We start from the raw sequence: 56,445 nt of genomic DNA on the forward strand, positions 1-56,445 counted from the left end.
GTTGAATTTCTGGATACGCTCAATTTTCAGATCGGGGTTACCCGGAGAAGTTGGAGCCTGACCGGTAATAGTAGAACCAGCATAGTTGGTTACACCAAACTGTGGTAACTGAGGGCCCTGATAGTTGGTGATACCAGAAAGTGCAACACCATATCCACCAGTAGGAATTGAACCAATATTAGGTACGATACCATAGCTCACACGTACTTTCAACTCGTTGAAAATTTTCTGGTTGGCCATGAATTTCTCCTGTAAGCTGTTCCAGATAGCACCTGCAGACCAGCTCGTGATCTCGCGGTTGGCTGAGTTAACGATACGTGAAGTACCATCACGACGGATATTACCATTAATAGTGTAACGGTTGTCGTATGTATATCTTGCTGTTGCAAAATAAGAACGGATACCAAAACCACTCTTCGCACTTGATGCGTTCTGAGGGTAGGTAGTTTGTCCGGCACCTACAGGTAATGCACCCGCGCCCTGACCAGTTTCAGTCAAACGTGGATCCAGGTTAAACAGGGTGAACCCCAATGCTTTCTGATAACCACGAACGGCTTCAAAATAAGCACCAGCTTCTACTTCATGAATACCGAAACGCTTAGAGTAAATTAAGCTTGAAGTATTGATGAACTGGGAAACCATTCTGTTTGATTCCTGAGCCAGACCAGACTGGAAAGACTGTAAAGAACCGATATAAGAGTTCGGATTCACGTAACGGGAGAACTGGTCGTTAGAAACGTCCATACCAAAAATATTACGTAAAGTCAGTGAAGGCAGAATCTTGTACGCCAGGTTCAGACCAGCATTGATCTTGATCTGGTTTTGCTGTAACTGAGAATTCTGGATACCTTCTAAGAGGTTTGCTACCTGACGCAGGGCCAGTGAAGTATTGGTACCAAAACGGAGTGTTCCATCAGCATTGTATGGGTTCTCATAAGTTTTTGCACGGTAAGTCATCTGGAAAGGGTTACGTGGGCTGTTACCCAATTGCTCACCTTCAGAGAATCTTGTTTTAGAGAAACCAACTGTTGCACTCAAACCTACTGTTAATTTATTAGCAGTATGGTCAATGTTGAAACGGGTTGTATAACGTTTCAGGCTAGAACCAAGGTCAATACCTTCCTGATCGAAATAAGAACCGGAAATATAGAACCTTGTTTTTTCGTTACCACCAGACATATTCAGTTCATGCGACTGTGTAATACCCTGACGGTAGAAAATATTTGCATAATCGATATCGATTTGGCCGATACTATCTAATATTTGCTGTTTACGAGCAGCTGTCATACCTGTAGGAATGGCAGGATTCAATGGAGAATAAACCCATCCTGGTGTACCACCTAATTTTTGACGCTCTTCATAAGCAAGCATTTCTTTGGTATTCATCAGGTTCAAACGATCAAAGCTTGGACGCTGAGTAAAACCTACCTGAGTACGATACTGAAAGTTTGTTGCCCCAGCTTTACCTCTTTTGGTAGTAATAACAATTACACCTGTACCACCACGCGCACCATAGAGTGCAGCAGCGTTCGCATCTTTCAATACGGTCAGTGATTCGAAATCGTTAGGGTTGATGGTTTGGAAATCAGCAGCAGGTGTAGGTACCCCATCAATAATGTACAAAGGCTGCGCACCCGCACCCTGAATAGATTGTACACCACGGATAGTGATGGTAGGGCTAGAACCCGGCTGACCAGAACTTGAGTTAACAAGCATACCTGGTGCACGACCCTGTAAAGCCTGATCGAAAGAACCTACTGGTACAGTTTCAACTGCTTTTGCACTGATAACAGTGGCAGCACCGGCAAACTGTGTTTTTCTTTCACGGGAATAACCTGTTACAACCACTTCTTCCAGTGATTTTGTTTCAGGGTTCAGTGAAGCATTAACCACAGCGCCTCTGATAGGAAGCTCGATGCGGTCATAACCCACGAACATAAAAGTGATTGTTTTGGCACCTGCGGCAACAGAGATACGGTAAGTACCGGCTCCATCTGTTAATGCATTCGTGCTGCCAGAAGATACAGTAACACCAACAAGCGGCTGGCCTGTTTTTTGGTCTGTTACTTTACCCGTAACAGTTTGATTTTGCGCCAGAACCTGTATTGCGGAAAGCAAAAGGATGACGAAAAGGGATGTTTTTCTTTTCATAAGCAGTTTTTAAATAAAATTTAAAAACTGAAGACAAGTGATTTTTTCTGTTTTACTAATATATACTACCGAACTCTTTTAAATTAATACTGGAATAAGAAAAATTAGTATTAAGTAATAAAATGACATGCAGCGTTCAAAGAAAGAGTATAGCAGAATTTGTTGAATTATTTTTTTTAGCTACAGATATTATAACATAAAACTATATAAAAGAAAGAGAAAATTATTAACACAACAAAGTGAGTTACCCGTTTTGCATCACTAATTTTTTTACACCATTTTCGGAAGATATGTATGGCATTATATTTTTTTTTCAAGTCTTTCATATCTGATATAAATTCATATTTTCTTATTTTGAAAAGTTGTTTTTAACAATTCGTTAGTATTCATCATTTATTGTATCTTAGACCTGCAGAAATTGAATAAGCCTTTGTTGTTTATTGGTTTTTCGCTATCTAAAACACTGACCCTTAGCAGTTAAATTTTAATATTTAACATGGCTATACCTATTGTGATGATTAGCTCAGACGAGTCTAAAATTGAATTCATCAATCATCATTTGAAACGCTTTACTGAGTATTATATAGAAGGTAGTTTTTCAAATTTTTTTGATGCATTCGGTCAAAATCAAATCAGTTTATTACATACACTTGTGATTTGTGATAATGAGGCAATCAGTCTTGTTAGGCACAATTCTCTGTTTGAGACCATAACAAATTTGCCGGTTATTATAATTTCAAACACGCTCGATCAAAAAGAATTAAAACGCTTAAATAATTATATCGATGTTCTGTCTGTGCCATTAAAAGAAACAGAGTTAGAAAGGGCATTAGAGAAATTTAAAAAGATTAAGTCTTTTGTGGAGAGAACAATATTGCCAGAAAGAAATGGAACAGAATTGCAAGATGGTCATGCAATAAAAAAAAGAATATTGCTGAAGAGAACCAAGGAATATCTGCCTGTTTTATTAACCGATATAGTGTTTTTCTATGTACAGAATAAAATCACTTTTGCAGTAGATAAATATGCTAAAAAAATTTTTGTTCCAAAAAATATAGGGGAGCTGGAAGAAAATCTATGTAAAAAATATTTTTTCAGGGCTAACAGACAGCAAATTATCAATATTGAGTTTATCTCTTCCTTCAAACAGATTGATAAAGTAAGAATTATGATTACTATGAAAATAGATACAGATCCAATCATTATTGCCCAGACTAAAGTGCATGAATTCAGAAACTGGATTGAATCTGTATAATTAATGCAATTCGGTTGCTGATAGCAAGCTTGTGGTATTTGAAAATATTTTCTATCTGTAAAACATTAGTTAGCCAATTAATTAGTTTGAATTTTGTACTTCAGTGATTATAATTCTTAAATGAGTAATAAATAACTATTGTTCGGCTACAAAAAAAAATATTCAATTGCTGTGTAGTGTAGATTTACTACTTAAATCTCATATGCACAGTTTTTAAAAAAAAATGCATTGCGAGCGCCTAATCTTAGGCGCTTTATATTTTACGGAATTTAATTTGCCTGACTAAACCAGTTTTTCATTCAGCAGTAATCCTACTCCTTCTTTTTCGTTTTCTTCTGGTGTTATTGATTTTACCAGTTCAATACCTACCGGGGTAATATAACAATGAGGCGTATCGAGCTGCTGTAATATTACCAGGCCCTCTTCTGCCAGTGAAAGCAGGTGTTTATGAATGAGTTCCCACCCGAATGTTGAATGCAGGATCATTTCTCTTGGTGTGCAGAGGTATTGCTCAGGATGGGTTTCTTCTCTTACGATCCTGTATAAGGTTAGTAAGGTTTGATACGTGTTATCCATACCTGTAAGATACTTCAGGAGGCATTTTCTGTTGCTTTCAGAAACCGGAATTTGTCAACATTGAATTCACCAAAAACCCACAGAAATAATAACACATCAGGAATTTATATTGAAAATCAATCACTTAAAAAATCATTATAGTAGAACAAGAATCGTCTCACCACATTTTTAACAAGCTTTTACCCGCCATCAGCATCCCTGTAAGCAGTATAAAAAACAGTACAATTTTTCGGAACCTGTCTTGCGAAACACGATTCAATAATTTTTTTCCGATATAAGAACCAATAAAGGCAATGATGATAAGCCCTGGCAGGTACCACCAATAACTACCCTGTACATAACCCTGACGCAGGTATACAACCGACCTGCTTAGGTCGACCCCGAAATCGATTGCCGCTGAAGTAGCAATAAAGATGTTTTTTTCCAGTCCGAAAGAAGTAAGTGTAACAGCCCTGATGGCACCTCCTGTTCCAATAAAACCTGCCAGAAAACCGGCAACCCCTCCGCCAGATATGGCATTGGCATTGGTAGGCCGTAAACGCAGATCGGGTTTCCACCAGAATAAGAGGGCGAAAAAAATGCAGAACACCCCTAGTAAAATTTCGGCATATTGAAACTGAACCTGGTTACTTAACCAGGCACCGGCAATCACCAGCAACACACTTGGTATACCTATTTTCCAGATCAGCGGCCATTCTATATGCTGCCGGAAAAGTACCAGTTTGGCGATATTACTGAATACATGAAGCAGGCCTGTTAACCCCAAAACCGTCTTAAAATCAAAGAAAAAGCCGGCCAGGGGTACAAAAAATACCGATGACCCAAAGCCTCCCACCGTTCCTACGATTTCGCTTAACAGTGCCAGTAATAAAAAGAGAAAAGCATTGGCCATGGCGGCTTATTTGTGTTTTAACAACTGATTTTATGCACTAAACTCCTACCTTTGCTGCCCATTTACAAAAAATTCCTTGAGCGGGTAAAAGATAAGGCTTGAGGATGAATAGATAAAATATCAATAAAAAATACACCATGGCCACCGTTACCAGAGAGAACATTGGGTTACTGACCGACAAATTGACCGTTACCCTGAATAAAGAAGATTATTTTTCGGGTTTTGAGCAGAGCCTGAAGAAATATGCCAAGACCGCTAATATTCCCGGTTTCAGAAAAGGCATGGTTCCTGCCGGTCTGGTAAAGAAAATGTATGGTCAGAGTGTTTTTACAGATGAAGTATTACGCACCGTTGAAAAAGAACTGAACACATATCTCACCAAAGAAGAGCTCGACATTTTTGCACAGCCCCTTCCATTGGATAATGATGCACGTGCACTGGATATGAACAACCCAGCAGATATAAGTTTTGCATTTGAAATAGGACTCAAACCCAGCTTCGATATCGATACGAAAAAAATCAAAGTAACCCGTTATGTAATTGATGTAACTGATGAAATGGTAAACCAGGAAATTGAGAGATTACAGGTACGCAATGGTAAAATGACCGAACCCGAAGCCGTTACAGGTGACGATAATGTACTCAATGTAAAATTCATTGAAAGCGATAAAGACGGTAACGAAGTAGAAGGCGGTATCAGCAAAGACAACTCCTTACTGGTAAAATATTTTGAAGAGAAATTCCGCAAAAAACTGATCGGTAAGAAAAACGATGACACCGTTGTATTGCAGCTGGATAAAGCATTTGAAGACAAAGAAAAAGAAGCCATCCTGGCCGATTTGGGCCTGACTGCAGAAGACGGTAACCGTTATTTTAAATTACTGATTACCAAAGTTGGACTCGTAGAAAAAGCTGAATTGAATGCTGAACTTTTCGCATCAGTATATCCTTCTTCAGCCATCACTACTGAAGAAGATTTCCGTGCAGAAGTGAAAAAAGAAATTGAAAACTATTACGCACAGCAGTCGCGTAACCAGATACACGACCAGATTTATCATCACCTGGTAGACCATACCAGTATGGAATTCCCGGAGAGTTTCCTGAAGCGTTGGTTACAAACCGGTGGCGAGAAACCAAAAACCGAAGAAGAAGCAGAAAAAGAATACCCAAGTTTCAGCAGTCAGTTAAAATGGACTTTGGTGAGCAGTAAACTGGCAGCTGATAATAAGATTGAAGTAGCACCTGATGATATCCGCGAGTTTGCGAAACAACAACTGTTCAGCTATATGGGCGGTCAGTTAGGGGCTCTGGGCGACAACCAGCAGTGGGTTGACGATTATACCAACCGTATGATGCAGGACAGGAAATTTGTAGAAGACAGCTACCACCGTATCAGCACCGAAAAACTTTTCGGATTGCTGGAGAATCAGGTAACGGCTAAAGAAGAAAGCATCAGCGCAGAAGCATTTGCCGAAAAACTGCATCACCATCACCACTAGGAGAATTTGAGGATGTCTGATGGCAGATGTCAGATTTAAGATATGGCCGGATGCTTTGCATCCGGCTTTTTTATGCCAAATCCGACATCAGACATCTGCCATCCTCCATTTCCTCCTGTCTTGTTGTCGTAAAAAGACCTTTGCACAGTATTTGAACATAGATTCACCTGTGAAATTGCAAATCACTTATCTTCAAAGCGAAAATCGAAACATATGAATTTTGGAAAAGAGTTTGAGCAGTATGCTATAAAGCACAGGGGTATCAGCAGTGCTACCCTTCATAATTATCAGCATCACCAGAATGTAACTAACCTCACTCCCTATATCATCGAAGAAAGACCCCTGAATGTGGCCAGTATGGATGTATTCAGCCGTCTGATGATGGACCGTATTATTTTCATGGGTGAAGGTGTTAATGACTATGTGGCCAATATTGTTACCGCCCAGTTATTGTTCCTCGAAAGCACCGACAGATCACGCGATATCCAGATGTATATCAACAGTCCGGGTGGTAGCGTATATGCCGGTTTGGGTATTTATGATACGATGCAGTTTATTGGTCCCGATGTAGCTACTATCTGTACAGGTATGGCAGCAAGTATGGGTCAGATTTTATTGTGTGCCGGTGTAAAAGGTAAAAGAACAGCATTAAAACACAGTCGTATAATGATGCACCAGCCCAGTGGCGCTATTGGTGGACAGGCTACCGACATCGAAATCACCGCAAGAGAAATTAAAAAACTAAAACAGGAACTGTATGCTATCACGGCCTATCATACAGGAAAAGAAGTGGAAACCATTGCCAAAGACAGTGACCGCGATTTCTGGATGACCGCCCAGGAAGCCAAAGAATATGGCCTGGTAGATGAAGTGCTGTTAACCAATCCGAGAAAGGAAAAGAAATAAGAGGAAAAAGATTCAAGGTACAAGAAACAGGATACAAGAATGGATGGCCGCAGGCCAAAACATTTTCAAATTTCCAAATCTCCAAATTTTCAAATTAAATAAATATGCCACACTCAAAATATATCAATCCTTTTCTCATGGAAGATGAGGAAGAGAATGAACCAAAAGACGACAAACAGGAACAAACCGGTTTTATGATGAAGAAGATGGAAAAACTGTTCTTCGAAAAAAGAGCCGTTTATCTCTGGGGACCCGTTGAAGACAAATCGGCCCGCGATGTAGTAAGCAAGCTCCTTTTGCTGGATGCAGATAAGCCCGGGGAAGAAATCAAATTCTACATCAACAGTCCCGGAGGTGTGGTAACCAGTGGTATGGTCATTTACGATACCATTAAAATGATCCAGAGTCCGGTAAGTACCATCTGTATGGGTTTGGCGGCCAGTATGGGATCTATTTTACTGAGTGTTGGAGCCAAAGGAAAACGTTTTATTTATCCGCATGGCGAAGTGATGATTCATCAGCCAAGTATTGGCGGGTATTTTCAGGCAACCAGTGCCGATATTGAAATTCATGCTGAACATATCCGTAAATCCAAAGAGTTGGGTGCCAAAATACTGGCCGAAAACTGTGGTAAAACAGTGGAGCAGATCATGAATGACTTCGACCGCGATTACTGGATGAATGCCACAGAAGCCGTAGAATACGGTATCGTAGACGGTATTTTATCCAAAATATAGCTTTTTCACCCTTTTTTTACCGATTTAAGCCCCGTTTGGTAGCCTGAACGGGGTTAACTTTGCAACATAAGCATCAAAATTCGTGTCTTACTCTTAACAGGGCTAAGTACACATTCATTCTATGGCAAAAGCGAATCATTTACATTGTTCTTTCTGCGGCAGAAACCGTGATGAGGTGAAGATCCTGATCGCCGGACAGGAAGGGCATATCTGTGAGAATTGTGTAGAGCACGCACAGGAAATTATTGTACAGGAACTCAACAGCAAATCAGATACAGCCAATGGCAGCTCAGGTTTTAAACTCAATGTGCGCAAACCCGCCGAGATTAAAAAATTCCTGGATGAATACGTTATTGGGCAGGATGATGCAAAGAAAGTATTATCGGTAGCCGTTTACAACCACTTTAAACGTGTAACCCAGAAGCAACAGCCTGATGATATTGAAATTGAAAAAAGCAATATCATCATGGTGGGCGAAACCGGAACCGGTAAAACCCTGCTGGCAAAAACCATTGCCCGCTTACTCAATGTACCTTTTGCCATTGTAGATGCTACTGTATTTACCGAAGCAGGTTATGTAGGTGAAGATGTTGAAAGTATGCTCACCCGTTTATTACAAAACTGTAATTACGATGTGGCCGCAGCAGAACGTGGTATTGTATACGTGGATGAAATAGATAAAATTGCCCGCAAAGGCGATAACCCTTCTATCACACGCGACGTGAGTGGCGAAGGTGTTCAGCAGGGATTATTGAAAATGCTGGAAGGAACAGAAGTGTTGGTACCACCACAAGGCGGCAGAAAACACCCTGAACAGAAAATGATCAAGGTAGACACCAAAAATATCCTCTTCATTTGTGGCGGGGCTTTTGATGGTATCGATAAAGTAATTGCCAGAAGGGTAAATACCAATGCCATTGGTTTCAGTGTAAATAAGGATGAACAGGAAATGCAACGCAAAAACCTGCTCCAGTTCATCAACGCACAGGACCTGAAAAGTTTTGGACTCATTCCTGAGCTGCTTGGTCGCCTACCGGTGGTAACGCACCTGAATCCACTCGATCAGGAAACATTGAGAAGCATATTGACTGAGCCTAAAAATTCACTCATGAAACAATACACCCGTTTATTTGAAATGGAAGGTATTGAACTGGTGATGGATAAAGAAGTACTCGACTTTATGGTTTCTAAAGCGCTTGAATACAAACTGGGCGCCCGTGGCCTCCGCAGCATCTGCGAAAGCATTCTCACCGATGCCATGTTTGAATTACCAGGTACCGATACCAAACAACTGCATGTAACAAAGAACTATGCAGAGCAAATGTTTAACAAGAGCAAACTGAGTGCACTCAAAGTAGCATAGGAGAACAGAGAAATAAGAAATAAGGAATAAGGAATAAGAAATATTGAAGTAAAGAATATAATCAGGCGATGGGAATAACTTCTCATCGCTTTTTTGTTTGGAGCGTTTAATTTGCGGGAGAGAAGTCAGGAGTTGAAAGTCCGAAAGTCCGAAAGTCCGAAAGTCCGGAGAACCGAGGCAGACTTATAAATTTATTCAAAATCTTTCGGACTTTCGGTCTCCCCGACTTCCGGACTCCCTCTACTTCGCCCAGCAATTAATCATCCAGTTAATACCATATTTGTCTGTAAAACTGCCGAAATAGGCGCCGAAGAACATATCCTGTAAGGGCATATCTATTTTTCCACCGGCTGATAACCCATTGAACAATCTTTCAGCTTCTACCCTGGTTTCAGGTTCTATGCTGATATGCATATTGTTTCCCTGGTTGAGTGTGAAACCCATTTCTTTGGGAGCATCTGTACCCATTAAAATATGACCGCCCGTTATGGGTAATTCAACATGCAGGACCATTTTTTTAATTTCATCTGCAACCGGAGGATGGTTGCTATCGGCAGGTAAATCACCAAAACGCTGGATACCGCCGGCTACAAATGCAGTTTTAAATACCGACTGATAAAAACGGAAGGCTTCTTCTGTTTTGCCGTCGAAATTAAGATAGGTACAAACCCTTGCTATTGTGCCTGTTTTCATTTCGGAACGCAACTGAAACTTCGCCTGAATATACTGATCGAGGTTTTCCATGGCCATGGAAAAACCTTCTCTGAAACCCATTTCAACAATCTTTTCGAGGTCGCTCAGCGATTGATAAGCAATAACAATGTTTACGGTTGTTACTTCATCGTTTTCGGTAAAACGATTGGTCCAGTGTGCGCGGGGGAAATCAGTGTTGATCTTTCCGTCTTCATCACAAAATGCATCAAGACCAGAAAAAGTAACATGTGGATCGATATGCTCATAGTCGGCACGACACCAGTGACAGTCGGCATTTGGACCTTTCATACTATAGTGCCAGTAACCACCTTCGCGAAAATCCATCGATTTGGTGATGGTCTGGTAGGGTTTGGGTGCCCACCACTGGTCGAGCAGTTCGGGTTTGGTCCAGGCATCCCATACAAAAGGCAGGTTGGCATTAAACTCACGTTGCACATGAATGGTATTGTTTTCTTTGTTCACCGTGAAGTCGAAAAAAAGTGTACGGCTCATTTCTTTTGTGTTTTAAGAGTGTTTAATACTTTATCTAATTGGTTAAATCTGTTTTCCCAGAGCTGTCTGAACTGGTCGAGCCATTTATCAATCTCTTTCATTTTCTTGGCGTTGAGTGTATAATGAATCTCTCTTCCTGTTTGTTTCTGCTCTACCAGCTGGCATTCGGTAAGAATGCGCAGGTGTTTGGAAACAGCCTGTCTGCTCGAATCAAAATGTTCGGCAATGGCATTGGGTGTCATGGCCTGAAAAGCAATCAAAGCAATAATGGCCCTGCGGGTAGGATCGGCAATAGCCTGGAAAACATCACGTCTCATGATAGTAGATATTATTGTGAAACTATTCGGTTGCAAATATAAATGCAACTGTTTGGTTTCGCAAAATTTATTTTTAATGAATGGGGAATAACTATTCAGCTTAAGGGGAAAACCCGTGGTGAATGCTTAGGCTGAGATGCTGATTAATATATTTAGCAGGGATTTATTGGCTAATTTACTCCACCCAAATACCATAAACCTTTTCCCTGCTCTGCATATTCCACTATCCGTTTTACGTCGCTGCCATTGGGTTTACAGCTATAAATACTTTGTTTGAAATTAAAACCATTATCCTCTCTGCCTACAAAAAACAGGGTTTTCCCATCGGGCGATAACCTGATACCATTTTCGCCTGCCATCACTACATTGGGCGGAAGTGTAATATTTATTTTGATGGCACCTGATCCGTCATAATTGGCGATCCATACTTCATGCTTGCCAACAGAGGGTGGAACAGATTTGAAGAACACAATCTTATTGAGTTGCGAATAGCCCGGCATGGGTGATTCTGCAATAACAAATTTGCCACAGCTGATCTGCAGCATTAAAATAGCACCCGCAAAAAGAAAGAGAATAATACTTCCAAGCAGTAATTTTTTCATGATATAATAATTGATGAGGTTAACAGAAATACAATAATCAGTTGCAACTGCAAACTATCTGTTACAGGTGTACATGAACCGGGGGGAGGGGCGTGTATGCGTACAGATATTATTGTAAAATAACAACTGTATTTCAGAAACACAAATTTCGGTAATTATTTTTGTTGAGTGTGCACACTGTTATACCAATCTCATCTCTCCCTCATCATAAGGTATTCAAAATAAACGACAGCAAGAATTACAAAAGTTTCCGACAGAAAATAAATAAGAGCAGGTATGTTCAACTCTTCAAAATAGAGAATGGCTAAATATAATGAATAGAATATATAAAGCAGGTTGCCAGTCATAACGACTGATAAAAATAATTTCCATTTAACCGGTCTTACCCATGCGCAGCCAAGAGAATAACAGGCAAATAAAACCGGAAAAAAGATAAGCAGCAGAAACATTGATTCGGGTATAGTAAAAATACTTTTGCAACTATAGATGACCCATAGTAAAACAGCCGACAGCATAGCACCAATTCCATCGATCAGAAAAATCTGTTGTGTTGTTAGTGACCGGATATTAAATCGCATCATCATTTATTTACCTGTAAGTATATTGTATTCGGCCGGAATTAACACTCCTTTGAAATGATTTGTAAGACCGTAAAAAATAATCATCGTAATAATAAAACCTGAGGCCAGGATAATATTTACCTGTTGTTTAGGCAAAAGACCCAATAAGGGTGTTTTCATTTTTTTACTGTGAACAGCCGCTATATGACCAAAGAAAGAAAGAATGGCCAATCCATAATAAGGGATAAAAAAGAGGTTGATAGGAAAGCTGTTCAAACCGGCAACTCCAAAATAAAAATTTGTGTCGAGTTTTAATATGTAACGACCAGCTAATACAGCACTCACATGAATAACAAGAAAGAATGCCATATACAGACCTGTTCGGTAATGCAGCTTATCATAAAAACCTAACGCCGCTTTTCTACCGGCTTTGAACAACCTGATCCCGGAAATAATCTGTACCAGTACAGCCGCTAACAAAATCGTTTCTGCAAATACATTGCGGTATATTCCACGGAATGATTGCATGGTGGCGATATGTTTTTCAGCCCCCTGTAGGGCAACTATATGATTGAAGAGATGAAAGCCAATGAAAAGACTGATACATAATCCAGACAGGTAATGGATTTTTTTAAGCGTCATGATCGAAAGGGTAAAATTTCACCACCAAAATTAGTAAAGATTTACATCAGCCTTTCTAAAATACCTTGTTCGTAGATGTACAACCTGTTTTTGTATATGAATGTATTTGTTGACCAATTTGCGAATAGAATATAATCGGGTATTTCTTAACCCACATCAATAAACAGTGTTTACTGGCAGACTATGTTTACAAAAATATAAGTCAGTATGGTTAAGGTTTCTGGTAAATGGTTGGGTATATGTATGATATTCTCGTTTCTCTCTTATGGTATAGGAATGGGTTTAATGGAAGTGATCAACAAACCTGCATTGCAACCCTTACAGGTACTGGAACAGAGAAATAAAATAATCACCGGCGGCATACTTGTTACAGTTTTTCATAGCCTGTTTAATATGGTATGGTTGGTTGTCATGTATGGCCGGTTAGCCATATTCCACCATATGCTTTCGAGGTTTTATCTGGGTGCAGGATTAATAGCCACAGTTATGCTGGCCATTGGTGGTGTTTCTATGTTGCTACCTGTTTCGTTAAGTAATTCCGCTGGAAATGATCAGTTATGGTTTTCTGCCTTTGTAATATGGTCTTCTGCCATCAATTTTTATGCTTATCAAACAGGTATGTTTATTTGGGGGATAGGCGGGTTGGCTTTTTGTTATTTACTCAACAGGTCACACTTTGCTCCACCGGTATTTCCTGTTTGGGGTAGTATTGGGTATTTAATATTCATTACAGGAACCATCCTTGAATTATTTGGCATAGCTGCAGGGGTGGCGCTTTCTATACCCGCCGGATTATTTGAAATCGCACTGAGTGTTTGGATCATCAAAAATGGTTTTGCAAAAACTGATACTGTATGATGCTGAGGGGCGTTTACCGGATTAAGCCAAACAACAAAGAATTATTTCTTTTCAGCAATACGTTTGCGTATTCTGCTCAGCGATTCAGGTTTTACACCGATATAACTTGCAATATGGTACTGGGGCATTTTTTGAAAAATATCGGGGTGTGTTTCGATGAGTTTGAGGTACCTCATTTCAGGGCTTTCTGTTAAATAAGATGATATCCATTGTTGCTGTGCTGAAAAAACGGTTTCCATAACAGCCCTTGAAATTGTTTCGAATCGCGGGAATTGCTTGAATAATTCTTGTCCCTTTTGTTCATTGCCCACTACAATGGATGTGTCTTCTATACATACCAGACTTTCCGGTGCAGTGGCGTTATTGGTGAAACTGGTCAGGGAAATAATCCATTGTTCTTTTTTATGAAAATGAGTAGTTATTTCTTCTCCATCTACTATTTTGAACTGTCTTACTGAACCTTCGAGAATAAAAAAACTGTCTTTATTGTATTGTCCTTCTTTTACAATCATCTCTCCTTTGGTAAAATTTTTCGTTACTATACTCGCAAGAATGGCTTCTTTTTCATCGGGAGAAAGTATGGCGAATGTTGAAAAATATTGTATCAGTGGATGGTCCATGGTACGGAATATCATTTATGACTTCTTTGCTGTTTTATTATGCAAGTCAATTGTCTGATAAAGATACTGCTGTTCATCTGTCGGGACAGATTTTGAGATATTTCAGATTTCAAAAATTAAAATAACACAGCGTACCCCTAAAAAAATTGGAGGCGCAAAGATCCATCTGCTGTCCTATTTCAGACATCCTGCATCTTACATCAGCCATCTCCCATTTGGCATTTGGCCAAAAAATCAGGTTATTTGCAGACAAATCAATCACATGCTTCCCAAGTTCAAACGCATCCTCCTCAAATTATCCGGTGAAGCCCTGTTGGGTGACCAGAAAAACGGCGATCCCTTTAACCCCAAAATCATTGAACAATATGCCCACGATATTAAACTGGTCACCAATTTGGGTGTACAGGTGGCTATTGTAATTGGCGGAGGTAATATTTACAGGGGTATGAATGAGGCTGACAGTGGTATTGAACGTGCACATGGCGATTATATGGGTATGCTGGCAACAGTTATTAATGCTATGGCCATGCAGGCCATGCTGGAAAAAATAGGTGTCTATACCCGTTTGCAAAGTGCCATTAATATGGAACAGGTAGCTGAACCATATATACGCAGGAAAGCCCTGCGCCACCTCGAAAAAGGGAGGGTGGTTATTTTTGGTGCAGGTACCGGTAACCCTTATTTCACCACCGATACAGCGGGTTCATTAAGGGCCATTGAAATGAAAGCTGACGTTATTCTGAAAGGAACAAGGGTAGATGGCGTTTATACCGCCGATCCTGAAAAAGATCCTACAGCTACCAAATACGATAAAATAAGCTTCCAGGAATGTATTACCAATAACCTGAAAGTAATGGATATGACGGCTTTTACCCTTTGTATGGAAAATAAACTCCCCATTATTGTTTTCGATATGAATAAACCCGGAAACCTCCTGAAAGTGGTGGAAGGAATGAATGTAGGGACTTTTGTGAGCTGATGGCCCATTGGTGTAAATTATCATTAACCATACCGAGCCATTGTTAACTTCATTGCAATGAAAAAAATGCTGTTTCTCTTCTGCTGTATAAATGCCAGTATGGGTTTTGCACAGGGACGTCTTAGTTTAACAGATGCCATCCAGGTTGCATTAAAAAACAGCCTCGATATTCAACTGGCCAAAAACAATCTGGAGATCAGTACCATCAATAATCACCAGGGTATTGCGGGAGCGTTGCCCACTGTTACCGCTACGGCTAATGATAATGAACAGATTATTTCTATCAACCAGAAATTTTCTGATGCTTCCAGAAATACGACCCGTAATAATGTGGGTTCCAATAACCTTTCTGTTGGCGTAACCGGTACCATATTGCTTTCAAACGGATACCGTGTGGTGACCACTAAAAAACGACTGGGTGAATTGGTACAACAAAATGAACATTTACTCAATGTTCAGGTACAAAATACCATGGCAGCCGTGGCTACCCGTTATTATGATATTGTAAGAAACCAGGGCTTCATAAAAACCATTGACCAGTCGATAGGGGTGTTTCAGAAAAGACTCGATATACTGTTGGCAAGAAAAGAAGCGGGTCTCTCAAACAATGCAGATATTTTTCAGGCAAGGCTCGATTTGAATGCGCAGGTGCAGCAAAAGTTGCAGCAGGAACTGGTGATTCAACAGGGTAAGACAGATTTATTAAATCTCCTCTTTTTAAACCCCGATTCATCCATTACGATTGTTGATACGATTCTGGTTGAAAAAAATATGTTGCTGGCAACTGTACAGTCTGCTCTAAAGAATAACCCACAAATGCTGAGTGCAGAACAACAGGTGAAGATTAATGAACTGATTGAGAAAGAAACAGCTGCTTTGGGTAAACCTACCCTTCGTGCCAATACCGGATATAATTTCAATAACACAAAAAGTGGCGCTGGTTTTGCTTTATTAAACCAGAGTTATGGTCCTTTTCTGAGTGTGAACCTGAGTATACCAATCTATAATGGCTCTGTTTTTAAACGTCAGCAGCAGGTGGCTGAAATAAATTCGAGAAATGCGCAGTTGCAAAAAGAAGGTTTATTGCAAACACTTGAAGCGGGAGCGGTAAGAACTTATCAGGCTTATAAAAATGCTTTACAGCAACTGGAAACAGAAGTAGAGAATTATAAACTGTCAATGCAATTGGTTGACCTGGTACTGAAACGTTTTGAGCTGAACCAGGCTACAATCATTGATGTAAGACAGGCCCAGCAAAGTTTTGAAGCTACCAGTTTCAGGATGGTAAACCTGAATTATACAGCCAAACTGGCTGAAATAGAACTAAAGCGCCTGGCCAATAGCATCACACCCTGATTTTTCTTTCTACAGTTGATCACAGCCATTCAGGATGTATTATTTTGCTTCCAAATAGTTTGTGCTGATGCATTTTCCATCAATCAACTCCAAGCTTCCACATGTTGGAACCACCATTTTTACAGTGATGAGTCAGCTTGCTGCGCAACATGGAGCAGTAAATCTTGGTCAGGGGTTCCCCGATTTTCCTATGCATGAAACTTTAACCGGACTGGTTGATAAAGCCATGCGTGACGGCTATAACCAGTATACACATATGAATGGTTACTCCTTGCTGCGTGAAAAGCTGGCGGCTAAAGTAGCGGCGCTGTATTCAACAAAGATTAATCCCGATACAGATATTACCATTACACCCGGCGGCACTTATGCCATCTATACATCACTCACCACTGTTTTGCAGTCTGGCGATGAAGTCATTGTGTTTGAACCGGCTTATGATAGTTATATACCGAATATTGAAATCAATGGTGCGAAAGCAGTTCGCATACCGTTAACCTATCCTGTGTATTCGATACCATGGGATGAAGTGAGGGCGAAGATCAATCCACGTACAAGAATGATCATGATTAATTCGCCACATAACCCTACCGGTGCAGTGCTTTCAGCAAGAGATATGCAGGAGTTGTCGGCCATTGTTGAGGGTACAAATATTTTAATCCTGAGCGATGAAGTGTATGAGCACCTTATTTTCGACGGCCTGCAGCATGAAAGTATGCTTCGTTATCCTGAATTGCTGAAACGCAGTTTTGTCTGTTTCTCTTTTGGTAAAACCTATCATTGTACAGGCTGGAAACTCGGCTATTGTATCAGTTCGCCTCAGTTGATGCATGAATTCAGGAAAGTGCACCAGTTTAACTGTTTTAGTTGCGATACACCCAAGCAGGTAGCTTTAGCTGAATATTTGAATGATACCGAAGCTTATAAAACATTAGGTACTGAGATACAGGCCAAAAGAGATTATTTCAGGAATAAAATGGAAAGCACTCCTTTTACATGTATTCCATCACATGGTAGCTATTTTGAATGTTATAGTTATGCAGGCATCAGTGAGGAGCCCGATACCGAGTTTGCCAAAAGACTTACCATTGATTATGGTGTGGCCACCATTCCTGTATCTGCTTTTTATCAGGACAGAAAAGATGATAAAGTTGTTCGCTTCTGTTTTGCCAAAAAAGAATCTACACTTGATATGGCTATTGAAAAATTAAAACTACTGTAGTATTATAAGCTGCGAAATCTCCTTTTTCTCTCGTTCTCTGCGGTGACTATCCGGGTAAAGTCACCGCAGAGAAAGGAGGGCGCAGCGTTTTCGAAGAGAAAGGAGTTATCCGATTGCTGCGTTAATGTCGGCAATGAGGTCATCAATATCTTCAATACCTACGCTTAACCTGATAAGACTATCGCTTAAACCATTCTTGATGCGTTCTTCACGGGGTATAGATGCATGAGTCATGGAAGCGGGATGGTTAATGAGTGATTCTACGCCACCCAGACTTTCTGCCAGCGCAAATACTTTAGTGGATGATAATACCCTTCTGGCATTTTCTACGCTATCATCTTTCAAAGTGAAGCTCATCATACCTCCAAAACCACGCATTTGTTTGCTGGCAACAGCATAACCCGGGTGATCGGTAAAGCCACACCAGTATACCTGACTCACTTTCGGATGATTACGTAAAAAGGCAGCCATCTTTTCTCCGTTTTCACAATGCCGCTGCATACGTACATGCAGTGTTTTGATACCTCTTAAAACCAGGAAGCAATCCATCGGCCCCGGTACGGCGCCACAGCTTTTCTGGATAAAGTATAATTTCTCTCTTAGTGTTGCATCATTCATTACCAGACAACCCTGTATTACATCGCTATGGCCACCTAAGTATTTGGTGGCAGAGTGCATTACAATATCTGCACCCAGATCGAGTGGGTTTTGCAGGTAAGGAGAGGCAAAAGTATTGTCTACACAAAGCAGGGCGCCGGCATTGTTTGCAATAGCAGCAACCGCTTTGATATCGGTAATATTCATCAGTGGATTGGTAGGTGTTTCAATCCAGATGAGTTTTGTTTGTGAAGAGATAACGGCTGAAATATTTTCTGGGTTAGTAGTGTCTACATACCTGAACCGGATACCAAATTTCTCAAACACTTTTGTGAAAAGCCGGTAAGTGCCACCATACATATCATTTGCGGCAATTACTTCATCACCGGGTTCAAGGAGTTTGATCACCGCATCGGTAGCAGCTACACCGCTACTGAAGGCAAGACCAAATTTTCCATTTTCAATCTGTGCATAAGCATCTTCCAGTGCTTTGCGGGTAGGGTTCTGGCTGCGGGCATATTCATACCCCTTGTTTACACCAGGTGCTTCCTGTACATAGGTGGAAGTCTGGTAAATAGGGGTCATAATTGCACCTGTAGACGGATCAGGCTCTGTGCCTGCATGAATGTATTTTGTGGCAAGTTTCATCGTACTATGTTTAAATCTCTCTGCAAAACCTCATTTATCTTATGTGCTCTGCGGTAGTCACCCTGCAAAGTAAGTAACCACTAAAGAACATGCGTTAGCAGCGTTTATGCAGGGAGTAATTAATTTCTTTTAGGCTTTGTTACAACATCTTCAATTACAGATATTGGTAATCCCGCTTTGAGGTCATCCCAGAGAATAACCAGTTGGGCGCCATTTTTTGTTTCTTCGAAAAAGATGGTAAAAGCTTCTGTGTTCTCCGCATTCCTGTTGATGTCAACATCTGTTCTCAACAAATCTTTTTTTGCATCATAACTGAAATTGCCCCAGCAGAAATTATCCTTGTTCAGTATGAGGGTCCATTTTTTTTCTGTAGGAATACAATACAGGGTATACCTGCCTTTGGGGATGCTTCTGCCATCGATCTTTACATTTTTAAAGAACTCTATTTCAGATGCTTCATTGGCACCCAGTCGCCATAATTCATTGTATTTAATGATTCCGCCAAAAATATCACGGCCACTTTTCAGGGGGCGACCATATATAACGCGGGCAACAGGTACATCCCTGACTTTACCGCTCATTTTGAGGATCGGATAATTGGCGGGCCAGTAGCTCATGTCCATAGGCGATTTATCCAGATCGGTAGGTTTTTGTTGTGCAGACAGGCAAACAGCTATGAATAAAGAAATACCCAACAGTAAACACTTCATGCAATAATTTTTTACAAAGATAACAGCACTTGCTTTTCATCGTTCATTCAGCAAATCAAGGGCCAGTTTTTTAACATCGGAGAAAAACTCACCATAATGCTGTTTAAACTGATCATAATGTACTTCAAATAAACGAAAAGCATCATTATCGGTGGAAAGATACGAGGCTCTTCTGGCAACGCCTTCAAAACTTCGCTCAATTCCCCAGGTAAAACGGTAATTATAGAGCCAGTTCTGTGTTTTCATATAGGGGAACAAACGAGCGAATTTTTCCGGGAAAAGATGGGTATATGGGTCGAGTAAACGATAGGTTCTGGTAGAAAATTCCATCCATGTATCGGCGCTGTGTATGGATGTATCTGTGGCCAGAAAATGATCATAGACCACATCAACGAAAGCACCGGAATAAGTTCCTACAGCAGGCTGCAGTAAAAGTTTTGCTTTTTTTGTGGCCGCATGCTGGTCGGTAAACACATCAATCATGCGATGTAAACGGATGCCTTTCTGTATACCCGCGGGGTAATCGTATTGCTTTTTGCCTTTTACAAAATCGCTGATCATATTACCCACCAGTATCTCGGGCTCATCAAACGACAGGTAAGCATGTGCCAGGTAATTCATGCTTTTTTATTCTTAAAGAACCGGTAAGAATAAATTGCCGGTATAATGACGATAATAAGTGTAATGGCCATAGTAATAAAAAAGGCGGTCATAAAGGGGAAAGCTATGGCAGATACAGCCATTAGTAAACCTGCAGGTATCCACAGCTTTGCTGCCAGTTGATGAGTTGCCGCCCAGTTTTCTTCGTCTTCCAGTGTCCAGGGTAAACGTAGACCGATAAAATAATTGGGTTTTATACTGCGCATGAAATAGCCCATTACAGCAATGAGTAAACCAACAGCGGGTAATACAATTTTCTGTATACCAAAATTGCCGAAAGTTTTGCTCATCGATAATACGATACCCGTACTGATTAATGAGATAAACAGTACTACTATTATGGCAATTGCTTTGTGTGTTTCTACAGAAACACCGGCTGATTTTTTAGGATCTATTTTATGAAGGTTACTCAATAATAAATAAACACCCAGGCCAACTACGAACAAAATACTTACATGTACCCATATGGAAGATTTAGCCCCAAACTTATCTGCTATTCCTTCCGCATTAAAGTGAACAGGAATGGTTTCGGGTAATCCACTATAAAGGATGGCCGTAATAATGGCCGGGATGAAGAGGAGTGCAATAGCCAGCAGCGGCGATGTAAAAAAACGTCTCATGTGTACGATTTTCTTAAAGATACAACAGCCTTTTCAACTAAGCTACAGTTCTTACCACTGCTAAAAATTAACCACACCATAACTGCTTTTATGTTTTTCTTATGAATTCTTTTGTAATGCAGTGCTGTATTGTGTTTGAGCCAATTATTAACGATCCTTAACATAGGAATTAACGCCACTCATACAACTCTAACCATACCCGCTTTCACTTAGTCACAATTACCCTGTGACCGATATACATCTGCTTAGCTTTGGTTTGTCATTGGGAAATAAAAAACTCAACATATCATCATTTAAAAAAAACAATCATGAAAAAGTTTATCCTTGCCACACTCATCACTGTTACTATCGGTAGCAGTGTGTTAGCAGCCGATGTAAGTAAAGTAAGTTTCCGCGTACTCAATGCATTTGAGACACAATTTGCCGGAGCAACAGATGTTAACTGGACGGTTACCGCCGATTACACCAAGGTGAAATTTACAATGGAGGGCGAAAAAGTAGAAGCGTTCTTCAGCAGTAACGGAGATGTAATTGGTACTTCCAGAAAAACAGAATTCAAGCGCCTTCCTTTATCTGCCATCCAGAAGATTAAAAAAGTGTATGCTAAGTACCAGGTAACAGAAACCATTGAGTTTGAACTGAACGGCGAAAGAAAATATTATGTATCTGTAGAAAGTGAAACAGACAGAAAAATCCTGGAAGTTTCTTTTTACGGACAGGTAAGCGTATTCGATAAGAATAACTAAGTTGGTGTTTGGTTAATCTGAAAAGCCCCAGGTAATGATTACCGGGGCTTTTTGTTGATATAATTATGTATGGAGATAAACTCGCCTTCTTTTTGTAAATACTGTATAGTTCTGTTGAGGCGCTCCAGTAATTGATCAATACACCATCTGCGCGTAAACATGGGTAATTGATAATGATTGATGTCTGTAAATTCCCACGGATGAAAATAGAGACAGAGATAGCCGTCTTTTTTAAGTGTTTGCAGGGCCAGGTATTTAAAAACCTGCCATGGCATATTTTTAAAACTGAGCCAGAAAAGTGGTATCCTTAAATTGGGAGAAACGGATGCAGGTATTCTGTATATGCCCGATTCGGAGTAGACGGTTCTGGGCAGATGAAGATTATTATACCTGCCGGGTAACCAGGTTGGGTTAACAGATGAATCGTATTGGTAACCCGCTTTTTTTACCTCATCCATGTCTACTGTCCTCATTCTTGGCATTCTTAACCCGTAAACTGGGTGGCCTGTAATTTCTTCCAGTCTCTGTTTGGATAGTTGAAGGTCTTCATTTGCAAAACTCGAATGGTAATAGGTATGTGATGCAACTTCGTGTTGTATAGAAAGTTCCTTAACAGCTTGCGGAAAATGGTCAGCAAAATTTGCCGTGGTAAATAAGGTGGATTGAATATTGCGATCTGCTAAAATGGGAGAAATACTGTCTAAACCTTTTTTGCCAATGCTCAATTGCTCTTCTTTTGAAATCTGATAACCATATTCCAGTGGCATATCAAATTCTTCCACATCAAAACTCAATAATATAAATCGCTCTGTGCTCATAAATTCGATTCACGGATGATATAGTGAGGCCGGTTTTTACTTTGCATAAATAATTTTCCCAGATAAAGACCAATAATACCTAAAATCATGAGCTGAAGCCCACCAAAAAATGCGATGGTAGCTATGAGGGAAGTCCAGCCCGATATGGTTTTCTCAAAAAAATAGCTATAAATGATATAAGGAATATAGAGCAGCGATAACATAGAGAATGCAAAACCGAGGTAGGCGGCTATGTACAGAGGTTTGGTACTGAAGGATGTAATACCCTGTAGTGCAAAACGGATCATTCTTTTGATGGTGTATTTCGATTCACCATTGCTTCTGCTACCTGCTGTATATTCAATAGCTACCTGACTGAATCCGACCCATTTCGATAAACCCCTTAAAAAAAGATCGCCTTCATTAAAATTCTTGAATACGGGAACTACTTTTTTATCGAGTAACCTGAAATCTGCTGCACCTGTATCGAGTTCAATGTCTGATACTTTGTTGAGTAACTTATAAAAAAGACTGGAGGTTTTCTTTTTCAGGAGCGATATTCCTTTATCATCTTTCCGGATCGTATATACCACATCGTAGCCCTTTTCCCAGTTTTGCAACATCAGGGGTATGAGTTCGGGAGGGTGTTGCAAATCGCCATCCATCATAATTACTGCATCGGTATTTTCATCAACAGTATCAATTCCGGCTTTTAGTGCATTCTGGTGACCAAAATTTCTGGAAAGGCCAATATAAAAAACCTGTTCATCCGATGCCGCTGTTGTTTTTAAAACCGCAAGTGTATTATCTGTACTGCCATCATCAATAAATGTAATGGAGTATGTATAAGGTACGGTTTGCATGATGTTTTTAACAGCATGGGTCACTGCAGGAATATTCTTCTCCTCATTACAAACCGGAATGACGATACAAATTTTCTTTTTCATATTCATTGGTTGTTTGGGGTAAAGCATATTTTCCTCTTATCAGCTCTTTGATCATAATAAGCCAGATGATAAAACAGGGCAGTGCTTTCATGGAATACTTTATAAAAAAGCCATCTCTTATTGTTCTTGGAAATAGATCGGTTGGAGATAATATGGTGAACAAAAACAGAAAGAGTAGTAATAATACCTGCCTACTGTTTAATGGTAAATGAATGGCGAACCAGACAGCAATACCAGCTACAGCTATTATATATGTGGGCGATTCTGCGGATGAGCTGAATATTACTACAGCTACAAGGAGCATACAATAATAGGTAAGGGTGAATTTTTTTTCAGCGAACTGTTTATACCTGAGTAAAGGGAATAATAATAAGAGCGCTGCAGGAATAGTTATGAAATAATTGGGAAGGTTCTTCATATCAAATACTCTCCTGATCATTCCTCCTGCCGAAATATCCTGCATACCCGAAGCAACAGAAATATCTATATTGGTTTCATTCTTTTCTATTAAAGAATGAAACCAGTCTGTATACGACTGTATAATAAAATCGGGTGAGGAGATGAGCATGGGTAATGCAACCAGTAAAATCAGCCAGCCGATGAATGAAAACACAAATAGTTTTTTCTTGTCTGTAAACAGGAAAAGAACCAATCCCGCCACACTGTACAGTTTAATAAGAAAACCCGCTGCAATTAAAAAAGTTGCCGGTACAATCTTATTATCTCTTACATATGTATAGGCCAGTAACATTGATCCTGCCAGCATGGGGTTAAACTGAACACTATGTGTTGCTGTCATTTGTTCGATACAACAAATCAGCAGAACAGTATAAAACTGGGTAGTTGAAAGGTTCAGTTGTTTAAGTGCATAAAACAATACCCATGCATTTGCCAGACACCATAACAAACATCCTGCAGCAACCGGGAGCCAGGTAAAAGGGGCAATCAGTATACTGAATAAGGGGCCATAGTGGTTACTGTCTGCATAGTCAGAAGGGTAGCTGAGGTATAAGTTTACCTGTTGAAGGGTGTGTTCGTATACACCGCGGTAGATGAGGAAATTGTTGATTTCACCATATCCCCTGCTTATTTCAAGCAGGGCGGCAAGCAGGGTTGCAGTAAACCATACTACAACGGGCAGGCCAATGGTAAACCTGCCGATGGTTTTTTCGGAGTAGAGAATCTTCATGCGGGGACTACAAGGATATTAAGATTTTGCTATAATTCGGGATTAGAATGAGATTAGAAATTGATCGTAAACATTTGAAAATCTTGCATATATGTTCAGAAAAGCTTGTTTTTAAAAGAATATATGTGTTATCCTGAATAGGATGGAATGGCTCAAAAAAATTACCTTTGCAGCCTTTAATAGAACCATTATGAACAAAGGCCCCGTTTCTCAGTTTATTCAACACCATTACCGCCATTTTAATGCGGCTGCTTTGGTAGATGCTGCCAAAGGTTATGAAACCCATTTGCTGGAAGGCGGTAAAATGCTGGTAAGTCTTGCCGGTGCCATGAGTACGGCTGAGCTTGGTATCAGTCTGGCAGAAATGATTCGCCAGGATAAGGTTGCCATCATTAGTTGCACCGGTGCCAACCTGGAAGAAGATGTAATGAACCTGGTGGCGCACAGTCATTATAAAAGAGTACCCAACTACCGCGATCTTACACCGCAGGATGAGTGGGATCTGCTGGAGAACCATTATAACCGAGTTACAGATACATGTATACCAGAGGAAGAAGCATTCCGTCGTTTGCAGAAACACCTGGTAAAACAATGGAAAGAAGCGGAAGCCAGGGGGGAAAGATATTTTCCGCATGAATTTTTATATAAAACTGTTCTCAGTGGTGAGCTGAAGCAGTATTATGAGATCGATCCAAAAAACAGCTGGATCGTTGCAGCGGCAGAGAAAAATCTGCCCATTGTTGTTCCGGGATGGGAAGACAGTACTACCGGTAATATCTTCGCGAGCTATGTAATCAAGAATGAACTGAAAGCCAGTACCGTAAAAAATGGTATTGAATATATGGTGTGGCTGGCCGACTGGTATCGGGAGAACAGCGGCGGAAAAGGTGTTGGGTTCTTCCAGATAGGCGGAGGTATTGCTGGCGATTTCCCGATTTGTGTGGTGCCAATGATGTACCAGGATTTAGAATGGCATGATGTTCCTTTCTGGAGTTATTTCTGCCAGATCAGTGATTCTACCACTTCTTATGGTTCCTATTCAGGTGCCGTTCCGAATGAAAAAATTACCTGGGGTAAACTCGATATCAATACGCCTAAATATATTGTGGAGAGTGATGCTACAATTGTAGTACCATTGATTTTTGCGTACTTATTAGGATGGTAACAGAGGTTAGGAAGAGAGAAATTAAAAAGTCAAAAGTCAAAAAAGGAGTATTCTTTTTTGACTTTTGACTTTTTAATTTTGAATTTATTTTATCTAGGAGGCATATTCAAAGGCATATCACGTTTTAACATGGTATCCTTATTGGCAATTACCCAGGCAGTGTGGTAAATAAGTCTTGCTCTTTTTTCCATCACATCAAAATTAATCTTCTCAACAGTATCAGTAGGGCGATGGTAATCGCGGTGGGTACCATTGAAGTAGAAAATTACAGGAACACCTTTATTGGCAAAATTGTAATGGTCGCTTCTGTAATAGAATCGGTTTACATCTTTAGGATCGTTGAATCTTCTGTCCAACTCCATGTTGATGTATTTGCTGTTTACTTCATTGGTAATAGGCGTAAGATCGCTGCTCAATTTATCATCACCAATTACATATACATAGTTCATAGAATCGCCTTTGTAAGTAGGGTCAATTCTTCCCACCATGTCGATGTTCAGGTCAACAGTAGTTTTTTCCAGTGGGAAAATAGGATGCTCTGAATAGTAACGTGAACCCAATAATCCTTTTTCTTCACCCGACACATTCATGAATACCATTGTTCTGCGTGGGCCATCACCTTTTTTCTTTGCAGCAACAAAAGCCTCAGCAATTTCCAGAACGCTTACAGTACCTGAACCATCATCATCTGCACCATAATAAATATCGCCGTTGATTACACCTTCATGATCATAATGGCTGGTGATGAAGACGTATTCATCGGCTTTATCTGTACCGGGTAAAACAGCGATTACATTACTGCTTTCCAGTTCATTTACTTTTTTGTCGGCAGTAATTTTCAGTTCTGAACGATACACACCTTTGTTCAGTTCACTCATTTGCTGAATGGTGAGTTTTGCAGTGCGGCCCAATAAAGCACTGGCTATTTCTTCAGAGATGGTAATGGCTGCAGCAGGTTCAGTCGTGGGTTTGCTTAAAGACATACCGCTTCTGGTTTGGCCGGGTGTTGTTTTTGGAAAATTTTTAGAAACGATTAATACACCTGCAGCACCTTTTGTTCTGGCTGTGCTCATTTTACCAAATACAGATCCGGGACCTCTTTGGTTAGCGGGGCCGGTACTGCCGGGTGTTCCTTCGAGTACCAGAACAATTTTACCTTTTACATCGAGGTTGGCATAATCGTTACGGGTAGAGTCGCTGATGCCATAGCCTGCAAACACAACATCGGAATAAGTATTGCTGCCATTGGCAATGGTAGATACAGATGTACTATAGTCTTTGTCGGCTGCAAAGGGGCGGCCATTTACAGAGAGCTTACTGCTTACGAGTTCAAGCTGGTACAATGGGTACATAGCCTGGTAACTGTTTCCGTTACCGGGTTTTAATCCCATTCTTTTATACTCGGCTTCCAGGTAGGCTGCGGCTTTACGCTGGCCTTCCATGGCTGTTTCGCGACCTTCCATTTCTGGTCCGGCAACAATGGTGAGGTGTTTTTTAAGATCGCCCATGGTGATGCTTTTGGCATATGTGGCCGGATCACCTTTTTGTGCGATGCCCATTGTCGCAGACAACAGGAAGGCAGATAGTACAATAATTCGCATAGTTATAGTGGTGTTTAAAGATTATGAACAAGCAATTTTTCCAACACGTGTTGCATGACGACCGCCTTCGAAAGCAGTACTCATAAAAATTTCAATCATCTGCTGTGCCAGTGCTAAGGCAACAAACCTGGCCGGAATACAAATAATATTGGCATCATTGTGCAAACGGATGAGTGAAGCCACATCGTTCTGCCAGGCAAGTCCGGCACGCACCTGCTGGTGTTTATTGGCAGTAATGGCAACACCGTTAGCGCTTCCACAGAATAAAATACCAAAAGCTGATTCTCCTTTTTCAACGCTGCTGGCAGTGGGGTGGGCAAAATCAGGATAGTCTACAGAATCCAAAGAGGGCGCGCCAAAATCTTTTACATTGTAACCTTTGCCGATGAGCCAGTTTTTTATGGCTTCCTTGTACTCAAAACCTGCATGGTCTGAGCCAATGGCAATAGGTTTCGACGCATCAAAAACATAATTCATGTGTGTGAATTGAGGGATGAAATTAAAGGATTAGACCAAGAGCCGTGCAAAAAATATATAAACGGGCTGGGTGTTTTTAAAATTAAGTGTTTGTGAAATGGCTGTGAGCTTTGGGCTATGAGCCATGAGCTTTTTGTAATTATGCTTAAACTATCATAATATATTAACTCATAGCTCATGGCTCAAAGCTAACCTCAGGTATTGCGAAACTTAAAGAGTTCTAAAATATTTAGCTCCATTCTTCCTGGTCTCTTTTTTCCTGTTCTTTCGATACCCTTGCTGAAATAATAATACTCAACTCATACAAAAAGAACAGGGGAAGGAACACAATCAACTGGCTCATCCAGTCGGGGCTAGGTGTAATAATGGCGGCGGCAATTAATATAATCACCACTGCATATTTCCTGGTTCTGCGTAAATAGGAAGGAGAAATCAATCCAATTTTTGTAAGCAGGTATGCCAGTACGGGTAATTCAAAAGCTATACCACAACCAAGAATAAGATTGGTCAGGTTATCGAGGTAATCGGTTAATGTAGGACGGGTTACCAGTACACCTTTAGTACCGAGTTGAAAACCGGCGAGGAAGTTGAAAGTAAAAGGTCCCAGTAAAAAATACCCGAAAGCCGCACCACAAAAGAAAAAGAAGGATACCCAGAAAATGATAAAACGGGTGTTTTTCAGTTCTTTGTCTTTCAATGCAGGTTTAATAAAACGCCAGAATTCCCAGAAGATATAGGGAAAAGCGATGATGATACCTCCTACAAGCGACATGGTAATACTACTCAGAAACTGTCCGGCGAAAGTGGTGGTTTGCATATCAACTTTTACCGGTGGCATGCAAAGAACATCGCCAAGATGTGCCCAGTGACTAAAATCGCAAAGCGCCCGATAGCTGATAAAATCGGCATGAATAGGACCTGTAATGATATTGTCGAAAACCCAGTCGCGGTAAATAAAAATGGCTATGCCAAAAACTAAAATGGCCAGTATGGAACGAATGATATGTTTTCTCAGTTCCTCCAGATGGTCTATAAAACTCATCTCTGCCTGTTCTGTTCCATTGTTTCTTTTAAATAAGGCCATGCCCGTCAACTGCTTTAGGAGTGGGCAAAGTTAGGGGTAAGAGTAACACGAAAAATAGCCATTTCAGATTGCTGTATGTAATTCTTTTCTTATTTGATCTGCCAGATCCCCGGTATTCCCGTAAATAAAGCTTTTATGGGCAGCTCCGGCAACCGTGGTTGAATGTGGTGCATTTTGCGGGCGTAAATACCAAAGTTGTTTGCCCCTGCCTATTGCATAACCTGCTTCCAGTCCAACACCAATGGCTTTTTCAGAACATTCGGCTATCAGTAATCCGCAACGGTCTATTTCAATTAAGGCCTGTTGCATCATTTCTTTTTCTTGATGGGGAGAGAAATGGTAATGATCTACAAAAACAAATAGCTCAATACCATGCTCGGCTAACACTTGTTGAATGGTTTTTACTACGGGGTCAAGCGTTGTACGGAGAGAAAGGCTAATGGCCAGGTAGGCGCGCTTCATCAGCGTAAGATTTTCATCTTTACCGTATCAATCCTTGTTTCGCTCACGCTTAGTATATCGAAACGGTAATCGTCGATAATGATGGTTTCTTTATTGGTGGGAATGGATTCATGTTTCTGAATGATATAACCACTCAGTGTTTCTGAATCGTTCTCCGGAAACTCAAGGTTGTATTTTTCTTTGAGGTAGTCAAGTTCAAGTCGGCCACTGAAGATAAATTCATCTTCTGCCAGTTGCTTTTCTACAAATTCCTCCACATCATATTCATCATGAATTTCACCAAAAATTTCTTCCAGCAGGTCCTCCATGGTTACAATACCTGCTGTGCCACCAAATTCGTCTACCACCCAGGCAATGCTTTTCCTGTCCTTGGTAAATTTGTTGATGAGGTCGGCAGCACTCATACTCTCCGGTACTGCCAATATGGGATGTAATATCTGCTGAATAGAAGAGGGGCGTTTAAACAGATCGGTCTGGTGAACATAGCCCAGAATATTATCGATGTTCTCGTCAAAGATCAACAGTTTGCTGAGTTTTGTATGTACAAAGCGCTGACGAAGTGCTTCGATGGAAATAGTTTTGTCTACTCCTTCAATCTCCGTTCTGGGAACCAGGCACTGTCTGATCTTCACCATCGGTAAGCTCAGTGCGTTTTCAAACAATTCTGTATTCAGTTCCTGGTTGTCTTCATCCTGTTCTTTTGTTTGCTGAAAAAAATGTTCGAGGTCTACTTTAGTAAAAGCTTCGGTTTTATCGTTTACCCGAACATTGAAAATATATTTCAATATCCACTGAGAAAGATTGACAAATAAGTTGGTAAGGGGTTCAAAGAGGGTATGAAAGAATTTGGCTAAGGGTGCAAAAAAACTCAGTAAGCTGTCGTTGCGCGCACGAAATATGGCTTTGGGAATAAACTCACCGAAAATCATTACAATGATGGCTGAAATAATGGTATCGATGATGAGTTTAAGGTATTCGTTTTTAACATTCAGTGGGTTCCAGGCAATTCCTTTCAGGAATTCATCAAACAATAATCCATAGATAACGAGTACGGTATTGAGGCCAATAAGACAGGTACCTATAAACTTTGCGGGGTTTTCTACAAAGTTGGATAAAATAATTCCGCTTTGTTTACCCTGTTTTTTTTTCAGTTCAATGCTGAGGCGGTTAGCGCTCACGAAAGCAATTTCATAACCGGCAAAAAAACCGATCAGTATCAATGAGGCGATGATCCATACAATGGTATAGAGCTCTGTCATGGGAAAAAATTCTGGATGCTAAGATAAGTCAAATATGGGCATAGACCATGGTCTATAGTCTATGGTTATTAATCCCAAAAGCAAGTGCCCCGTGGAAACGGGGCACGAACCGATCGTTAACAACATGAGAAAATCGGCTGTGTGAGATATATAATGCACATGAAGAAACAAGCCATCGTTAAAAGTAGAAGAGCGGCCGGCAAGTGGCCGCTCTTCAAGGGGTATATATGGAGTGATTGGTTATTTGAAATCAACGGTACAGTTCTGGCATTTCATTTCAATCTTTAAACCTTTGCCATCACCGGCTGTTCCTGTGAATTTTACAGGTGTGTTTGAACCACTTCGGTTAAGCAATAATGTTCCCGGTACAGTTGTTGCAGTAATTTTTCCCGTAACAGCCATTTGATTGTTTTGCTCAGGGGCTACGTTTCCGGAAACGGTACCAGCTGCAATAGTTCCCTGAGAAGGTTTTGTAGCTATAGTGAGAGGCATACTATGAAGAGTTCCAGCAGTGGTGTTTTTTGAAAGTGCTGTTATATCAGCTTCTGTTACTGCAACAGGTGTTTTTTCAAAATCAGCATATACTGTGCTGTAGCTACCCAGAAAATCAACAGCATAATTTTTTGTATCGCGAAGCGGGATACGGATATCAGCGTAGCGATTGTCTACTTTAATGAGTTTTACATTGCTGCCTACATTTCTTACTTTAATATCTGCATTACTGCCATCGAGTTCAAGAGAGCCGGATAAACGGGTGATGCGCAGGTTACCATAATTTTTCCGGCCTTTGATATCGGTTACGTCTTCTACCTCAAACTCATCGTTGGTGCTGATCATTTTTATTTTTTTGGCAGATGCCATTTCTATCGTGGCATATTTGCTTTCAATATCGAGGTCATCGATATTATTGGCACTGAAACGACCATTTGAAAATTCAATCTCTGCCTCTTTAATATCACGCACATTGGCGTTAGAATATTTGGAGCGCAGACGCAGTTTATTCAGGTTTTCTGCTTCGAGGTTGCCATTGGTAATATCTAATAATATATCACCTATTCCGGCGGGTAACTGCACATCTGAGAATTTTGTTTCAATATCCATTTTACTTCCTGCAGGAACATAAATGGTCAGCATTCTTTTTCCTATTTTGGCATTGTTGGCAGATAGCGTGGTAATTTTTGAGGGGTATCCGTTTACAACTACCGGGTCCATAGAATAACGCGAAGTAGCGGAAAAGGTAAAACCTGAACCTAATCTTGAATTAGTTGATTTGATTTTAACGGATGTACCAAGTGCTTTCAGGCTGATGCCCATTCTTTCAAACCATTCTGCATCGGTAAACGTGCTTTCTTTTTCAAAATAAGCAGTGGTTACTACCTTTACCTTAGGCTGATCCCAGGTCTTTACCTGTATGGCTAAAGAACTGTTCTCAATATAAATTTCTCCGCCTTTGGGCATATTTATTTCCTGGCTTATTTCTTTTGATTTCAGATCCTCCTGTTTAATGTTATGAGTCTCGAAAGTATAAGCATTTTGTGCAGCAAAAACTTCAACAGGAGAAGCAGCTCTTATGGTTGTTGCCTGTAGGTTTCCTTGGCCGGATATGTAAGTGGTACTCTGTGCAAAGCCAGCGGCTGCAAATAGCATACTCAGTATAGCACCGGTAATTTTAATAGTAGTAAATCGCATATAAAGGGTATTTAGATATTAATGAAATAAGTTTTAACGCTGTCAACCGGGCGGCTCATTTGTTTAACGCGGTTGTTGATTTTGTTCATTTCTGTTTGTAACTGTTTAAGTGTACTGAGTTTGATCTGGTAGAGATTGATCAGTTGATCCAGCAGGTCATCTGTAAGTCCGCGTTTTACGATTTCTGCTTTTACCGTTTTCTCATCTTTCTCCAGTTGCCTGATCTGTATTTTAAAATCTGAAAAATATTCAGCCGATTCAGCATACATAGGAATAGTACCTACTTTATTACGCTGCAGGTTGATGACCTGTTTAAAACTGTTTTCTACATTCTGTAAAGCAATAAGATCAGCACGTTCAGCAGTTGTTTTTTGTTCAGGAACAGTTTTCTTTTCCCGCGTAACAGAGGCCAGTACTTTATTTGTTTCCTCATTTATTTCAGGAACGGAGATAACCGGTTCTGTAGCCTGCTTTATTTCTTCTTGTCTGGGTTCTGCTGAAGTTCTTGATGCCTGTAAAATTTCTTGTGTCTTACCTTCGTCCTCTTTCAACAGGCTCCAGGTGCCAATTCCTGCCAGTACCAGCACACAGGCCGCCACAGCCCAGCGGGTAATGGTTACCACAATGGCTGTTTTCTTTACCGGCTGTTGCACCTGTATGCGTTCCCAAACCATTGGCGAGGGCTCATCACTATCCAGTGCTTCGCGGTTTTGTTGCAGGTATTTTTTTAACTCATCCATGTACCTGAATTTGTTTTGTGATTCTTTCTTTTAATAATTGTCTGGCCCGGTGGTACTGACTCTTACTCGTTGACTCTGAAATACCGAGATGGGATGCAATGTCTTTATGACTGTAATCTTCAAGTACATAGAGATTGAAAACCTGTCGGCATCCATCGGGTAAGTTTTTTATTTCCTGGTGTACCATTTTAATATCTACTGTCTGCCACCATTCGGGTTCTTCGTTGCTCAGGGTTTCATCCCAATGATCATCCCATGCTGTCTGGTAAGTATTTTTTTTACAGAAACGAATACATTCATTCACCACAATCCGTTTCAGCCATCCACCAAACTGGGCGGGTTCTTTGAGTTGTTTCAGGTTGCGAAACGCAATCATAAATGATTCCTGTAACAGGTCTTCTGCATCGCTGAGGTTACCCGTCATACGGGTGCAGATATTGAACATCGCCTTACTATATTGCCGGTACAGCCAGGCCTGTGATGGTTGATCTCCCAGGCAGGCTTTTCTCACAACAGCCGTTTGTATGGTAGTTTCCTGTTCCAATGAATAGTTCCGCTATTAAGAGTGTTGCAGGTGAAAAAGGTTGGAAAGAAGGTATAACTTTTTTCGTCCGGCAAATATCCGTCAATAAAAAAGCGGTAAACTGAAGAAGTTTACCGCTTTTAAATATTTGTATATCAATTAGTTAAGCCAAATCCATCGTAGGCTTATTTTGAAGAATGGCTTCAATTTTTTCCATAACCTCACTGGTAAGCATCGGTAAAACATCCAGTGCTTTCAGGTTTTCTTCCAGTTGCTGTTTTTTGGTAGCACCCAGAATAGCTGTGGTTACATTCGGGTTCTTAATGGTCCAGGCAATAGCCATTTCAGCAAGACTCACATTCATTTCCTGTGCCAGTACCACCAGTTTTTTGGCTTTCTCAATCTTGGCATCCTGTACCCATCTGTCTTTAAGCCAGTCGAAACCCTCTATGGCTAGCCTTGAATCTGCCGGGATACCATTATTGTATTTACCCGTTAAGAAACCTGCGGCCAAAGGACTCCAGATGGTGGTTCCCAGTCCAACGTTTTTGAATACAGGTAAATAATCCTGCTCCATTTTAAACCGTTCGAACATATTGTATTGTGGTTGCTCTACACTGGGGCCAATCAAACCATATTGATGTGCCACTCTGTGTGCCTCCATAATTTCGGCGCCGCTCCACTGGCTGGTACCCCAGTATAAAATTTTACCCTGCTGTATCAGATTATGCATGGTCCATACCACTTCTTCGATGGGTACATTGGTATCGGGGCGATGGCAGAAATAGAGATCGAGATAATCGAGTTGTAAACGTTGAAGGGCTTCATGACAGGCTTCCATCAGGTGTTTACGGCTGAGTCCTGTTTGGTTGGGTTTATTCTCTTTACCTCTCCAACCAAAATAGGCTTTTGAGGAAACGGTATATGAGGTGCGGTCCCAGTTTTTCTTTTTCAGGATACGCCCCATCATTTTTTCACTCTCACCCAGTGCATAAGCTTCTGCGTTATCAAAAAAATTAATACCCTTATCATAGGCTATACCCATTAATTCATCGGCAATGCTGTCGTCAATCTGTTTGTGAAAAGTAACCCAGCTTCCATAACTCAAAACACTTAACTGCAAACCGGTTCGGCCCATTCTTCTGTATTCCATACGATATATTTTTATCTGTTGAGGAGAGTGGTTTCAATTTGATCATGAAACCGGCCTGCAATTTATTAAAAAAGAATCTTGCAGCTTTTATTGATTTACTTAACTTGTAAATATGTCGAACGATCTGCTTACTTCTTTGAACGCCATGCGCAGTTATTTTGCCTCTGGGGCCACACGTAGTTATGCTTTCCGCAAGCAACAACTGCTGGCATTGAAAAAAGCAGTGGCAGATTATGAGCAGGAAATCTATGATGCACTTTATGCCGATCTGAAAAAAAGCCCGGAAGAAGCATGGATAACAGAAAATGGTTTTTTACTGAATGAAATCAATTATACCATCAAATGGCTGAGTGCCTGGATGGAGCCCGAAAAGAAAAGTACCAATCTGTTAAACTTACCAAGTTCCAGTTATGTAGTAAAAGAGCCATTGGGTGTGGTATTGATTATTGGTCCATGGAACTATCCTTTGCAGTTATTATTCATGCCATTGGTAGGTGCCATAGCCGCAGGTAATTGCGTGGTGCTTAAACCGAGTGAGTTTGCGCCTGCAACAGCAGCTGTTATGCAGAAAATAATTGAAGCTGTTTTTACCAAAGAATATGTGCTGTATGTGCCGGGTGATGGTGCCGCTGTTATTCCGGCAATGATGAATAACTTCTCTTTCGACCATGTTTTTTATACAGGTAGTACAGCAGTGGGTAAACTCATTTATAAAATGGCTGCCGAACGTCTGGTACCGGTTACATTGGAACTGGGAGGGAAAAGCCCCTGTGTGGTTATGGCAGATGCCAGTATAAAAGTGGCAGCCAACCGTATCGTCATCACCAAGTTTTCAAATGCCGGGCAAATGTGTGTGGCGCCCGATTATATATTGGTTCATACATCTGTTAAGGAAAAACTGGTAGAGGCGATGAAGAAAAAAATTCTTCAATTTTTTACAGAACAGCCGATAAACAGTGATGAGTATGGAAAGATTATTAATGAAAAACAGTTTAACCGCTTGCTGTCTTACCTCAGCAATGGAACCATACTTCATGGGGGAGACAATGATATAAATCGTTTGTATATGGGTCCTGCATTGCTTGGTAATGTTACTGTTGACAGTGCCATTATGCAGGAAGAAATTTTTGGCCCCATATTGCCTGTAATTGGTTATAATACAAAAGAGGAGGCATTGGCTATTATAAACCGTAATCCAAACCCATTGGCTTTTTATATTTTTTCATCGAATGATAAAGAAGCAAGGAAGTGGGTGGAGAATGTACCATCAGGAGCTGCATGTATTAACAATGCAAGCTGGCATGTAACCAATCATCATCTACCCTTTGGTGGCAGGGGCTTCAGCGGAACGGGTCGGTATCATGGCAAATATTCTTTTGATACATTCAGCCATGAAAAAGCGGTTTTAAAAACACCCACCTGGTTTGATCCTGCTATGAAATACCCGCCTTTCAAAGGCAAGCTGAAACTGTTTAAGAAATTTATATAGTAACAGCAGATATCACATGAATAAAACCCCGTTTATCCGAAAACTAATCATTGCCTTTCTTGTTATACTCATTGTAGTATTATTACTTAAAAGAAAAGATATGACCTGGCGACAATCACTGTTAAAAACTTTTTACCCTGTTATTATGCTCCCGGGTAAATTATTTGGTGGATCATCAAAAGGTTTAGTAAATAAAAAACAAATGCAGCCAGTCAGCTCCTTTTATCAACTCCGGTTTACACTTAATAATGGTACAACCCTTTCAATGGAAACGTTCAGGGGTAAAAAAGTTTTATTGGTAAATACTGCAAGCGATTGTGGATATACAGGTCAGTATGCAGAACTGGAGGCACTATATAAGCAATACAAAGACGATGGCCTGGTAATTATTGGCTTCCCTGCCAATGATTTTAAACAACAGGAACAGCGCGATGATGCGGCTATTGCTGAATTCTGTAAAATAAATTATGGAGTAACGTTTTTACTCGCACAAAAGAGTAGTGTGATTAAAAGTGCAGAGCAGAATCCTGTGTTTCAATGGCTGAGTAGCCTTTCATTAAATGGCTGGAATGAGCAGGAGCCCACCTGGAATTTCTGTAAATACATCGTGAATGAAAATGGCGTACTTGAAGCTTTTTTCCCGCAAGGGGTTTCGCCGTTGGATGAATCACTGATAAAATACATTAAACCATAATCTGTGAATCTGTGGCTATTCTTTGCCACAGATTCACAGATTAATTATAACGGGCAGTTTTCATGATAATTTACCAACTCAATTGCCTGTCTCTCCATCACAAAATCTTTATAGTTAACAGCTACTTCATCTAATACTCCTTCCACTTCTTCCATGTTCTTTAAAGTAACCAGCCTGTTACGGTAATCTTTAATACCGGGCAGACCTTTCAGGTAATTGGCATAATGCCTCCGCATTTCATTGATGCCAACAATGGGGCCTTTCCACTCGATCGATTTACGCAAATGCTGGCGACAAACATTCACCCTTTCTTCTACTGTAGGGGCTGCCAGCAGTTCGCCGGTTTGCACATAATGTTTAATCTCACGGAATATCCAGGGGTAACCAATGGCGGCACGACCAATCATAATACCATCTACGCCGTATTTATTTTTATAGCTTAATGCTTTCTGCGGACTGTCAATATCACCATTCCCAAAAATGGGAATATGAATACGCGGGTTATTTTTTACTTTGGCAATCAGGGTCCAGTCGGCCTCACCTTTATACATCTGGGCACGAGTTCTTCCATGTATACTTAATGCTTTGATGCCTACATCCTGTAATCTTTCAGCTACTTCTTCTATATTTTTACTGTTGTCATCCCAGCCTAATCTTGTTTTAACGGTTACGGGCAGGCGGGTAGATTTTACAACAGCATCTGTAAGTCTAACCATCAGGTCGAGATCTTTCAGTACACCAGCGCCTGCACCCTTACCCGCAACTTTTTTTACGGGGCAGCCAAAATTGATATCGAGCAGGTCTGGATTGGTAACATCTACAATTTTTGCCGCCAGTGCGAGGCTTTCTTCGTCACCCCCGAAAATCTGTATACCAATAGGGCGCTCATAATCGAAAATATCGAGTTTTCTTCTGCTTTTAATAGCATCACGAATTAATCCTTCGCTGCTGATGAATTCAGTGTACATCAGGTCGGCCCCGTTCTCCTTACAAACCATACGAAAGGGCGGGTCGCTTACATCTTCCATCGGTGCAAGTAAGAGCGGAAAATCTGGTAATTCTATCTTGTCAATTTTAACCATGATGCAACATTCTAGTTCTTTTCTCTGTTTCTTTGTCTGAACTGTTCATATCCGAAATCTGTATGGATATACGGATGGTCATTTACCCGTTTAACCGGAAGTAGGTATATGACCCGATACCTGTATCTTAGACATCGGCCCGAACAGGGTGCAAATTTACAAGCTTATTCTTCAACCACATGAATCAGAAGGCACAGATTAGTTTTCCTGTACAGTTTTTGCTTTTGCTCGGACTTGTAGGTATTGGTATGGTAATTGGCTCCCTGCTCATGGCAGCATTGGGTACCAGTTTGTTAGATGTTTCCCTTTTGGAAGTGCCCGATGCCATGAATAAACCCGAAAATGCCAATATTTCAAGGCTGTTGAATACAATGGCAACACTGATTGCTTTTCTGGTTCCATCTCTTGTATTTGCAAAAATTGTAAACCGTCAACCACTTAATTATCTCGGGTTTAACCTGAAAATGAGTACCAGACAGGTTGGACTGGTAATCTTAATCACTTTTGCGGGAATGATTTTAAGCGGTGCATTGGGTATGTTGAACCAGGATATCCCACTTTCTGAAGAATGGCTCAAAAAGGCAAAAGCACTGGAACAAACCTATAAAAATGCCATGCTCAACATGGCTTATATGAACAGTATCTCCGATTTTATACTGGCCATATTGGTGATGGCATTGGCTCCCGCTATTTTTGAAGAAGTATTGTTTCGTGGTGCTTTTCAGAAAATATTTATTCAATGGACCAAAAATGCATGGGTCGGTATTATCATCACCAGTATTTTATTCAGCGCCATACATTTTTCCTATTTCGGGTTCCTGCCAAGAATTGCACTCGGAATGATATTGGGATTGATTTTTTATTATACCAATAATCTCTGGTTAAGTATACTGCAACATTTCCTCAACAATGCATTTATTGTTGCCCAATTATACATTGTTCAGTCGCAGGGAAAATCTGTTGAGAAAGCTATTGATGAAACCATGCCTGTTTGGTGGGGACTTGTTGGACTGGCATTGCTGGTATTACTTTTTAAGCAGTTGTATAAACAAAGTAAGACTGTGTCTTCATCAATTATATCATCAGAACCGATAACTACTCATGAGTAACTGGCAAAAAATATTTTCTACCCGTGCTTATGCCGAAGCAGCTATTATAAAGGGCATGCTGGAAGAAAACCAGATACCTGTTCAGGTACTGAATAAGCAGGACAGTAGCTATCCCATGTTTGGTGATATACAAATTTTTGTTCCGGCCCACCTGCAACTGGCAGCCAGCGAACTGATTAATAAGACGCTGTTGAATTAGTTGATAGCATATAGTCCATAGTCGATGGTCCATGGTTAGAACCAGGATGAATAAACTATGGGCCATCGACTATGGACTATACACTATCTGCCTTACCTTCACACCATGGCTTTCAATTTTCAAACTTTCAGAACCCGTGCTTTAACCGCTATTGTTTTTGTGGTGGTAATGTTGGGTGGATTATTATGGAATCAATGGAGTTTTCTTTTGTTGTTTTCAGTGATACATGTTGGTTGTTGGATTGAATACATATCACTAATCGGAAAAATTGATTCAAGATACCAGAGTATTTCACCAATACACAAGGCAGGAGCCATTATTGCCGGGTTGGGATTTATGTTTTGGATGACAGATGATCAATACACCATCGGAAATATTTTTTTGCGAGAAGTGGGAGGCTGGATATTAGTAATATCATTGGCAGGCCTAATACTCTTGAAACTCATCAAAGCGCGCATGCCCGACTGGAAAATCATTGGTTATACAGTTGGTGGATTGCTCTATATCTCGCTGTCATGGGGTTTGCTGACAGACCTTTATAATGAAGTCACTTCACCCCAATTCGCCAACAGTGGTTGGTTATTACCCATACTTATCATAGCTACCATCTGGATCAATGATACCATGGCATATATTGTTGGATCGTTTATAGGTAAAACACCTTTCTCACCCATTTCACCCAAAAAAACCTGGGAAGGAACAATAGGAGGTGCCATACTGGCTGTATTGGCGGTTACACTTGTGGCTGTGTACTGGTTGGAGCTTGATGCAACTCAAATGATCATCATTACGGTAACCGCTGCTGTAATGGGTACACTTGGTGATCTGTTTGAAAGTAAGCTGAAACGAATGGCGGGTGTGAAAGACAGTGGAAGTTTTATGCCCGGACACGGCGGTTTTTTAGACAGGTTCGATTCTTTGTTACTGGCCATACCCTATGTATGGTTACTGCTGTTTTTACTTCGTTAATAAACAGACGAAATTTTGCGCCATTCGTTTACCTTTGTTGTCTAATTCTAAACTCATGACCATTCATCGTGAAGGTTACCAGACGATTGGCATCAGTGCTTTGATTTTCGGGGTACTGAATGTGGCATCGTTTACCTTTTTTAGTGCATCACTTCCCTGGCTCGCCATCAGCATTTTTGTGGTTACGTTGGGACTTCTGTTGTTCCTGATCTCTTTTTTCCGCATACCAAATCGCGTTCACACTTTGGATGATAAAAAACTCATTTGCCCGGCAGATGGGAAAGTGGTAGTGATTGAAGAAATAGTAGATGAAGAATACTTTAAAGACAAAAGAATACAGGTAAGCATTTTTATGAGCCCCGCCAATGTACACGTCAACCGTAATCCAATGAGTGGTGAAGTAGTGTACAATCAATATCATAAAGGCAAATACCTCGTGGCATGGCATCCTAAATCTTCTACAGAAAATGAAAGATGGAGCGTTGCTGTGAAAAATAATTACGGAACCATTCTTTACAAACAAATTGCAGGAGCATTGGCCAAACGCATCTGTAATTATACCTCTGTTGGACAGCAGGTAAAACAATGTGATGAATATGGTTTTATCAAATTCGGTAGCCGCGTAGATATCTTATTGCCTGTTGGCACTAAAATAGATGTGAGTATGAACCAGGTGGTGAAGGGCGGCGTTACCGTATTGGCAAGCTGGCAATAAATTCTCCTCTAAACACCTCCTCTGCGAAAACTCAGTGCCCTCACGTTCTCTGCGGTGAACTTACTCGAATAGTCACCGCAGAGAACGAGAGAAGCAGAGGTTTCGCAGAGTAAAAATATCAAATGAAAACGATCGACATCAGTTCCTTACCTGTAATGGAAAAACAACAATGGTTGCAACATGCTATTGCACCACGCCCTGTATGTTTTGCCAGTACCATTGATAAAGCAGGTAATGTAAACCTGAGTCCGTTTAGCTTTTTTAACCTGTTTTCATCTAACCCTCCTATTGTTATTTTCTCGCCTGCCCGAAGGGGCCGCGACAATACCACAAAACATACGCTTGAAAATGTGCTGGAAGTACCTGAATGTGTGATCAATATTGTTGATTACGATATGGTACAGCAGGTAAGTTTATCGAGTTGCGAATTTCCTAAAGGAGTGAATGAATTTATTAAAGCGGGTTTTACCAGTGAACCAGCCACTAAAGTAAAACCTCCAATGGTAAAGGAAGCGAAGATTAAACTGGAATGCAAAGTAAATGAAGTAAAAAGCCTTGGAGAAAATGGTGGCGCAGGGCAACTGGTAATTGCTGAAGTGCTGTGTATGCATGTGGACGAAAGCATTTTGGGAGAAGATGGAAAAATTGATCAGCAAAAATTACAATTGGTTGCTAGACTGGGTGGTGATTGGTATTGTAAAGTGAGTCCGGATAATTTATTTAAAGTACCCAAGCCCAATACGCAGCTTGGCATTGGTGTAGACCAGTTACCAGATAGTATAAGAAACAGTACTACTCTAACAGGTAACCACCTGGGAATGCTTGCCAACGTTCATTCACTACCTGATATTGATGCTTCTTTTGCAGACGACCGCGTAAAAAATATTTTTCAGTATTATTCGGTAAGCCCATCAGAGATGGAAGTTGAACTGCATAAATATGCTGTAGAACTACTAAATGAAAACCAGGTAGATAAAGCCTGGCAGGTACTCCTCTGTTTATAAAGCATTCATTATAAACTCCTCTGCGAAACCTCTGTTTCCTCTCGTTCTCTGCGGTGAAATTACTCGAACAATCACCGGAGAGAACATGAGATAACGAAGTTTACGCAGAGTGGAGTTCTATTTTTGGTAGGAAAATATATCGGGGAAGAATTCCTGCTCAGGGTTTTTCTGGAAACTTCTTCCTGTTTCTATTGCTTTCTGAACAATATCGTATGTGCTATGTGAAAGTATTAATGGCTTTACGACACTGTTTTGTAACCAGCTTTCAACATGCAAGTAGAACTCATTAGTAATTTTATCTATTACGCTTACATTAAAATCTTTCAGCGCAGCCGCATTGCATAACTGTTCATACTGACCACGTATAGGCAGACAAAGCAATTGCTTGTTTAAGTACAAAGCTTCTGCCGGTGTTTCAAAACCAGCGCCGGTAATGATACCGTGGGCCTGTATCATGCTTTGTGTAAACCCTTCATTGCTGATGGGTATGAGTGTGACATTGCCTTTTCTTTCCTGCTGCTTTACCTTTTTTGAAAACACTTCAAAACGGATGCCCTGTATTTTATGTAAAGCCTGTACCACTACTTCATCGCTGTAATGAGAAAGATATACAGTGATATGACCATTATTTTTCGGGTCAGCTTTAAGGATATTTTCTTTGATAACAGGTGAATAAATAAAATCATCGTATTGCTGAAAGTGTAAACCTATATATGCAGATGCTCTTGCATATCGCTGTAATACAATTTCTCCCGCTATATCTTTTTTTAAACTTCTGGGTGTATGCTTGCTCTGGAAACTTGCCTGATGTCCAAAACCAACACTGGGTACTTTTTTCAAGGCACAGGCAATGGCAGTAATACTGTCGAAATCGTTCAGTACAATGTCATATTTTTCAACGGGTAGTGTTTTAGCTTCCTGCCAGATTCTTTTCAGACTCAATTCCTTCCACATACGCCAGTAATCGAGACCACCTGTATTGCCATAAAATAAACTCAAGCCATTACTTCTGTATTTAACAGGCAAATTGGGTTGCAGGTTACTGTTGCTTCCACTCAGAAATACATCTACTTCTCCGTATTGCTGGAGGTAGGGCATGAGTTCCATGGCCCGACTGATATGCCCGTTGCCTGTTGCCTGCACTGCGTATAGTATTTTCATGCTCATGGCTGTATGGCTAAAGAGTGAATGAATAAGGCTATCTCATCTGTTACTACATTTAGTTGTGGCAACTTTCTTTCCATGGTTACTACCGGTGCTGTATCAGTAGCAAATTGTTTTTCATCGTAGTGATAAATACTCCATTCATTGTTCTGGTATTCAAGCGAAGTAAGATTTTCTATCCAGTCGCCACTGTTGAGGTAGGTAACAGAACCGTCTTTGGTACTAATCGTTCTTTTTTGTGGCTGGTGAATATGCCCACAGATTACATAATCATATTTCTTTTCAATAGCCAGTTCTCCGGCTGTCTGTTCAAAATCTCCGATCCATGACACAGCTTTCTTCACACTGTTTTTTACCTTTTTACTGAAACTCATTTTCTCCCTGCCCATTAACTTGAGACAACGGTTAATCAGGCTGTTGATGAGTATGAGCAGGTCATAACCGTGTCCGCCCAGTTTCGCTAATAATTTTGCGCTGCCTTTGGTGGTGGCATCAAATACATCTCCATGAAAGATCCAGGTCATTTTTCCATTTATCTCCATCACTACTTTATCAGTTAACTGGAAATTACCCATATGCATATCGGAATAGCGGCGCAGTGCTTCATCGTGGTTGCCGGTTATATATATAACACGGGTGCCTTTGCTGAGCAGGTTCATGATCTCTTTGATCACCTGCATATGTGCAACCGGGAAATAACGTTTGTTGAATTGCCAGATATCGATGATATCACCATTCAGTACCAAAATCTGCGGCTGAATGCTTTTGAGGTAATTGACAATTTCTTTGGCATGACAACCATAAGTGCCCAAATGAAGATCGCTCATCACCACCACATCTAAAGTACGTCTGTCCATACACCGTGGAGTTTAGCAAAATTGCTACGGTAGTATGAAGGGAATGTTAGGACTAGGTGAAGGAATTGTTATTTACGTGAGGCGTGAGAGGTGAAATAAGGAATTCTCCTTTGGACATTCCTTATTTCTCTGTTCCTCTGTTTTACAAGTCTCCTAGCTGCGGCCGCATTATAATGTCTTCTGTTACTGCCATTGGAGAGAGCTGACTGGCAGCATATACCATTTTAGCCACATCATCGGCTTCCATGATCCTTTTCGGATCAATATCAAACCCATCCCAACTGGCGGTAAGAGCAGCCCCGGGATATACGGCAGTAACTTTTATACCATGTGGTTTCATTTCTTCACGCAGATTTTTGCTGAAACCAGCGAGAGCATATTTACTGATACTATAACTGCCTCCATTGGCATAAGCATGTAATGATGCAATAGAGCAGATATTAAAAATATGCCCCTGCTTGGCAGCCATCATGGAAGGCAGCAACTGGCGCGTAAGATGATAGGCACTGAATAAATTTGATTGCAACATTTCTTCCAAAGATCCTTCGGGTTCATTGTGTACACTGCCAGGAATAAAATGACCGGAATTATTGATGACGATATCGGGCGTTCCTTTTTGTAAACACCAGTCAGCAAATGCAGATACCTCATTTTTTACAGTCATATCCGTAGGTCGTCCCTTAATAAGGGCATCAGGAAAACGGGTTTGTAATTCATTGACAGTATCATACAGAGATTTTTCGCCACGACTGCATAAAAACAACTGATGACCGGCTGCTGCAAACTGACCTGCTATAGCTTTACCAATTCCCTTCGAAGCGCCTGTTACAATTACATTCATGATACGGGTAGATTTTTCTACTACGAAATAAAACATTTATTCTTAACCAGTCCCCATTATCTCAGCGAAATCTCTGCGTTCTCCTTTCTCTGCGGTGAATATTCGAGTAAGTTCACCGCAGAGAAAGGAGAACGCAGAGGTTACGCTGAGTTATTTGAAATTTTATACAGACTGATTAGTTCAGCTAAGTTGTTATTACATTTGAGGATGCGCTATAAACATATATTTTTTGATCTTGATCATACACTCTGGGATTTTGAAACCAATGCAAAAGCTACTTTACAGGACCTCTACCATCAATACGATTTAAAGAGCCGAGGCATAGATGACTTTGACGCTTTTTTCACCCGTTATAGTTTTCATAACGAAAGACTGTGGGACAGATATACCAAAGGGTTTATTAAACAGGATGAATTGCGTTGGAAAAGAATGTGGCTGGCTTTACTGGATTATAAACTGGCCGATGAACAATTGTCGCGAACAATGTCTGTTAGTTTTTTAGAGACACTCCCATCCAAAAAAGCCATCTTTCCATACACATTTGAGATACTGGAATACCTGAAAACAAAAGGGTATAACCTGCATCTTGTAACCAACGGGTTTGAAAAAGTTCAGCATAATAAACTGCAAAGCTCTGGTCTGCATGCTTACTTTGAAGCAGTGATTACTTCAGAGGCTAGTAACAGTCTCAAACCGCAAAAAGAAATTTTTGATTATGCTTTTCAACAGACAGGAGCCAATGAAAAAGAGAGTATTATGATTGGCGATAACCTGGATGCGGATATACAGGGTGGAATTAATGCCGGTATGGATACTGTTTTTGTGAATCACCTCCATATTGAGGCACATATACAACCCACTTACACCATTTATCACCTGAAAGAACTGGAAGATATACTTTAAACCCCTCTGCGTAAACTCCGTTTCCTCTTGTTCTCTGCGGTGAAATTACTCGAGTGTTCACCGCAGAGAAATGAGAACACGGAGAGTTTACGCAGAGGGGAAGCAAACAAAAAAGGATGCTTAACATAAGCATCCTTTTTATACAGAGTAAATTTGATTAGGCTTTAACGCTTTTTTTCGCTGTGGTTTTCTTTACTTCTTTCACTTCTTTGGTCTCTTTTTTAGCGTCTTTGCTGCAGCAGTCTTTCCCTTCTTTGCTGCATTCTTTTGCTTTGGCACATTTTTTACCATCATGTTTATGATCACCACCTGCAAATGCAATACCTGTAACCAGGAAAGCAGCCATAGCGAGTACAATTACCTTTTTCATATGACGTTGTTTTAAGTTTTTTTTGTGTACCAAATATAAGGAATTGGGGTTTAGTTTTTTGTTAAAAGAGGGGTGACGGAGTATATTCACCGCAGAGAAGGGAGAAAACGAGGTTTCGCAGGGTTAGAATTGATGCACTATGCGTTTGAAACCATCTTTTAGGAGAAGGGTATTGAAGTTGATGAGATAGCCCAGATTTTTTCCGGATATTTTTAAGTAGGTAATAAGCTGAGCTACAAAAATCGGGTTGATGCCATCAACTGATTTTACTTCTATAATGATTTCATTTTCAACCAATAAATCGATTACATATACTTTACCCAATTCAACCCCTTTGTAGGAAAGCTCAATAGGTACCTGTGTTCTGGTTTGTAAATTTTTTAGCGATAATTCTCTGGCTAGTGAAATAGTATATGCAGATTTCAGCAAGCCCGGCCCTAATTCTTTGTGTACAGTAATGGCGGCATTAAGTATCATACCACCAATCCTGTTTAGTTCGTGTCTATCCATATTCCCTGCGAAACCTCTGCTTACTCCTTTCTCTGCGGTGAAAAAAAGCACAGAAATTATCGCAGCTCAAAATATCAAAACAACCCAAAGAAAAATACCGTATAAATACCTGATTTTAGAGTTTCTTTTTCGCTAAAATGGAGAAATCGGTGTCTTCTTTTACAATTGTATTTTCCAGTACACCAATACCATCAATTTCCATTTTCACCACATCGCCCGGCTGTAACCATTGTTCCTCGTAATTGGGGTCATTGAGTTTACCTGTTCCATTGAGTTCAAGAAAACAACCAGTGCCTACTGTTCCGCTACCGATAACATCACCCGGTTGCAACTGCACTCCATAAGCACAACGTTCAATGATTTCAGCAAAGGTCCAGTCCATATCGCCTACATTTCCATCACTTACCTGTACGCCATTTACCCAGCACTTCATATCCAGGTTCCAGTTCTTGCCGGTATGGCCAGGTTTTGCGGGTATTTCAAATGCTTCCAGTTCATCGAGTGTAACAAGACATGGGCCTATTACGGTAGAAAAATCTTTTCCTTTAGCAGGTCCAAGGTTCAATAACATTTCTTCCATCTGTAACCTGCGTGCACTCATATCGTTCATGATCATGAGTCCTCCAATATATTGATCGGCTTCTTCTGCCGGAATATTTCTTCCGCTTTTACAGATAACAATAGCGGCTTCGAGTTCAAAGTCTAACTTTTCAAAATGATCAGGCATGCAATGAATATCGCCAGGACCCTGTATGCTATGATGATTAGTAAAATAAAAGATAGGGTACTGATCAAATTCAGCAATCATATCAACCTTACGGTTTCTGCGTGCAGCAGCTACGTGCTGGCGAAAGGCATAACCGTCTCTGCAGGAAGTAGGGAAAGGAACGGGTGCGAGTAAATGCTGCCCTTCAATAGCAATACCTTTTTCTTTACTGATTCTTCCGTCTTTAATGGCTGCATTAACCTGTTGTGCAACAGGAAACATATCATCCCAATAATGTAAAAACATATTCATGCTATTGGGTAATTCGGGATGTACCATATCGCAATCATATAAATAACCATCCACAAAAAATGCCAGTTGATCGCGGCCATCAGACAAATAAGAAACCAGTTTCATAGTTCAATCGTTTGAGGAGCGAAAATAGCTTAAAAACTCTCTGCGAAACTCTTTTTCTCCTTTCTCTGCGGTGAACAGTTGGATAAATTCACCGCAGAGAAAGGAGCGCGCTGTGGTTTCGCAGAGAATAGCTAAACTGGTATCTTTAAGCACCCAAAACAACCATATGAAAAGGATATTCTTGCTGGCAGGAATTGTATTGATCATTGTATGCCTTGCATTCAAAAAAACAGAACAGGAACAAAACTGGATTCGTATTAACCAGCTTGGTTATACTCCTGGTGGTATTAAAGTAGCAGTTTGGTGCAGCAAGGAAAATAAATTGCCCGCTTCAGTTGAGCTGGTAGATGAGGCCACACAGAAAACAGTGTACACCATTAATGGTTTACAGGCTTTTGGTACTTATGGTCCTTTTAACCAGACTTCACGTATTCGTTTTACAGCGTATAGTAAACCCGGACGTTATTTTTTAAAATCCGGCGATACAAAATCTCCCGTATTTGCTATTAATGATGATGTATATAAAGGCGCTGCCGATTTCTGTTTACGGTATATGCGTCAGCAGAGAACCTTGTTTAATCCTTATTTAAAAGACAGTTGTCATACCCGCGATGGTTACACATTGTATGGTCCTATGCCCGACAGTTCTTATGCAGATGTTGGTGGCGGATGGCACGATGCTAGTGATTATCTCCAATACAGTACCACATCGGCCAATGCCACCTGGCATCTATTAGCGGCATATCAACAGTTTGGTCATGTGTTTACTGATACTAAAAAAGCAAATGGACTTGATGGGAAAAATAATATACCAGACATTTTGGATGAAGCCAAATGGGGAATCGACTGGCTCATGAAGATGAACCCTTCAGATAATATCATGTTTAACCAGATTGGTGACGACAGGGATCATATGAAAATGCGGATACCAAAAGAAGATACCAACTATTATGGCAGGGGTATTGAAAGACCTGTATATTTTGTTTCTGGTAAACCACAGGTGAGGGGGAAGTTTATGAATGCTACTACAGGTGGAGCTTCAACGGCTGGTAAATTTGCGAGTGCATTTGCGTTGGCTTCAAAACTGTATGAGAAAAAGGATGCGAAACTGTCAAAACAGTTGTATCAAAAATCGCTGGCTGCATATGCATATGGCAAGAAAATGCCGGGAGTGGCACAAACAGCATCGGTAAAATCGCCTTATATCTATGCAGAAGGTAATTGGGTAGATGATATGGAACTGGCTGCGGCGAGTATATATTATAGCAACCCGGTTAAAAATAAGTCACTGCTAAACGATGCATTTAATTATGCTAAACAGGAACCGGTGACGCCCTGGTTGGGAAAAGATACGGCTCATCATTATGAGTGGTATCCTTTTATTAACCTGGGTCATGCAGTGTTGGCATCATCTTTACCCAAACAACAAAGAGATACCATACATGATTATTATGAAACAGGAATAAAGGGTGTATGGAACAAGGCAAAACAAAATGCTTTTTATCGGGGTGTGCCGTTTATCTGGTGCAGTAATAATTTAACCACTTCTTTTGCCATTCAGTGTTTTGCCTATCGTAAAATGACAGGTGATAACAACTATTCAGAACTGGAACAGGCCAATATCGACTGGTTATTTGGCTGTAATCCATGGGGTACGAATATGGTGTATGGGTTGCCATCATGGGGCGATACACCCGTTGATCCGCATTCTGCATTTACACATTTAAAGCAATACCCGATTGATGGCGGATTGGTAGATGGTCCTGTTTACACGGCTATTTATAAAAACCTGATTGGTATAAAATTGAATGATCCCGATGAGTATGCGGCTTTTCAAAGTAATCTGGCTGTGTACCATGATGATTATGGCGATTACAGTACCAATGAACCTACTATGGATGGAACGGCTTCGCTGATTTATTTACTGGCTGCTAAAGAAGATGAAGCCAATCCAATTCCGGGATGGCACACAGGTGGTTTTTTAAATCAGGAGCCGCATACAACTGTAGAAGCAAGGGCATTGGTGCGTGGCGACTCAACAAAAAAGAATATTGCACTGGTATTTACGGCAGATGAATATGCAGAAGGCTTACCTGTTATTCAAAAAACGTTACAGGAAGAAAATATAAAAGCGTCTTTCTTTTTTACAGGAAGATTGTATCGCAATAAACAATACCAGTCATTGATCAAACAATTATTTCAGCAGAAACATTATCTGGGGGCACACTCAGATCAGCACATATTGTACAACGACTGGAAGAACAGAGACAGTATGCTGGTAACAAGAGATTCTTTGGAAAGAGATTATGAGTATAATATAAACGCAATGAAACAATTGGGGGTAATTAGTCCTAATCGTATACCTTATTTTATACCGCCCTATGAATGGTGGAACAAACGTATTGGTAAATGGTTTGCAGAAATGGGTGTTAAGTTATTCAGTTTTACACCCGGTACAAGAACCAATGCAGATTATACCTGGCCCGAAATGGGTACTTCTTATAAATCGAGTGAAGAACTTATGCAATTACTTCGTGCTTTTGAAGTAAAGCATACTTTAAATGGCGCTATCCTTTTAATTCATGCCGGAACAGATCCGAGGCGAAAAGATAAATTTTATAGTTACCTACCAACTATTATCAGAGAGCTGAAAGCAAAAGGATACAATTTCAGCAAGATCGATAACCTGTAAAAACACCTCCGTGTAACTCCGTGCTTTACTCCGTGTCTTCTATGGTTTTTCACCACCGAGTTACACAGAGTAAGGCACGGAGTTACGCGGAGGTTTCGTTATGCTTTCTGACGTTTCATCTTTTTGTGATGTGTAAGAAAAGCCAATGATCCGATGATTGGTATAAAGAGTACGGCAATTAAGAAAGCAATCTTGTGGCTATACTTTATGGAACTATCATTGGCAAGTTTTACAATGGCAACAATGCACAGAATAAGATGAATGATTGATAACAGGTTCCAGATAATCAAGCTATAGTCAGGTATAAAAAGATCCATGGTAGTAAATATTTATAAAATTCAATACGATAATGATCCTAAGAATGGATAAATATAATTAATTCCCTACCATCTCTCCTCCTCCGACCCACCCCAATCCTTCCCATCAAACTCCTCCCTTGCTTTCTTTTTCTGCTCCAGTCTGTCGATAATCATTTCTGCAATCAGCAAACCGGCATCCTGATCGGCATGAGATGCCAATGTTTGTTTGAGTTTGGCTTCACTGATATCAAGCCGATATAATAACTGTACCAGACCGGCAAAATCTTTACTGATCAGCGCTTGTAAATAAGCCACTAATTGCTCTTTCGTAAAAGATTCGATACGTATCAGTTCATTTTCTTTAACCATACTTAAAGATAAAACCTCTGCGTAAACTTGGCGTTCCCTCGTTCTCTGCGGTGAATATTTGCGTACACTTACCGCAGAGAACGAGGGAACACGGAGGTTTCGCAGAGAAAATGTTAAATATTTAATACAAAATGTAAAATAAACTTGACAAAATGAAAACAATGCTTTACGTTTGTGTTGTCAAAACAAATTAACCATGAAACAGATCAAATTATTCCCGCATAGTTTTCAGCGTATAGGCTGGATACTATTAGCTCCCTTTTTAGCCCTCGGTATTGCCAATATGTTTTTTGAATACAATGCCTCCTGGCTCCAGTTTAAATTGGTAAAGAGCAACGGCCTTGAGTTTTTCTCCAGTCACAATTTTACCGACGAACTGGCAGCAGTAGGTCTTATCATCAGCCTTATTTTTATTGCCTTTTCCAAAGAAAAAATAGAAGACGAAGCCATCCAGTTTTTTCGTCTCGAAGCCTTGCAATGGGCGGTGTATGCCAATTATTTAGTATTGATTATCAGTATTCTAGTAGTATACGGCAGCACTTTTTTTCAGGTGATGACCTATAATATGTTTACGGTACTCATCATATTTATCCTACGATTCAGGTATATATTGTTTCAGTATAATAAAGCCGGTATATGAAATGAGCTATGAAATAACTGATGTAAACTGAAATATTTATTGGCGAATTCCATGTGGCCAAAATCAATAAAAATTAACACATGAAAAATAAGATCAAAGTGCAGCGGGCCATTCATAACCTGACCCAGGACGACCTGGCCAAGAAAATAGCCGTGAGCAGGCAAACCATCAATACCATGGAATCGGGTAAATATGTACCATCAACCGCGCTGGCGCTTAAAATGGCCCGGCTCTTCGGCGTACCCGTAGAGGAACTTTTTGAACTGGAAGAAGGAGATTAATTTTTTTTACGCCTTTTCCAACCTTTTCCTGTAACAGAACTCTTTAAATGGAGTTTAGTAAATAACCCCCTTTTCCCTGCCTCCTCCTTGCCCCGGATTTAAATCCGGGGCAAGGAGGAGGCAGGGAAAAGGGAAATAGAAATCATATGCTTAACATCAGAAAATTGGTACCACTGCTATTGCTGCTGTTTACAGCCGCTGCGCTGGCGGGTGTCATTAGCTTATGTAAGCAGCCTTCCTGCACCGGAAAAAATACAAATCCGGAAACATCAACTTTTGAATGGATTGGATTGCCCAACGGCTCTTACCTCTGCATTTAAAAACATGTTTTCCAATTATTAATTGTTTAAGAGAAATGCATCATCATGCGTAACAGGATTTTCATGCTCATACTGAGCTTGTTTTTTATGGGTATGCTCCATGCCCAAAACAATTCTACAGGTACCATTACAGGTAAACTTATTGACTCCGCTTCCAAACAACCCATGAACCTCGCTACTGTTTCGGTGTTCAAAGCAGCCGATACAGTTTTGGTGACATACAGACTCAGTACGGAAGCAGGTGAATTTAAAGTAAGTGGTTTACCGGTTGATATAGACCTGCGAATGATTATTTCTTATTCAGGTTATGCTGTAACCCGGAAAGAATTTAAGCTTACTAAAGACATAATAGCATTCGATGCAGGCACTATTGTAATGACACCTAACAATGCCAATACACTGGATGAGGTTTTGGTGTATGCAGAAAGACCTCCTGTAGTTGTAAAAAAAGATACGATTGAATTTAATGCCAACTCTTTTAAAACTTTACCTTCTGCTCTGGTCGAAGACCTGCTGAAAAAATTACCAGGTGTTCAGTTAGATGCGGAGGGAAATATAACCGTGAATGGTAAAAAAGTAAACCGTATCATGGTAGATGGTAAAGATTTTTTTGGTGGTGATCCTAAAATGGCCACACGCAACCTGCCTGCCAACCTTATTGATAAAGTGCAGGTATCCGATGATAAGGATGAACTCGATCTTAACCCCGATAAAGCAAAAGCAGATGTTGGACAAGTCATCAACCTCAAACTCAAAAAAGCCATCAAGCAAGGATTATTTGGTAAAGCTTATGCAGGAAAAGCAGACGGTAACCGTTATGAAGCAGGTGGTATTGTAAATATGTTCCGCGACACTTTACAGGTGAGTGTCTTGGGCTTTAGCAATAACCTCAATAAAGCCGGATTTGGTTTTAATGATATCCGTTCACTGGGTGGATTCGACAGGAGTGGTATCAATTCCATCTCCATAAACAGTAATGGAGGTTTAAATGTGAATGGTATATCTTTTGGTGGAATGGGACAAGGTATTCAACAATCGGGTGGTATTGGATTTAACCTGAATAATGAATTTAAAAAAGGGCTTACACTCAATACGCAATATTTCTATGGCAGATCGCGTAACGATATTGCTGAACTGGAAAACCGTCAACAGTTTCTGGGAGATACTATTTTAACCAGCCGCTCCAACAGATCGGAAGTAATTAATTCAAAAAGTCATCGTCTTGGGTTTGGTCTGCGCTGGAAAATTGATACTACTTCAAGAATGGAATTCAGACCTACTTTAACAGTAGCAAACAATAACAGTAATCGTCTTACCAATATTACCACCAATAGCAGTGAAGATGGGCCACTAAATGCCAGTAATAACCTGCAGTCTGTAAAAGGCAGAGATATTGGTTATAGTCATTCATTGAGCTATTTTAAAAATTTCAGAAAAAAGGGAAGGACTTTTAATATGTTCAATAATATTAACCTGAACACCACCAATACCGATCAGTTTAATAATGTGCTCAATACTTTCTTCCCAACGGGAAGTAGTAATATTGATCAGTTGCGAGATCAGGAAAGAGCCAACTTTTCTACCAGCACCAATATGAATTTTGCAGAACCCCTCACAAAAGATCTTACACTTCGTTTGGGTTATGCCATGACTTTCTTTGAAAATAAAGATGCACTGGCTACTTATAATAAAAATGCCGGGAGTGGAAAATATGATCAGATCAATACATTGCTGACTAACCACCTGGAAAGAACAAGCTGGAGAAACAATTTATCAAGTGGCTTGAATTTCCGGTATAAAAAATTAAGTATTACTACCACTGTTAACTTCTTATGGCTTGATTTGAATAACCGTTATGTATCTATTGGTCAGAAACTCGATCAGCATTTTAATTATATCATTCCAAGCGCCAATATCAGTTGGAGAGAATTTAACCTGAGTTATAATGCCAATGTGAATCCGCCGGGTATTGGCGACATACAGCCGGTAGCGGATAATACAAACCCATTGTATATTAACAAAGGAAATCCCAACCTGAAACCAGCAAAATCTCATGGGTTTAACCTGAATTTCTTTAAGAATGTTACGCAGAAACAAATGTTTATCAGTGCGTATCTGGGTGGAAGTATCAGCAATAATGGTGTGGTAAGGAGCCGTGATATTGCAGCCAATGGTGTACAAACCACGATGCCGGTGAATGCAGATGGTATTCATAATTTTTATACCAACTTTTATTTCAATAAACAACACAAGCTGAATAAAACTTTTTCGGTGAACTATGGTGCCGGCTATAACTTAAATTATACCAGAAACTTCCTGATCATTAACTCGAAAAAGAGCTATGTAAAGAATATAGATTTCAACCCCTACATACGTACCGGTATTAACTGGAACGATAAGATTGAATGGAACATTACTTACAACAGAGGCGTAAATAATGCTTACTATGAAAGTAATGAATTTCGTGACCTGAAAGTAGAAAGACAAAGTGTTAATACAGACCTTGTAGTTCGTTTGCCAAAGAAATTTGTATGGGAAATGACATTGGACCATCGTTATAATTCACAGACTGCACCGGGTGTTCAAAAAACAGTGTCATTACTCAATGCCGGACTTACTTATCTGTTCATGAAAGACGATAAAGGCCAATTAAAATTCTCTGTATCAGATTTACTGAACCAGAACAGATCGGTGTTTCGTTTTTCTGCTGAAAACTATATTACAGACAGACAAACCAATATTCTGCAACGTTATTTTATGCTAACGTTTACCTATAATATCAGAAGCTTTGGTGCGGCCGGTAAAGGAGCCGGTGGTAAAGTGGGAGGAAGGCAGAGTTTGTTCTTCTTCTAAGTATATTATATATTAGTAGCCATATGAATTTTGTTATTAGAATTTCTTATGCACTTTTAGCGGTATTTATTTTAATAACTACCATAACTGGACAATCAGCAAAAGTTACAAAACTCAGCAGGCAGCCGTATTATAGATTCGCACTGAAATCGACTTCTTCAGACAGTCTAATTTTCTATTTATCAGAAGAAGTAAATGGTAACAACCTTCCATTACTTGTTTATATTCAGGGATCTGGTAATGAATCACTGTTTATAAAGGAAGGAGATGGGAAAATAATTCCCAGATCGGGTCATATTAGTTTCGCAGAACAAGCGAAGGGCAGATGCAGATTATTAATAATTGAAAAGCCTGGTGTTACCACTTTTCAAAAATCAGGTGATAATAAAACGTTTGATGAATTTTTTTCTTTGCAAAACTGGCAGGAAAGAATAAAAAATGCTATTTATTATACTATACGCAATAAAGAGGCAGATTCATCAAGAATTATGATTGCCGGACATTCGGAGGGTGGTGTAGTGGCTGCATCGCTTGCCAGATTGATGCCTAATCTGATAACCCATATCACAATACTAGCTGGAGAAGGATTAACACAGTTGTTTAGTCTTTACCAATTAGCAGAGCAAGGATCATTTTTTGAAGCACCAGGAAAAAAAGCAAATGAGCGAATAGATTCATTGCTTGCCCAATGGAGAAGTATCTTGAAAGATACTATGAGTACTTCAAAGAAATTTTGGGGATTTACTTATTTAAGGTGGAGTACTTTTTTAAAGACCTCTGTATACGATGAGTTGTCTGGATGGAATGGCAAAGTATTAATTTTGCAAGGCGATAGAGATGTCCATGTAGCACCGGTAAATTCTAAGGCTTTGTTTACGGGTTTATTGTCAAAAGGGAAAGATGTAAACTTAGAAATAGTTGAAGGAGCTGACCATTCTTTTAATATAGCAAATTCGCCTTTAAACGGATGGGTCATTGCTATCAAAAAAAGTATTCAATGGTTTCTTTCTTCTTAGTTTACGGTTTAATCAATTAATATTTTTCAATAACACCCAAACCAAATAAGGCAAAGTCGTATTTTACCGGATCTTTTGGATCAAGTTCACATAAATAGTTGGTTAGTTCAATAGCTGCCTGCCAATCCATCTGATTACGAT

The 56,445-nt window shown here is 40.2% G+C and carries 58 protein-coding genes (1 of these 58 only partly in view); 24 read left to right on the top strand and 34 right to left on the bottom strand.

Translation table 11 applies throughout. From position 1 onward, the window contains the following. Positions 1-2,151, bottom strand: a 2,151-nt coding sequence (locus tag KXJ59_RS04430) for a SusC/RagA family TonB-linked outer membrane protein (RefSeq protein ID WP_295201575.1), incomplete at its 3' end; no start/stop codon positions are given. A 496-nt stretch (positions 2,152-2,647) separates the two neighbouring features. On the opposite strand from KXJ59_RS04430, the gene KXJ59_RS04435 reads away from it, so the two are divergent. Next, positions 2,648-3,406: a LytTR family DNA-binding domain-containing protein gene (locus tag KXJ59_RS04435; RefSeq protein ID WP_295201576.1), complete on the top strand. Its 759-nt coding sequence runs from the start codon at positions 2,648-2,650 to the stop codon at positions 3,404-3,406. A gap of 282 nt (positions 3,407-3,688) precedes the next feature. Here the strand turns inward: KXJ59_RS04435 and KXJ59_RS04440 are convergent, their stop codons facing one another. Both KXJ59_RS04440 and KXJ59_RS04445 read right to left on the bottom strand, forming a co-directional pair. Further along, positions 3,689-3,982, bottom strand: a complete 294-nt coding sequence (locus KXJ59_RS04440; RefSeq protein WP_295201577.1) for a hypothetical protein — start codon at positions 3,980-3,982, stop codon at positions 3,689-3,691. A 157-nt stretch (positions 3,983-4,139) separates the two neighbouring features. Then, the gene (locus KXJ59_RS04445) at positions 4,140-4,874 is read right to left on the bottom strand and encodes a sulfite exporter TauE/SafE family protein (RefSeq protein WP_295201578.1); all 735 of its coding nucleotides are present in this window, start codon (positions 4,872-4,874) and stop codon (positions 4,140-4,142) included. Positions 4,875-5,011: 137 nt separating this feature from the next. Here KXJ59_RS04445 and tig point away from each other — a divergent pair, with 137 nt between their 5' ends. The 4 genes from tig to clpX all read left to right on the top strand — a co-directional run bounded on the left by tig (position 5,012) and on the right by clpX (position 9,379). Continuing rightward, positions 5,012-6,373: a trigger factor gene (tig, locus tag KXJ59_RS04450; protein ID WP_295201579.1), complete on the top strand. Its 1,362-nt coding sequence runs from the start codon at positions 5,012-5,014 to the stop codon at positions 6,371-6,373. Between the two features lie 213 nt (positions 6,374-6,586). After that, a complete protein-coding gene (locus KXJ59_RS04455; protein ID WP_295201581.1) occupies positions 6,587-7,279 on the top strand; it encodes an ATP-dependent Clp protease proteolytic subunit in 693 nt (230 codons plus the stop codon). 104 nt (positions 7,280-7,383) lie between these two features. Next, the gene (locus KXJ59_RS04460; RefSeq protein ID WP_295201582.1) at positions 7,384-8,016 is read left to right on the top strand and encodes an ATP-dependent Clp protease proteolytic subunit; all 633 of its coding nucleotides are present in this window, start codon (positions 7,384-7,386) and stop codon (positions 8,014-8,016) included. Positions 8,017-8,137: 121 nt separating this feature from the next. Beyond that, on the top strand, positions 8,138-9,379 hold the full coding sequence (gene clpX / locus KXJ59_RS04465) for an ATP-dependent Clp protease ATP-binding subunit ClpX (protein WP_295201583.1): 1,242 nt from the start codon (positions 8,138-8,140) through the stop codon (positions 9,377-9,379). 240 nt (positions 9,380-9,619) lie between these two features. On the opposite strand, the gene KXJ59_RS04470 is transcribed toward clpX, so the two are convergent. From KXJ59_RS04470 to KXJ59_RS04485, 4 genes are all read right to left on the bottom strand, one after another. Continuing rightward, positions 9,620-10,585 (bottom strand): SRPBCC domain-containing protein, encoded by a 966-nt coding sequence (locus tag KXJ59_RS04470; protein WP_295201584.1) that lies wholly within the window; start codon positions 10,583-10,585, stop codon positions 9,620-9,622. Beyond that, on the bottom strand, positions 10,582-10,902 hold the full coding sequence (locus KXJ59_RS04475; RefSeq protein WP_295201586.1) for a metalloregulator ArsR/SmtB family transcription factor: 321 nt from the start codon (positions 10,900-10,902) through the stop codon (positions 10,582-10,584). Before KXJ59_RS04475 ends, KXJ59_RS04470 begins: the two co-directional genes overlap by 4 nt. A 170-nt stretch (positions 10,903-11,072) precedes the next feature. Next, positions 11,073-11,504 carry a hypothetical protein gene (locus KXJ59_RS04480; RefSeq protein ID WP_295201587.1) on the bottom strand — a complete coding sequence of 144 codons (432 nt, stop codon included), beginning with the start codon at positions 11,502-11,504 and terminating at the stop codon, positions 11,073-11,075. Between the two features lie 584 nt (positions 11,505-12,088). Continuing rightward, positions 12,089-12,706, bottom strand: coding sequence for a hypothetical protein (locus KXJ59_RS04485; RefSeq protein ID WP_295201589.1), 618 nt, complete (start codon positions 12,704-12,706; stop codon positions 12,089-12,091). A gap of 207 nt (positions 12,707-12,913) precedes the next feature. Here KXJ59_RS04485 and KXJ59_RS04490 point away from each other — a divergent pair, with 207 nt between their 5' ends. After that, positions 12,914-13,564, top strand: a complete 651-nt coding sequence (locus tag KXJ59_RS04490; RefSeq protein ID WP_295201591.1) for a DUF4386 domain-containing protein — start codon at positions 12,914-12,916, stop codon at positions 13,562-13,564. A 41-nt stretch (positions 13,565-13,605) separates the two neighbouring features. On the opposite strand, the gene KXJ59_RS04495 is transcribed toward KXJ59_RS04490, so the two are convergent. Further along, complete coding sequence (locus KXJ59_RS04495) at positions 13,606-14,184, bottom strand: Crp/Fnr family transcriptional regulator (RefSeq protein ID WP_295201592.1); 579 nt, start codon at positions 14,182-14,184, stop codon at positions 13,606-13,608. Positions 14,185-14,446: 262 nt separating this feature from the next. Between KXJ59_RS04495 and pyrH the strand changes: the two genes are divergently transcribed. The 3 genes from pyrH to KXJ59_RS04510 all read left to right on the top strand — a co-directional run bounded on the left by pyrH (position 14,447) and on the right by KXJ59_RS04510 (position 17,738). Further along, positions 14,447-15,163, top strand: coding sequence for a UMP kinase (gene pyrH / locus KXJ59_RS04500; RefSeq protein ID WP_295201593.1), 717 nt, complete (start codon positions 14,447-14,449; stop codon positions 15,161-15,163). 57 nt (positions 15,164-15,220) lie between these two features. Beyond that, positions 15,221-16,519, top strand: coding sequence for a TolC family protein (locus tag KXJ59_RS04505; RefSeq protein ID WP_295201595.1), 1,299 nt, complete (start codon positions 15,221-15,223; stop codon positions 16,517-16,519). Positions 16,520-16,586: 67 nt separating this feature from the next. Further along, entirely contained in the window at positions 16,587-17,738 is a 1,152-nt protein-coding gene (locus tag KXJ59_RS04510; protein WP_295201598.1) for a methionine aminotransferase, read from the top strand. Between the two features lie 105 nt (positions 17,739-17,843). Here KXJ59_RS04510 and KXJ59_RS04515 read toward each other — a convergent pair whose 3' ends face one another. The 4 genes from KXJ59_RS04515 to KXJ59_RS04530 form a co-directional block, all read right to left on the bottom strand. Continuing rightward, positions 17,844-18,983, bottom strand: coding sequence for a cystathionine gamma-synthase (locus tag KXJ59_RS04515; RefSeq protein ID WP_295201600.1), 1,140 nt, complete (start codon positions 18,981-18,983; stop codon positions 17,844-17,846). Between the two features lie 119 nt (positions 18,984-19,102). Further along, the gene (locus KXJ59_RS04520) at positions 19,103-19,693 is read right to left on the bottom strand and encodes a DUF2911 domain-containing protein (protein WP_295201602.1); all 591 of its coding nucleotides are present in this window, start codon (positions 19,691-19,693) and stop codon (positions 19,103-19,105) included. A gap of 36 nt (positions 19,694-19,729) precedes the next feature. Then, on the bottom strand, positions 19,730-20,314 hold the full coding sequence (locus KXJ59_RS04525) for an ACP phosphodiesterase (RefSeq protein WP_295201603.1): 585 nt from the start codon (positions 20,312-20,314) through the stop codon (positions 19,730-19,732). Further along, on the bottom strand, positions 20,311-20,973 hold the full coding sequence (locus KXJ59_RS04530) for an SdpI family protein (RefSeq protein WP_295201605.1): 663 nt from the start codon (positions 20,971-20,973) through the stop codon (positions 20,311-20,313). The genes KXJ59_RS04525 and KXJ59_RS04530 overlap by 4 nt, the downstream gene beginning before the upstream one ends. A gap of 308 nt (positions 20,974-21,281) precedes the next feature. Between KXJ59_RS04530 and KXJ59_RS04535 the strand changes: the two genes are divergently transcribed. Further along, the gene (locus KXJ59_RS04535) at positions 21,282-21,719 is read left to right on the top strand and encodes a hypothetical protein (protein ID WP_295201607.1); all 438 of its coding nucleotides are present in this window, start codon (positions 21,282-21,284) and stop codon (positions 21,717-21,719) included. A gap of 38 nt (positions 21,720-21,757) precedes the next feature. Here the strand turns inward: KXJ59_RS04535 and KXJ59_RS04540 are convergent, their stop codons facing one another. Genes KXJ59_RS04540 through KXJ59_RS04550 form a run of 3 tightly spaced genes read right to left on the bottom strand, consistent with a single transcriptional unit; the run spans position 21,758 to position 24,652 of the window. Beyond that, positions 21,758-22,537 (bottom strand): polysaccharide deacetylase family protein, encoded by a 780-nt coding sequence (locus tag KXJ59_RS04540; RefSeq protein WP_295201609.1) that lies wholly within the window; start codon positions 22,535-22,537, stop codon positions 21,758-21,760. Further along, positions 22,534-23,463: a glycosyltransferase family 2 protein gene (locus KXJ59_RS04545; protein ID WP_295201610.1), complete on the bottom strand. Its 930-nt coding sequence runs from the start codon at positions 23,461-23,463 to the stop codon at positions 22,534-22,536. Before KXJ59_RS04545 ends, KXJ59_RS04540 begins: the two co-directional genes overlap by 4 nt. Next, on the bottom strand, positions 23,426-24,652 hold the full coding sequence (locus KXJ59_RS04550) for a glycosyltransferase family 87 protein (RefSeq protein WP_295201612.1): 1,227 nt from the start codon (positions 24,650-24,652) through the stop codon (positions 23,426-23,428). Before KXJ59_RS04550 ends, KXJ59_RS04545 begins: the two co-directional genes overlap by 38 nt. A gap of 190 nt (positions 24,653-24,842) precedes the next feature. On the opposite strand from KXJ59_RS04550, the gene KXJ59_RS04555 reads away from it, so the two are divergent. Further along, positions 24,843-25,817, top strand: coding sequence for a deoxyhypusine synthase family protein (locus KXJ59_RS04555; RefSeq protein ID WP_295201621.1), 975 nt, complete (start codon positions 24,843-24,845; stop codon positions 25,815-25,817). An 89-nt stretch (positions 25,818-25,906) separates the two neighbouring features. On the opposite strand, the gene KXJ59_RS04560 is transcribed toward KXJ59_RS04555, so the two are convergent. The 9 genes from KXJ59_RS04560 to KXJ59_RS04600 all read right to left on the bottom strand — a co-directional run bounded on the left by KXJ59_RS04560 (position 25,907) and on the right by KXJ59_RS04600 (position 34,805). Further along, positions 25,907-27,418 (bottom strand): M28 family peptidase, encoded by a 1,512-nt coding sequence (locus KXJ59_RS04560; RefSeq protein ID WP_295201623.1) that lies wholly within the window; start codon positions 27,416-27,418, stop codon positions 25,907-25,909. A gap of 21 nt (positions 27,419-27,439) precedes the next feature. Then, positions 27,440-27,895, bottom strand: a complete 456-nt coding sequence (gene rpiB / locus KXJ59_RS04565; protein ID WP_295201626.1) for a ribose 5-phosphate isomerase B — start codon at positions 27,893-27,895, stop codon at positions 27,440-27,442. 229 nt (positions 27,896-28,124) lie between these two features. Then, the gene (gene tatC / locus KXJ59_RS04570) at positions 28,125-28,979 is read right to left on the bottom strand and encodes a twin-arginine translocase subunit TatC (RefSeq protein ID WP_295201627.1); all 855 of its coding nucleotides are present in this window, start codon (positions 28,977-28,979) and stop codon (positions 28,125-28,127) included. Between the two features lie 63 nt (positions 28,980-29,042). After that, complete coding sequence (locus tag KXJ59_RS04575; RefSeq protein WP_295201630.1) at positions 29,043-29,441, bottom strand: nucleoside 2-deoxyribosyltransferase; 399 nt, start codon at positions 29,439-29,441, stop codon at positions 29,043-29,045. Then, positions 29,441-30,700, bottom strand: coding sequence for a hemolysin family protein (locus KXJ59_RS04580; RefSeq protein ID WP_295201633.1), 1,260 nt, complete (start codon positions 30,698-30,700; stop codon positions 29,441-29,443). The genes KXJ59_RS04575 and KXJ59_RS04580 overlap by 1 nt, the downstream gene beginning before the upstream one ends. A 240-nt stretch (positions 30,701-30,940) precedes the next feature. Beyond that, positions 30,941-32,389 (bottom strand): DUF4097 family beta strand repeat-containing protein, encoded by a 1,449-nt coding sequence (locus KXJ59_RS04585; protein ID WP_295201635.1) that lies wholly within the window; start codon positions 32,387-32,389, stop codon positions 30,941-30,943. Between the two features lie 11 nt (positions 32,390-32,400). Then, complete coding sequence (locus KXJ59_RS04590) at positions 32,401-33,129, bottom strand: hypothetical protein (protein WP_295201637.1); 729 nt, start codon at positions 33,127-33,129, stop codon at positions 32,401-32,403. Further along, positions 33,122-33,640, bottom strand: coding sequence for a sigma-70 family RNA polymerase sigma factor (locus KXJ59_RS04595; protein WP_295201639.1), 519 nt, complete (start codon positions 33,638-33,640; stop codon positions 33,122-33,124). Before KXJ59_RS04595 ends, KXJ59_RS04590 begins: the two co-directional genes overlap by 8 nt. A gap of 175 nt (positions 33,641-33,815) precedes the next feature. After that, the gene (locus tag KXJ59_RS04600; RefSeq protein WP_295201642.1) at positions 33,816-34,805 is read right to left on the bottom strand and encodes an aldo/keto reductase; all 990 of its coding nucleotides are present in this window, start codon (positions 34,803-34,805) and stop codon (positions 33,816-33,818) included. Between the two features lie 112 nt (positions 34,806-34,917). On the opposite strand from KXJ59_RS04600, the gene KXJ59_RS04605 reads away from it, so the two are divergent. After that, complete coding sequence (locus KXJ59_RS04605) at positions 34,918-36,294, top strand: aldehyde dehydrogenase (RefSeq protein ID WP_295201645.1); 1,377 nt, start codon at positions 34,918-34,920, stop codon at positions 36,292-36,294. A gap of 16 nt (positions 36,295-36,310) precedes the next feature. Beyond that, a complete protein-coding gene (locus KXJ59_RS04610; protein ID WP_295201648.1) occupies positions 36,311-36,988 on the top strand; it encodes a glutathione peroxidase in 678 nt (225 codons plus the stop codon). 44 nt (positions 36,989-37,032) lie between these two features. Here KXJ59_RS04610 and dusB read toward each other — a convergent pair whose 3' ends face one another. Beyond that, positions 37,033-38,070 (bottom strand): tRNA dihydrouridine synthase DusB, encoded by a 1,038-nt coding sequence (gene dusB, locus KXJ59_RS04615; protein ID WP_295201650.1) that lies wholly within the window; start codon positions 38,068-38,070, stop codon positions 37,033-37,035. A 179-nt stretch (positions 38,071-38,249) separates the two neighbouring features. Between dusB and KXJ59_RS04620 the strand changes: the two genes are divergently transcribed. From KXJ59_RS04620 to KXJ59_RS04640, 5 genes are all read left to right on the top strand, one after another. Next, positions 38,250-39,179, top strand: coding sequence for a CPBP family intramembrane glutamic endopeptidase (locus KXJ59_RS04620; protein WP_295201653.1), 930 nt, complete (start codon positions 38,250-38,252; stop codon positions 39,177-39,179). Next, positions 39,172-39,378 (top strand): DUF2007 domain-containing protein, encoded by a 207-nt coding sequence (locus tag KXJ59_RS04625; protein ID WP_295201655.1) that lies wholly within the window; start codon positions 39,172-39,174, stop codon positions 39,376-39,378. Before KXJ59_RS04620 ends, KXJ59_RS04625 begins: the two co-directional genes overlap by 8 nt. A gap of 105 nt (positions 39,379-39,483) precedes the next feature. Next, positions 39,484-40,347, top strand: a complete 864-nt coding sequence (locus KXJ59_RS04630; protein ID WP_295201658.1) for a phosphatidate cytidylyltransferase — start codon at positions 39,484-39,486, stop codon at positions 40,345-40,347. Positions 40,348-40,402: 55 nt separating this feature from the next. Beyond that, the gene (locus tag KXJ59_RS04635) at positions 40,403-41,062 is read left to right on the top strand and encodes a phosphatidylserine decarboxylase family protein (RefSeq protein ID WP_295201659.1); all 660 of its coding nucleotides are present in this window, start codon (positions 40,403-40,405) and stop codon (positions 41,060-41,062) included. A 122-nt stretch (positions 41,063-41,184) separates the two neighbouring features. Next, complete coding sequence (locus tag KXJ59_RS04640) at positions 41,185-42,066, top strand: flavin reductase family protein (RefSeq protein ID WP_295201662.1); 882 nt, start codon at positions 41,185-41,187, stop codon at positions 42,064-42,066. Positions 42,067-42,183: 117 nt separating this feature from the next. On the opposite strand, the gene KXJ59_RS04645 is transcribed toward KXJ59_RS04640, so the two are convergent. The 3 genes from KXJ59_RS04645 to KXJ59_RS04655 form a co-directional block, all read right to left on the bottom strand. Continuing rightward, entirely contained in the window at positions 42,184-43,227 is a 1,044-nt protein-coding gene (locus KXJ59_RS04645; RefSeq protein ID WP_295201664.1) for a glycosyltransferase family protein, read from the bottom strand. Between the two features lie 2 nt (positions 43,228-43,229). Continuing rightward, positions 43,230-44,087, bottom strand: a complete 858-nt coding sequence (locus tag KXJ59_RS04650; protein ID WP_295201666.1) for a UDP-2,3-diacylglucosamine diphosphatase — start codon at positions 44,085-44,087, stop codon at positions 43,230-43,232. Between the two features lie 142 nt (positions 44,088-44,229). After that, positions 44,230-44,928: an SDR family oxidoreductase gene (locus KXJ59_RS04655; protein ID WP_295201668.1), complete on the bottom strand. Its 699-nt coding sequence runs from the start codon at positions 44,926-44,928 to the stop codon at positions 44,230-44,232. Between the two features lie 207 nt (positions 44,929-45,135). On the opposite strand from KXJ59_RS04655, the gene KXJ59_RS04660 reads away from it, so the two are divergent. Further along, entirely contained in the window at positions 45,136-45,831 is a 696-nt protein-coding gene (locus KXJ59_RS04660; protein WP_295201671.1) for a YjjG family noncanonical pyrimidine nucleotidase, read from the top strand. A gap of 157 nt (positions 45,832-45,988) precedes the next feature. Here the strand turns inward: KXJ59_RS04660 and KXJ59_RS04665 are convergent, their stop codons facing one another. The 3 genes from KXJ59_RS04665 to KXJ59_RS04675 all read right to left on the bottom strand — a co-directional run bounded on the left by KXJ59_RS04665 (position 45,989) and on the right by KXJ59_RS04675 (position 47,834). Then, on the bottom strand, positions 45,989-46,201 hold the full coding sequence (locus KXJ59_RS04665; protein WP_295201675.1) for a hypothetical protein: 213 nt from the start codon (positions 46,199-46,201) through the stop codon (positions 45,989-45,991). A gap of 123 nt (positions 46,202-46,324) precedes the next feature. Then, positions 46,325-46,711, bottom strand: a complete 387-nt coding sequence (locus KXJ59_RS04670; protein WP_295201677.1) for a GxxExxY protein — start codon at positions 46,709-46,711, stop codon at positions 46,325-46,327. Between the two features lie 115 nt (positions 46,712-46,826). Next, positions 46,827-47,834, bottom strand: a complete 1,008-nt coding sequence (locus tag KXJ59_RS04675) for a fumarylacetoacetate hydrolase family protein (RefSeq protein WP_295201679.1) — start codon at positions 47,832-47,834, stop codon at positions 46,827-46,829. A gap of 166 nt (positions 47,835-48,000) precedes the next feature. Here KXJ59_RS04675 and KXJ59_RS04680 point away from each other — a divergent pair, with 166 nt between their 5' ends. Next, positions 48,001-50,526 (top strand): glycoside hydrolase family 9 protein, encoded by a 2,526-nt coding sequence (locus tag KXJ59_RS04680; RefSeq protein WP_295201680.1) that lies wholly within the window; start codon positions 48,001-48,003, stop codon positions 50,524-50,526. A 98-nt stretch (positions 50,527-50,624) separates the two neighbouring features. On the opposite strand, the gene KXJ59_RS04685 is transcribed toward KXJ59_RS04680, so the two are convergent. Both KXJ59_RS04685 and KXJ59_RS04690 read right to left on the bottom strand, forming a co-directional pair. After that, positions 50,625-50,843 (bottom strand): PLDc N-terminal domain-containing protein, encoded by a 219-nt coding sequence (locus KXJ59_RS04685; RefSeq protein ID WP_295201684.1) that lies wholly within the window; start codon positions 50,841-50,843, stop codon positions 50,625-50,627. Between the two features lie 66 nt (positions 50,844-50,909). Beyond that, positions 50,910-51,194 carry a hypothetical protein gene (locus tag KXJ59_RS04690; RefSeq protein ID WP_295201687.1) on the bottom strand — a complete coding sequence of 95 codons (285 nt, stop codon included), beginning with the start codon at positions 51,192-51,194 and terminating at the stop codon, positions 50,910-50,912. Between the two features lie 196 nt (positions 51,195-51,390). Between KXJ59_RS04690 and KXJ59_RS04695 the strand changes: the two genes are divergently transcribed. The 4 genes from KXJ59_RS04695 (at position 51,391) to KXJ59_RS04710 (ending at position 56,304) form a co-directional block, all read left to right on the top strand. After that, a complete protein-coding gene (locus tag KXJ59_RS04695; RefSeq protein ID WP_295201688.1) occupies positions 51,391-51,834 on the top strand; it encodes a hypothetical protein in 444 nt (147 codons plus the stop codon). Positions 51,835-51,914: 80 nt separating this feature from the next. Beyond that, a complete protein-coding gene (locus tag KXJ59_RS04700) occupies positions 51,915-52,115 on the top strand; it encodes a helix-turn-helix transcriptional regulator (protein ID WP_295201691.1) in 201 nt (66 codons plus the stop codon). A 365-nt stretch (positions 52,116-52,480) separates the two neighbouring features. Continuing rightward, positions 52,481-55,288 carry an outer membrane beta-barrel protein gene (locus KXJ59_RS04705; RefSeq protein ID WP_295201693.1) on the top strand — a complete coding sequence of 936 codons (2,808 nt, stop codon included), beginning with the start codon at positions 52,481-52,483 and terminating at the stop codon, positions 55,286-55,288. A gap of 23 nt (positions 55,289-55,311) precedes the next feature. Continuing rightward, complete coding sequence (locus tag KXJ59_RS04710) at positions 55,312-56,304, top strand: alpha/beta hydrolase (protein ID WP_295201695.1); 993 nt, start codon at positions 55,312-55,314, stop codon at positions 56,302-56,304. Positions 56,305-56,320: 16 nt separating this feature from the next. On the opposite strand, the gene KXJ59_RS04715 is transcribed toward KXJ59_RS04710, so the two are convergent. After that, positions 56,321-56,445, bottom strand: partial view of a TIGR02757 family protein gene (locus KXJ59_RS04715; protein WP_295201698.1) — the 3' portion only. It continues 649 nt past the right edge of the window; 125 of the gene's 774 nt are visible here — the last part of the coding sequence; the start codon falls outside the window, past its right edge; it ends in the stop codon at positions 56,321-56,323.

The organism is Sediminibacterium sp. (genome assembly GCF_019264485.1).
GTDB lineage: Bacteria > Bacteroidota > Bacteroidia > Chitinophagales > Chitinophagaceae > Sediminibacterium.

What these genes read in the sequence shown, in the direction of transcription:
- KXJ59_RS04700 (WP_295201691.1), top strand. Translation starts at nt 51,915, where the DNA reads ATGAAAAATAAGATCAAAGTGCAGCGGGCCATTCATAACCTGACCCAG.
- KXJ59_RS04705 (WP_295201693.1), top strand. Translation starts at nt 52,481, where the DNA reads ATGCGTAACAGGATTTTCATGCTCATACTGAGCTTGTTTTTTATGGGT.
- KXJ59_RS04655 (WP_295201668.1), bottom strand. Translation starts at nt 44,928, where the DNA reads ATGAATGTAATTGTAACAGGCGCTTCGAAGGGAATTGGTAAAGCTATA.
- KXJ59_RS04510 (WP_295201598.1), top strand. Translation starts at nt 16,587, where the DNA reads ATGCATTTTCCATCAATCAACTCCAAGCTTCCACATGTTGGAACCACC.
- KXJ59_RS04480 (WP_295201587.1), bottom strand. Translation starts at nt 11,504, where the DNA reads ATGAAAAAATTACTGCTTGGAAGTATTATTCTCTTTCTTTTTGCGGGT.
- KXJ59_RS04470 (WP_295201584.1), bottom strand. Translation starts at nt 10,585, where the DNA reads ATGAGCCGTACACTTTTTTTCGACTTCACGGTGAACAAAGAAAACAAT.
- KXJ59_RS04585 (WP_295201635.1), bottom strand. Translation starts at nt 32,389, where the DNA reads ATGCGATTTACTACTATTAAAATTACCGGTGCTATACTGAGTATGCTA.
- KXJ59_RS04710 (WP_295201695.1), top strand. Translation starts at nt 55,312, where the DNA reads ATGAATTTTGTTATTAGAATTTCTTATGCACTTTTAGCGGTATTTATT.
- KXJ59_RS04690 (WP_295201687.1), bottom strand. Translation starts at nt 51,194, where the DNA reads ATGGTTAAAGAAAATGAACTGATACGTATCGAATCTTTTACGAAAGAG.
- KXJ59_RS04505 (WP_295201595.1), top strand. Translation starts at nt 15,221, where the DNA reads ATGAAAAAAATGCTGTTTCTCTTCTGCTGTATAAATGCCAGTATGGGT.
- KXJ59_RS04660 (WP_295201671.1), top strand. Translation starts at nt 45,136, where the DNA reads ATGCGCTATAAACATATATTTTTTGATCTTGATCATACACTCTGGGAT.
- KXJ59_RS04460 (WP_295201582.1), top strand. Translation starts at nt 7,384, where the DNA reads ATGCCACACTCAAAATATATCAATCCTTTTCTCATGGAAGATGAGGAA.
- KXJ59_RS04625 (WP_295201655.1), top strand. Translation starts at nt 39,172, where the DNA reads ATGAGTAACTGGCAAAAAATATTTTCTACCCGTGCTTATGCCGAAGCA.
- dusB (WP_295201650.1), bottom strand. Translation starts at nt 38,070, where the DNA reads ATGGTTAAAATTGACAAGATAGAATTACCAGATTTTCCGCTCTTACTT.
- KXJ59_RS04580 (WP_295201633.1), bottom strand. Translation starts at nt 30,700, where the DNA reads ATGACAGAGCTCTATACCATTGTATGGATCATCGCCTCATTGATACTG.
- KXJ59_RS04520 (WP_295201602.1), bottom strand. Translation starts at nt 19,693, where the DNA reads ATGAAGTGTTTACTGTTGGGTATTTCTTTATTCATAGCTGTTTGCCTG.
- KXJ59_RS04475 (WP_295201586.1), bottom strand. Translation starts at nt 10,902, where the DNA reads ATGAGACGTGATGTTTTCCAGGCTATTGCCGATCCTACCCGCAGGGCC.
- KXJ59_RS04535 (WP_295201607.1), top strand. Translation starts at nt 21,282, where the DNA reads ATGAAAAAGTTTATCCTTGCCACACTCATCACTGTTACTATCGGTAGC.
- rpiB (WP_295201626.1), bottom strand. Translation starts at nt 27,895, where the DNA reads ATGAATTATGTTTTTGATGCGTCGAAACCTATTGCCATTGGCTCAGAC.
- tig (WP_295201579.1), top strand. Translation starts at nt 5,012, where the DNA reads ATGGCCACCGTTACCAGAGAGAACATTGGGTTACTGACCGACAAATTG.
- KXJ59_RS04620 (WP_295201653.1), top strand. Translation starts at nt 38,250, where the DNA reads ATGAATCAGAAGGCACAGATTAGTTTTCCTGTACAGTTTTTGCTTTTG.
- pyrH (WP_295201593.1), top strand. Translation starts at nt 14,447, where the DNA reads ATGCTTCCCAAGTTCAAACGCATCCTCCTCAAATTATCCGGTGAAGCC.
- KXJ59_RS04435 (WP_295201576.1), top strand. Translation starts at nt 2,648, where the DNA reads ATGGCTATACCTATTGTGATGATTAGCTCAGACGAGTCTAAAATTGAA.
- KXJ59_RS04545 (WP_295201610.1), bottom strand. Translation starts at nt 23,463, where the DNA reads ATGAAAAAGAAAATTTGTATCGTCATTCCGGTTTGTAATGAGGAGAAG.
- KXJ59_RS04540 (WP_295201609.1), bottom strand. Translation starts at nt 22,537, where the DNA reads ATGAGCACAGAGCGATTTATATTATTGAGTTTTGATGTGGAAGAATTT.
- KXJ59_RS04605 (WP_295201645.1), top strand. Translation starts at nt 34,918, where the DNA reads ATGTCGAACGATCTGCTTACTTCTTTGAACGCCATGCGCAGTTATTTT.
- clpX (WP_295201583.1), top strand. Translation starts at nt 8,138, where the DNA reads ATGGCAAAAGCGAATCATTTACATTGTTCTTTCTGCGGCAGAAACCGT.
- KXJ59_RS04665 (WP_295201675.1), bottom strand. Translation starts at nt 46,201, where the DNA reads ATGAAAAAGGTAATTGTACTCGCTATGGCTGCTTTCCTGGTTACAGGT.
- KXJ59_RS04640 (WP_295201662.1), top strand. Translation starts at nt 41,185, where the DNA reads ATGAAAACGATCGACATCAGTTCCTTACCTGTAATGGAAAAACAACAA.
- KXJ59_RS04675 (WP_295201679.1), bottom strand. Translation starts at nt 47,834, where the DNA reads ATGAAACTGGTTTCTTATTTGTCTGATGGCCGCGATCAACTGGCATTT.
- KXJ59_RS04440 (WP_295201577.1), bottom strand. Translation starts at nt 3,982, where the DNA reads ATGGATAACACGTATCAAACCTTACTAACCTTATACAGGATCGTAAGA.
- KXJ59_RS04530 (WP_295201605.1), bottom strand. Translation starts at nt 20,973, where the DNA reads ATGAGACGTTTTTTTACATCGCCGCTGCTGGCTATTGCACTCCTCTTC.
- KXJ59_RS04670 (WP_295201677.1), bottom strand. Translation starts at nt 46,711, where the DNA reads ATGGATAGACACGAACTAAACAGGATTGGTGGTATGATACTTAATGCC.
- KXJ59_RS04590 (WP_295201637.1), bottom strand. Translation starts at nt 33,129, where the DNA reads ATGGATGAGTTAAAAAAATACCTGCAACAAAACCGCGAAGCACTGGAT.
- KXJ59_RS04575 (WP_295201630.1), bottom strand. Translation starts at nt 29,441, where the DNA reads ATGAAGCGCGCCTACCTGGCCATTAGCCTTTCTCTCCGTACAACGCTT.
- KXJ59_RS04550 (WP_295201612.1), bottom strand. Translation starts at nt 24,652, where the DNA reads ATGAAGATTCTCTACTCCGAAAAAACCATCGGCAGGTTTACCATTGGC.
- KXJ59_RS04490 (WP_295201591.1), top strand. Translation starts at nt 12,914, where the DNA reads ATGGTTAAGGTTTCTGGTAAATGGTTGGGTATATGTATGATATTCTCG.
- KXJ59_RS04485 (WP_295201589.1), bottom strand. Translation starts at nt 12,706, where the DNA reads ATGACGCTTAAAAAAATCCATTACCTGTCTGGATTATGTATCAGTCTT.
- KXJ59_RS04495 (WP_295201592.1), bottom strand. Translation starts at nt 14,184, where the DNA reads ATGGACCATCCACTGATACAATATTTTTCAACATTCGCCATACTTTCT.
- tatC (WP_295201627.1), bottom strand. Translation starts at nt 28,979, where the DNA reads ATGGCCTTATTTAAAAGAAACAATGGAACAGAACAGGCAGAGATGAGT.
- KXJ59_RS04645 (WP_295201664.1), bottom strand. Translation starts at nt 43,227, where the DNA reads ATGAAAATACTATACGCAGTGCAGGCAACAGGCAACGGGCATATCAGT.
- KXJ59_RS04635 (WP_295201659.1), top strand. Translation starts at nt 40,403, where the DNA reads ATGACCATTCATCGTGAAGGTTACCAGACGATTGGCATCAGTGCTTTG.
- KXJ59_RS04650 (WP_295201666.1), bottom strand. Translation starts at nt 44,087, where the DNA reads ATGGACAGACGTACTTTAGATGTGGTGGTGATGAGCGATCTTCATTTG.
- KXJ59_RS04525 (WP_295201603.1), bottom strand. Translation starts at nt 20,314, where the DNA reads ATGAATTACCTGGCACATGCTTACCTGTCGTTTGATGAGCCCGAGATA.
- KXJ59_RS04560 (WP_295201623.1), bottom strand. Translation starts at nt 27,418, where the DNA reads ATGCGAATTATTGTACTATCTGCCTTCCTGTTGTCTGCGACAATGGGC.
- KXJ59_RS04695 (WP_295201688.1), top strand. Translation starts at nt 51,391, where the DNA reads ATGAAACAGATCAAATTATTCCCGCATAGTTTTCAGCGTATAGGCTGG.
- KXJ59_RS04600 (WP_295201642.1), bottom strand. Translation starts at nt 34,805, where the DNA reads ATGGAATACAGAAGAATGGGCCGAACCGGTTTGCAGTTAAGTGTTTTG.
- KXJ59_RS04515 (WP_295201600.1), bottom strand. Translation starts at nt 18,983, where the DNA reads ATGAAACTTGCCACAAAATACATTCATGCAGGCACAGAGCCTGATCCG.
- KXJ59_RS04680 (WP_295201680.1), top strand. Translation starts at nt 48,001, where the DNA reads ATGAAAAGGATATTCTTGCTGGCAGGAATTGTATTGATCATTGTATGC.
- KXJ59_RS04685 (WP_295201684.1), bottom strand. Translation starts at nt 50,843, where the DNA reads ATGGATCTTTTTATACCTGACTATAGCTTGATTATCTGGAACCTGTTA.
- KXJ59_RS04555 (WP_295201621.1), top strand. Translation starts at nt 24,843, where the DNA reads ATGAACAAAGGCCCCGTTTCTCAGTTTATTCAACACCATTACCGCCAT.
- KXJ59_RS04610 (WP_295201648.1), top strand. Translation starts at nt 36,311, where the DNA reads ATGAATAAAACCCCGTTTATCCGAAAACTAATCATTGCCTTTCTTGTT.
- KXJ59_RS04455 (WP_295201581.1), top strand. Translation starts at nt 6,587, where the DNA reads ATGAATTTTGGAAAAGAGTTTGAGCAGTATGCTATAAAGCACAGGGGT.
- KXJ59_RS04630 (WP_295201658.1), top strand. Translation starts at nt 39,484, where the DNA reads ATGGCTTTCAATTTTCAAACTTTCAGAACCCGTGCTTTAACCGCTATT.
- KXJ59_RS04445 (WP_295201578.1), bottom strand. Translation starts at nt 4,874, where the DNA reads ATGGCCAATGCTTTTCTCTTTTTATTACTGGCACTGTTAAGCGAAATC.